The organism is Acinetobacter sp. UBA5984 (assembly GCF_002429925.1).
Taxonomy (GTDB): Bacteria; Pseudomonadota; Gammaproteobacteria; order Pseudomonadales; family Moraxellaceae; genus Acinetobacter; species Acinetobacter variabilis.
Map to the genome: position 1 here is coordinate 66,949 of NZ_DJBE01000005.1, position 57,671 is coordinate 124,619.

General features: G+C 42.2%; 52 protein-coding genes and 1 tRNA gene (1 of these 53 running past the window's edge). 18 read left to right on the forward strand and 35 right to left on the reverse strand.

Annotation, left to right across the window (positions count from 1 at the left end; translation table 11 throughout):
• Nucleotides 1-49: 49 nt before the first annotated feature.
• The 3 genes from B3J29_RS01265 to B3J29_RS01275 form a co-directional block, all read right to left on the reverse strand.
• A tRNA-Val gene (locus B3J29_RS01265) sits at nt 50-125 on the reverse strand.
• Between the two features lie 500 nt (nt 126-625).
• On the reverse strand, nt 626-1,138 hold the full coding sequence (elsL, locus tag B3J29_RS01270) for a cell wall-recycling L,D-carboxypeptidase ElsL (RefSeq protein WP_175968028.1): 513 nt from the start codon (nt 1,136-1,138) through the stop codon (nt 626-628).
• Nucleotides 1,138-1,572 carry a YbaN family protein gene (locus B3J29_RS01275; RefSeq protein WP_175968029.1) on the reverse strand — a complete coding sequence of 145 codons (435 nt, stop codon included), beginning with the start codon at nt 1,570-1,572 and terminating at the stop codon, nt 1,138-1,140. Before B3J29_RS01275 ends, elsL begins: the two co-directional genes overlap by 1 nt.
• 88 nt (nt 1,573-1,660) lie before the next feature.
• On the opposite strand from B3J29_RS01275, the gene B3J29_RS01280 reads away from it, so the two are divergent.
• The 3 genes from B3J29_RS01280 (at nt 1,661) to dapE (ending at nt 4,061) form a co-directional block, all read left to right on the forward strand.
• Complete coding sequence (locus B3J29_RS01280; protein ID WP_175968031.1) at nt 1,661-2,536, forward strand: DUF1853 family protein; 876 nt, start codon at nt 1,661-1,663, stop codon at nt 2,534-2,536.
• Between the two features lie 115 nt (nt 2,537-2,651).
• Nucleotides 2,652-2,801 carry an entericidin A/B family lipoprotein gene (locus B3J29_RS01285; protein ID WP_004784975.1) on the forward strand — a complete coding sequence of 50 codons (150 nt, stop codon included), beginning with the start codon at nt 2,652-2,654 and terminating at the stop codon, nt 2,799-2,801.
• A 123-nt stretch (nt 2,802-2,924) separates the two neighbouring features.
• Complete coding sequence (gene dapE / locus B3J29_RS01290) at nt 2,925-4,061, forward strand: succinyl-diaminopimelate desuccinylase (RefSeq protein ID WP_034170117.1); 1,137 nt, start codon at nt 2,925-2,927, stop codon at nt 4,059-4,061.
• Nucleotides 4,062-4,119: 58 nt separating this feature from the next.
• On the opposite strand, the gene B3J29_RS01295 is transcribed toward dapE, so the two are convergent.
• From B3J29_RS01295 to pilG, 6 genes are all read right to left on the reverse strand, one after another.
• Nucleotides 4,120-4,578, reverse strand: a complete 459-nt coding sequence (locus tag B3J29_RS01295) for a hypothetical protein (RefSeq protein WP_175968033.1) — start codon at nt 4,576-4,578, stop codon at nt 4,120-4,122.
• Nucleotides 4,579-9,096, reverse strand: coding sequence for an Hpt domain-containing protein (locus B3J29_RS01300; RefSeq protein WP_175968035.1), 4,518 nt, complete (start codon nt 9,094-9,096; stop codon nt 4,579-4,581). It abuts the gene before it with no gap.
• 168 nt (nt 9,097-9,264) lie between these two features.
• The gene (locus B3J29_RS01305; RefSeq protein WP_175968037.1) at nt 9,265-11,334 is read right to left on the reverse strand and encodes a methyl-accepting chemotaxis protein; all 2,070 of its coding nucleotides are present in this window, start codon (nt 11,332-11,334) and stop codon (nt 9,265-9,267) included.
• Nucleotides 11,335-11,380: 46 nt separating this feature from the next.
• Complete coding sequence (locus B3J29_RS01310; protein ID WP_004784984.1) at nt 11,381-11,917, reverse strand: chemotaxis protein CheW; 537 nt, start codon at nt 11,915-11,917, stop codon at nt 11,381-11,383.
• A 5-nt stretch (nt 11,918-11,922) separates the two neighbouring features.
• A complete protein-coding gene (locus B3J29_RS01315; protein WP_004784985.1) occupies nt 11,923-12,291 on the reverse strand; it encodes a response regulator in 369 nt (122 codons plus the stop codon).
• A 25-nt stretch (nt 12,292-12,316) separates the two neighbouring features.
• The gene (gene pilG / locus B3J29_RS01320) at nt 12,317-12,700 is read right to left on the reverse strand and encodes a twitching motility response regulator PilG (protein WP_004784987.1); all 384 of its coding nucleotides are present in this window, start codon (nt 12,698-12,700) and stop codon (nt 12,317-12,319) included.
• A gap of 282 nt (nt 12,701-12,982) precedes the next feature.
• Between pilG and B3J29_RS01325 the strand changes: the two genes are divergently transcribed.
• The 4 genes from B3J29_RS01325 to B3J29_RS01340 all read left to right on the forward strand — a co-directional run bounded on the left by B3J29_RS01325 (nt 12,983) and on the right by B3J29_RS01340 (nt 19,756).
• Entirely contained in the window at nt 12,983-13,627 is a 645-nt protein-coding gene (locus B3J29_RS01325; RefSeq protein ID WP_034170199.1) for a hypothetical protein, read from the forward strand.
• A gap of 51 nt (nt 13,628-13,678) precedes the next feature.
• Nucleotides 13,679-14,806 (forward strand): efflux RND transporter periplasmic adaptor subunit, encoded by a 1,128-nt coding sequence (locus B3J29_RS01330; RefSeq protein ID WP_175968039.1) that lies wholly within the window; start codon nt 13,679-13,681, stop codon nt 14,804-14,806.
• Between the two features lie 18 nt (nt 14,807-14,824).
• On the forward strand, nt 14,825-17,932 hold the full coding sequence (locus B3J29_RS01335; protein WP_175968041.1) for an efflux RND transporter permease subunit: 3,108 nt from the start codon (nt 14,825-14,827) through the stop codon (nt 17,930-17,932).
• Between the two features lie 96 nt (nt 17,933-18,028).
• Nucleotides 18,029-19,756, forward strand: coding sequence for a proline--tRNA ligase (locus tag B3J29_RS01340; protein WP_175968043.1), 1,728 nt, complete (start codon nt 18,029-18,031; stop codon nt 19,754-19,756).
• 46 nt (nt 19,757-19,802) lie between these two features.
• On the opposite strand, the gene B3J29_RS01345 is transcribed toward B3J29_RS01340, so the two are convergent.
• From B3J29_RS01345 to B3J29_RS01370, 6 genes are all read right to left on the reverse strand, one after another.
• On the reverse strand, nt 19,803-21,218 hold the full coding sequence (locus tag B3J29_RS01345; protein WP_104425850.1) for a hypothetical protein: 1,416 nt from the start codon (nt 21,216-21,218) through the stop codon (nt 19,803-19,805).
• A gap of 16 nt (nt 21,219-21,234) precedes the next feature.
• Nucleotides 21,235-23,409, reverse strand: coding sequence for a DUF6160 family protein (locus B3J29_RS01350; RefSeq protein WP_175968045.1), 2,175 nt, complete (start codon nt 23,407-23,409; stop codon nt 21,235-21,237).
• A gap of 29 nt (nt 23,410-23,438) precedes the next feature.
• Complete coding sequence (locus B3J29_RS01355; RefSeq protein ID WP_175968046.1) at nt 23,439-24,155, reverse strand: hypothetical protein; 717 nt, start codon at nt 24,153-24,155, stop codon at nt 23,439-23,441.
• Between the two features lie 12 nt (nt 24,156-24,167).
• Nucleotides 24,168-26,177, reverse strand: coding sequence for a hypothetical protein (locus tag B3J29_RS01360; protein WP_175968048.1), 2,010 nt, complete (start codon nt 26,175-26,177; stop codon nt 24,168-24,170).
• A gap of 233 nt (nt 26,178-26,410) precedes the next feature.
• Complete coding sequence (gene dcd, locus B3J29_RS01365) at nt 26,411-26,980, reverse strand: dCTP deaminase (RefSeq protein ID WP_004785008.1); 570 nt, start codon at nt 26,978-26,980, stop codon at nt 26,411-26,413.
• 122 nt (nt 26,981-27,102) lie between these two features.
• Nucleotides 27,103-27,696, reverse strand: coding sequence for a LysE family translocator (locus B3J29_RS01370; protein ID WP_175968050.1), 594 nt, complete (start codon nt 27,694-27,696; stop codon nt 27,103-27,105).
• A 646-nt stretch (nt 27,697-28,342) separates the two neighbouring features.
• Here B3J29_RS01370 and B3J29_RS01375 point away from each other — a divergent pair.
• From B3J29_RS01375 to B3J29_RS01385, 3 genes are read left to right on the forward strand one after another with little or no spacing between them, the layout of a single operon-like run.
• The gene (locus B3J29_RS01375) at nt 28,343-29,347 is read left to right on the forward strand and encodes a TAXI family TRAP transporter solute-binding subunit (RefSeq protein WP_175968052.1); all 1,005 of its coding nucleotides are present in this window, start codon (nt 28,343-28,345) and stop codon (nt 29,345-29,347) included.
• Entirely contained in the window at nt 29,347-29,832 is a 486-nt protein-coding gene (locus B3J29_RS01380) for a DUF1850 domain-containing protein (RefSeq protein ID WP_005237021.1), read from the forward strand. The genes B3J29_RS01375 and B3J29_RS01380 overlap by 1 nt, the downstream gene beginning before the upstream one ends.
• Nucleotides 29,829-31,844 carry a TRAP transporter permease gene (locus B3J29_RS01385; RefSeq protein ID WP_175968054.1) on the forward strand — a complete coding sequence of 672 codons (2,016 nt, stop codon included), beginning with the start codon at nt 29,829-29,831 and terminating at the stop codon, nt 31,842-31,844. Before B3J29_RS01380 ends, B3J29_RS01385 begins: the two co-directional genes overlap by 4 nt.
• 40 nt (nt 31,845-31,884) lie before the next feature.
• On the opposite strand, the gene apbC is transcribed toward B3J29_RS01385, so the two are convergent.
• Nucleotides 31,885-33,144 (reverse strand): iron-sulfur cluster carrier protein ApbC, encoded by a 1,260-nt coding sequence (apbC, locus tag B3J29_RS01390; RefSeq protein WP_175968056.1) that lies wholly within the window; start codon nt 33,142-33,144, stop codon nt 31,885-31,887.
• 288 nt (nt 33,145-33,432) lie between these two features.
• A complete protein-coding gene (locus B3J29_RS01395) occupies nt 33,433-34,245 on the reverse strand; it encodes a hypothetical protein (RefSeq protein WP_104425842.1) in 813 nt (270 codons plus the stop codon).
• A 314-nt stretch (nt 34,246-34,559) separates the two neighbouring features.
• On the opposite strand from B3J29_RS01395, the gene metG reads away from it, so the two are divergent.
• Nucleotides 34,560-36,620 (forward strand): methionine--tRNA ligase, encoded by a 2,061-nt coding sequence (gene metG, locus B3J29_RS01400; RefSeq protein ID WP_175968058.1) that lies wholly within the window; start codon nt 34,560-34,562, stop codon nt 36,618-36,620.
• Between the two features lie 197 nt (nt 36,621-36,817).
• Nucleotides 36,818-37,174: a hypothetical protein gene (locus B3J29_RS01405; protein ID WP_034581100.1), complete on the forward strand. Its 357-nt coding sequence runs from the start codon at nt 36,818-36,820 to the stop codon at nt 37,172-37,174.
• A gap of 65 nt (nt 37,175-37,239) precedes the next feature.
• On the opposite strand, the gene B3J29_RS15385 is transcribed toward B3J29_RS01405, so the two are convergent.
• Entirely contained in the window at nt 37,240-37,356 is a 117-nt protein-coding gene (locus tag B3J29_RS15385; protein WP_373683639.1) for a hypothetical protein, read from the reverse strand.
• Nucleotides 37,357-37,623: 267 nt separating this feature from the next.
• Here B3J29_RS15385 and B3J29_RS01410 point away from each other — a divergent pair, with 267 nt between their 5' ends.
• Both B3J29_RS01410 and B3J29_RS01415 read left to right on the forward strand, forming a co-directional pair.
• Entirely contained in the window at nt 37,624-38,604 is a 981-nt protein-coding gene (locus tag B3J29_RS01410; protein WP_175968060.1) for an MBL fold metallo-hydrolase, read from the forward strand.
• Nucleotides 38,605-39,054: 450 nt separating this feature from the next.
• Entirely contained in the window at nt 39,055-40,242 is a 1,188-nt protein-coding gene (locus B3J29_RS01415; protein ID WP_034170098.1) for an ammonium transporter, read from the forward strand.
• Nucleotides 40,243-40,303: 61 nt separating this feature from the next.
• Here the strand turns inward: B3J29_RS01415 and B3J29_RS01420 are convergent, their stop codons facing one another.
• A complete protein-coding gene (locus B3J29_RS01420; protein WP_005237028.1) occupies nt 40,304-40,927 on the reverse strand; it encodes a LysE family translocator in 624 nt (207 codons plus the stop codon).
• Nucleotides 40,928-41,029: 102 nt separating this feature from the next.
• Nucleotides 41,030-41,212 carry an NF038215 family lipoprotein gene (locus B3J29_RS01425; protein WP_005237029.1) on the reverse strand — a complete coding sequence of 61 codons (183 nt, stop codon included), beginning with the start codon at nt 41,210-41,212 and terminating at the stop codon, nt 41,030-41,032.
• Nucleotides 41,213-41,390: 178 nt separating this feature from the next.
• On the opposite strand from B3J29_RS01425, the gene B3J29_RS01430 reads away from it, so the two are divergent.
• Complete coding sequence (locus tag B3J29_RS01430; RefSeq protein ID WP_175968062.1) at nt 41,391-42,251, forward strand: 1-aminocyclopropane-1-carboxylate deaminase/D-cysteine desulfhydrase; 861 nt, start codon at nt 41,391-41,393, stop codon at nt 42,249-42,251.
• A gap of 24 nt (nt 42,252-42,275) precedes the next feature.
• On the opposite strand, the gene B3J29_RS01435 is transcribed toward B3J29_RS01430, so the two are convergent.
• Nucleotides 42,276-42,599: a DUF4870 family protein gene (locus B3J29_RS01435; RefSeq protein ID WP_175968064.1), complete on the reverse strand. Its 324-nt coding sequence runs from the start codon at nt 42,597-42,599 to the stop codon at nt 42,276-42,278.
• A 189-nt stretch (nt 42,600-42,788) separates the two neighbouring features.
• On the opposite strand from B3J29_RS01435, the gene B3J29_RS01440 reads away from it, so the two are divergent.
• The gene (locus tag B3J29_RS01440; RefSeq protein WP_286964209.1) at nt 42,789-43,988 is read left to right on the forward strand and encodes an NAD(P)/FAD-dependent oxidoreductase; all 1,200 of its coding nucleotides are present in this window, start codon (nt 42,789-42,791) and stop codon (nt 43,986-43,988) included.
• 35 nt (nt 43,989-44,023) lie between these two features.
• Here the strand turns inward: B3J29_RS01440 and B3J29_RS01445 are convergent, their stop codons facing one another.
• The 4 genes from B3J29_RS01445 to B3J29_RS01460 all read right to left on the reverse strand — a co-directional run bounded on the left by B3J29_RS01445 (nt 44,024) and on the right by B3J29_RS01460 (nt 46,928).
• A complete protein-coding gene (locus B3J29_RS01445; RefSeq protein WP_286964210.1) occupies nt 44,024-44,176 on the reverse strand; it encodes a hypothetical protein in 153 nt (50 codons plus the stop codon).
• 129 nt (nt 44,177-44,305) lie between these two features.
• Nucleotides 44,306-44,473: a hypothetical protein gene (locus B3J29_RS01450; RefSeq protein ID WP_004785046.1), complete on the reverse strand. Its 168-nt coding sequence runs from the start codon at nt 44,471-44,473 to the stop codon at nt 44,306-44,308.
• A 67-nt stretch (nt 44,474-44,540) separates the two neighbouring features.
• The gene (locus tag B3J29_RS01455) at nt 44,541-46,376 is read right to left on the reverse strand and encodes a mechanosensitive ion channel (protein WP_005237043.1); all 1,836 of its coding nucleotides are present in this window, start codon (nt 46,374-46,376) and stop codon (nt 44,541-44,543) included.
• Nucleotides 46,377-46,574: 198 nt separating this feature from the next.
• Nucleotides 46,575-46,928 carry a hypothetical protein gene (locus B3J29_RS01460; protein WP_034702043.1) on the reverse strand — a complete coding sequence of 118 codons (354 nt, stop codon included), beginning with the start codon at nt 46,926-46,928 and terminating at the stop codon, nt 46,575-46,577.
• 280 nt (nt 46,929-47,208) lie between these two features.
• Here B3J29_RS01460 and B3J29_RS01465 point away from each other — a divergent pair, with 280 nt between their 5' ends.
• Complete coding sequence (locus B3J29_RS01465; RefSeq protein ID WP_005237048.1) at nt 47,209-47,631, forward strand: hypothetical protein; 423 nt, start codon at nt 47,209-47,211, stop codon at nt 47,629-47,631.
• A 317-nt stretch (nt 47,632-47,948) separates the two neighbouring features.
• Here the strand turns inward: B3J29_RS01465 and B3J29_RS01470 are convergent, their stop codons facing one another.
• Nucleotides 47,949-48,710, reverse strand: coding sequence for a ferredoxin--NADP reductase (locus tag B3J29_RS01470; RefSeq protein WP_286964211.1), 762 nt, complete (start codon nt 48,708-48,710; stop codon nt 47,949-47,951).
• Between the two features lie 85 nt (nt 48,711-48,795).
• Between B3J29_RS01470 and gigC the strand changes: the two genes are divergently transcribed.
• Nucleotides 48,796-49,674, forward strand: coding sequence for a LysR family transcriptional regulator GigC (gene gigC / locus B3J29_RS01475; RefSeq protein ID WP_159124400.1), 879 nt, complete (start codon nt 48,796-48,798; stop codon nt 49,672-49,674).
• A gap of 45 nt (nt 49,675-49,719) precedes the next feature.
• On the opposite strand, the gene B3J29_RS01480 is transcribed toward gigC, so the two are convergent.
• The 9 genes from B3J29_RS01480 to nuoJ all read right to left on the reverse strand — a co-directional run.
• A complete protein-coding gene (locus tag B3J29_RS01480; protein ID WP_286964213.1) occupies nt 49,720-50,301 on the reverse strand; it encodes a cold shock domain-containing protein in 582 nt (193 codons plus the stop codon).
• Nucleotides 50,302-50,434: 133 nt separating this feature from the next.
• Nucleotides 50,435-50,797, reverse strand: coding sequence for a hypothetical protein (locus B3J29_RS01485; protein ID WP_034170091.1), 363 nt, complete (start codon nt 50,795-50,797; stop codon nt 50,435-50,437).
• A 207-nt stretch (nt 50,798-51,004) separates the two neighbouring features.
• Entirely contained in the window at nt 51,005-51,298 is a 294-nt protein-coding gene (locus B3J29_RS01490) for a cold shock domain-containing protein (RefSeq protein WP_034170090.1), read from the reverse strand.
• An 85-nt stretch (nt 51,299-51,383) separates the two neighbouring features.
• A complete protein-coding gene (upp, locus tag B3J29_RS01495) occupies nt 51,384-52,019 on the reverse strand; it encodes a uracil phosphoribosyltransferase (RefSeq protein ID WP_004785068.1) in 636 nt (211 codons plus the stop codon).
• A 123-nt stretch (nt 52,020-52,142) separates the two neighbouring features.
• On the reverse strand, nt 52,143-53,687 hold the full coding sequence (nuoN, locus tag B3J29_RS01500) for an NADH-quinone oxidoreductase subunit NuoN (RefSeq protein WP_286964215.1): 1,545 nt from the start codon (nt 53,685-53,687) through the stop codon (nt 52,143-52,145).
• A gap of 3 nt (nt 53,688-53,690) precedes the next feature.
• Nucleotides 53,691-55,304: an NADH-quinone oxidoreductase subunit M gene (gene nuoM / locus B3J29_RS01505; protein WP_004785072.1), complete on the reverse strand. Its 1,614-nt coding sequence runs from the start codon at nt 55,302-55,304 to the stop codon at nt 53,691-53,693.
• 1 nt (nt 55,305) lies between these two features.
• Entirely contained in the window at nt 55,306-57,195 is a 1,890-nt protein-coding gene (gene nuoL, locus B3J29_RS01510; protein ID WP_180105232.1) for an NADH-quinone oxidoreductase subunit L, read from the reverse strand.
• Nucleotides 57,192-57,500 (reverse strand): NADH-quinone oxidoreductase subunit NuoK, encoded by a 309-nt coding sequence (gene nuoK, locus B3J29_RS01515; RefSeq protein WP_004280769.1) that lies wholly within the window; start codon nt 57,498-57,500, stop codon nt 57,192-57,194. The genes nuoL and nuoK overlap by 4 nt, the downstream gene beginning before the upstream one ends.
• Nucleotides 57,500-57,671, reverse strand: partial view of an NADH-quinone oxidoreductase subunit J gene (gene nuoJ, locus B3J29_RS01520; RefSeq protein ID WP_171056685.1) — the 3' end only. 347 nt of this gene lie beyond the right edge of the window; only the last 172 of its 519 coding nucleotides appear in the window; its start codon lies beyond the right edge, outside the window — the gene reads right to left on this strand; it ends in the stop codon at nt 57,500-57,502. The genes nuoK and nuoJ overlap by 1 nt, the downstream gene beginning before the upstream one ends.

The window sequence follows — 57,671 nt, forward strand, 5'->3', positions numbered from 1 at the left end:
CCAACTGAACTACCGCTGCACTATAAGTGTCTCAACTTTGAAAGAAGCTTGGTGGGCGCTGACGGGATCGAACCGCCGACATTCTGCTTGTAAGGCAGACGCTCTACCAACTGAGCTAAGCGCCCTTTCAAATCGACTTCATCGCTTGATGAGGTGCATTATAGAGAATCTTCACAGACTGTCAAACGCTTTTCTGACTGTTTTCTGCTTTTTCGGTGTGAGTGATTAAAAAATAGGTTGATTGTTAAAAAAAACAACACTTTTTGTTTATTTTTTAAGTCTATACCGATTTTTTAAGAATACTCTCTAAAACTAAAAGCCGGATTTTTACGGTTTTACTCATGAAAATTGAGACCTGAACATGCAACAGACTTCAGTATTGCTGAAAGATTATACAAAGCCCAGCTAACCGCAACGTTGTGATCCTGTAATCTTTATTTTAAGAGCTTGCAGCCCTGTAAAAACAAATCGATGACTTTTATTGGCGGGCTATAAATCATGTTTCTAAGTCTATTTGTCTGTAAAAGTAGAGTGAGTAGAAGATCTATGCCCTCTTTACTTTTACATCTATAAATAAAAGATATTTCAATTAATTTTAAATCAACCGTAAATCTTCTTAGGTCATTTAAACAGTCAGATTCAGAGGCTGTTCTGAAATATAGACCAGCGCATCTTCGCTCACCAGTTCAAACAGCTCGGCCACATCCGTATTCCGCATGCGGATACAGCCATGGGACATTGGAATACCCATCGGCTCAGAATCAGGCGTACCATGAATATAGATATAACGTTGGTAAGTATCACAACCTTCGCCCTGGTTGAAGCCTTCTTCAAGCCCACTTAGCCATAAGATCCGGCTAAGAATCCAGTCTCGCTGCGGGAACTGCTGTGCCAGTTCTGCATTATAAATTTCACCAGTTGCTTGACGGGCAATAAACACACTGTTTAATGGTGCCTGCTGGCCAAACTTTTCAGCGACTTTATGCCAGCCACGAGGCGTCTTGCCACTATTTTCTGTTTCACCAATGCCATTCTTACCCGTAGAAATCAGGTACTGCTTATTATATTTTGGCAAATATAGTTTTTGTTGGGCGAGATCAATCAGGATTTCTGCCTGATACAGCTGCAAATGGCTCATTACTTCTCTTTCTCTGTCTTGATGATTTCTAGTTCTACTTTCTTTGTGGCCATGTGTTCTGGATGGATTATGTCCTGAACCGGTTCAGGCCGACGCCATAACCAGATCGCCACAATCAGCATGGTCACATCAGTAAAGATTTTGACTGCCAACGGTGCTGTCGTAAACAACATGATAATACCACTGATGAACATCATGATACTGGCCAGCCATTTGGCCTTGCGTGGCACAGTACCATTGGTACGCCAAGCTCTTAAAGTCGGACCATATTTTGGATGATTTAGCAGCCATGCATCCATCTGTGGCCAGCCTTTGGATGCCGCCCAAGCCGCCAGAATTAAAAATACTGTTGTTGGCATGCCGGGCAAGATTGCGCCGATAAAACCCAGTACGACAAATAGTACGACCAGGCTTCGCCAAAACAATATTTTCATAAATCGATCCTACCCACAAAATTAGGGGTAGTATAAAGTGTTTTTAAAATCTGTCCGTTGTATTTGTGCACTTTTCACAGGATGTGCTATGCCCTTTTCCAGTCTAAATCACAATCTTGTAGAAGCATGGCAATATTATCAGCATCCTTTGGTGCGGCAACTGGCCTTTGCTGTTGGCAGTCCAAACCTTCTGTCTCAAATTCCAGCCGAACTTAAAGTCGTCCATGCTTTCGAATTACATGATTCTGAGACTTGGCAACATCACCTGCAAAATTATCATCCACGTCTGAAATATTTAGACCAGCATCCAGAAGAGCTGGAGCAATTCGTGCAGCAGCTTAAAAGCACCCGGTTGGGTCTACGTTTTGAAATGCTGGTCTGGTTCTGGCTGCTAGATGATGCTTATCACCCTTATAAACTTTTAGGCCATAGCATTCAGAAAATTGACGGTGCTAAAACGCTAGGTGAACTGGATTTTCTGTTACTCAATACAAAGACAGGCCAGACTGAACACTGGGAAGTGGCGCTGAAATACTACCTCGCAGAAGCCGATTTTAGCCTGCCAAACTGGTATGGCCTAAACCGTACCGATACTTTAATCCGTAAAATGAAGCATTTTACCCAGAAACAGTTTCAGTTTGATGAGGCTCTGGATCAGCAGATTGAGCAGCGTTTCTGCATGTTAAAAGGCCAGCTTTATCTTCCAGTGCATCGTGCAGATCAGACATTGCCTGGCTGGGTCAATACCCAACGTCGCATAGGCTTATGGGGCCAGCAGATTCCCGACCCAGCGGCTAATTTCTATCGTTTGCAGCGCCATGAGTGGATTTATCCTAATGCTCAGATCAGCAGTTCAAGTCCCTATTGGTGGACAAATGGACTTTATAAAAAGGCTGATCAAGAGGATTTTTATATGTATCGCAGCCCGCTTTTACTCCCCTTTCCTGCGCATAAACCCTTTTAAAACATTACATTTATTAACCGAAGCACTATGAAAACCACATATTTTTTATGTCGTATATTTTCTAATCTTAGTTCCACATCATAATAATTTTATTATCGATAATACGGAGATGATGATGAAAAAAATTCTTGCTGCTTCATTGGTAATGGCTTTTGTTTTAACTGGCTGTAACACTGTCAAAGGTGTGGGTAAAGACGTTTCTAAAGCAGGCGAAGCTGTAACAGGCACTGCAGAAAAAACTTCTGAAGAAATCCGTCAAAACTAAACTCTTTCTAGCTTCTCCACAAACCCTATCTCAGATAGGGTTTTTTTATGTGGAACATTCACATTACAGGCCATATTCGCCTATCATAGAGCCGACAAATTTATCGACTTATGAATTCACCATATGACATCTTCCGCGACTCTTGATTTAAGCCTGCAATTATTACGTCAGCCTTCTGTGACCCCTATTGATCATGACTGCCAGAACATCATGGCAGAACGTTTGAAAAAGGTGGGTTTCGATATTGAATCAATGCGTTTTGAAGATGTTGATAATATTTGGGCGCGTAAAGGTACTGAAAGCCCTGTTTTCTGTTTTGCTGGCCATACCGATGTTGTGCCAACCGGCAACCTGGATGCCTGGAACTCTGATCCTTTTGCGCCAGAAATTCGTGATGGTAAGCTTTATGGCCGTGGTAGCGCCGACATGAAAACGGCTTTGGCTGCGATGGTCGTAGCTACTGAACGTTTTGTCGAAAAATATCCGAATCATAAAGGTTCGATTGCCTATTTGATCACTTCAGATGAAGAAGGTCCATCGATCAATGGTACGGTAAAAGTGATTGAAACCCTAGAAGCGCGTAATGAGAAAATTACCTGGTGTCTGGTAGGTGAACCTTCGAGCACCAATAAACTGGGTGATATTGTTAAAAATGGCCGTCGTGGTTCATTGAATGCCAATCTAACTGTGAAAGGCAAACAGGGGCATGTGGCTTATCCGCATCTTGCTGTGAATCCAATCCATAAAGCGTCTAAAGCCATTGCCGAACTGTGCGAAACAGTCTGGGATAATGGCAATGAATACTTCCCTGCGACGTCTTTCCAGATTTCAAATATCAATGCCGGTACCGGTGCAACCAACGTTGTTCCAGGCATCATGAATCTACTCTGCAACTGGCGTTATTCAACTGAAGTGACTGCTGAAGAACTAAAAGCACGTATGCTTGAAATTCTGGATCGTCATGGTGTGGATTATGAGATTTCATGGACTTTATCTGGCCTGCCATTCCTGACACCGGTCGGTGAGCTGGTGAATGCCGCTAAAGATGCCATTTTAACGGTGACTGGTACTGAAACTGAATTATCAACTTCAGGCGGCACCTCAGATGGTCGTTTTATTGCGCCTACCGGTGCACAGGTGCTGGAACTCGGTGTACTGAATGCCACGATCCATCAGATTAATGAGCATGTCGATATTGCAGATCTTGAACCACTGGCTGAAATTTATGAGCAGATTCTGGTGAACCTGTTAGCCAATTAATCACCAGATGTAAAAAAAGGAACTCTTATGAGTTCCTTTTTTTATACATTCAAAAGAATTATAGACCAATTGAAGACTGGATATGGCTCATTTGCGGGATGTGAAATAACTGATCCCCCATACGTACATACTGGAATACTGCTGGGTCAGTCACTTGCTGATCGGCATCAACCACCTCAGAAATACGCAGACGAATGGTTTTCGGCATTTCATTGCACATCAGGGCAAAACGCTGATGCACCTCATCTCCTTCAATCACCAGCGCCACACCACTTTTACGTGTTGGATCATTAACTGCATAAACCGGTAATTGCGCATCATGCCATTCAACCACTTTAACCTGGGTATCACTATCCAGTGCAGACAGGACAATATTTTGTGGTAACAGCATTGGATCTTTGCCGTGACAGTCAATGATATAAGCATCAATAAATCCGGTAGATACCGTAATTAAATGCTGAAGTTCCTGCTGGCTAATCTGATCAGCCATTTTGGCATTAGTCGTATTCTGACTCATTTATAACCCCTGTTTTTCAGCAATTAACTGTTGAATATTCGCCAGTAATTCAGCTTCCTGGAACGGTTTACCCATGTAGTGGGTTACGCCCAGACTGAAAGCACGTTCACGGTGTTTTTCACCCGTACGTGAAGTAATCATGATAATTGGCAAGTCGCGGTGAATATCGTGGTGACGGACCAGGTTCGTGACCTCGAAACCATCCATACGTGGCATTTCAATATCCAGCAACATCAGATCCGGACGGACATTTTCAAGCTGTTCAATCGCATCCACACCATCTTTGGCGGTGACAATATCATAGCCCTGACGCTCAAGCAGACGCGAGGTCACCTTACGAACAGTCACCGAGTCATCCACGATCATTACCAGACGGCGAGCATTGCCAGAACGTGAACCATCACGTTGATCCTGCATGTGTTTGACACGCTGCGTACCATGGATCTGACGGGCAATATTCTGACCATCTAGAATCAGACAGACCTGACCATCACCAAGAATCGTCGCACCGGTCACTACACCAATATTGGCGAACTGGTGGCCAATTGGTTTCACCACGATCTGTGCACGTGAACCGACAAGTTGATCGACTAACAAGGCAATGGTTTGACCACTGTTGCCTTTAATCAGTAATACTGGCAGTGAATGCGCCACATTATTCAGACGTGGAATTGGCTGATTCGATACGAACTCAGACAGGTAACGCAATTTGTAATTAACGCCATCAATCTTGAAGAAATCATCTTTACTGTTGAAATAAGTTTCCAGAGTAGATGGTGCAATACGTACAATACGGTCGATTTGTGCCAGAGAAACGGCATATTGTTGATCGCCCACTTTTACCATCAAGGCATCGCTAACTGCTACAGTCGTCGGTACGCGAATGGTGAAGGTTGTACCTTTGCCTACTTCAGAGCTGACAGATACGTGACCGCCCAGCGACTTGATCTCGCTTTGTACTACATCCAGTCCGACGCCACGACCTGAAATCTGGGTTACAGATTTAGCAGTACTGAAGCCTGGATGGAAAATGAATTGCAGTAGCTCTTCCGAATCCAGGGTCTGATCTTCTTTGATCAGGCCTTGGCTCAGTGCTTTCTCACGAATCTTCTCAGCATCGATACCTTTACCATCATCACTAAATGAGACGATGACATCTGTACCCTGACGGCTGATATTTAACAGGATTGAACCGACTTCTGGTTTGTTCAAGGCAATACGATCTGCTGTATCTTCCAAACCATGGTCAATCGCATTACGCAGCATATGCTCGAATGGCGTTACCAGACGCTCCAGAATATTACGGTCTAATTCACCTTCACTATTCTGAACAATCAGTTCGGCCGGACGGTTCAAGGTCGTAGACGTCTGACGTACGATACGTTGTAAACGTGGCAACATCCGATCAAACGGTACCAGACGGGTACGCATCAGGCTTTCCTGAATCTCGGCCTGAATCCGTGATTGTTGTAATAACAAACCTTCAGTTTCACGAATCTTGTCAGATAGAGTGCTCTTGAAGTCAACCAAGTCCGAAGCAGATTCCGCAAGCGACTTGGACAACTGGTTCAGTGACGAATATTGGTCCATTTCCAGCGGGTCAAAGTCTGCATAACGCGAGTTGTCTGAACCGTGTTTGGCAATAATTTGAGATTCCAGCTCGCCTTCCATTCGGCGCAACTGATCCGCCAGACGCTTGATTGCCAGTTCCATCTCGTTCAGGGTATTGCCAAGTTGGCCTAAGTCCATCTCGATACGCGAACGGTTAATCGCATTCTCACCTGACAGGTCAATCATCTTCTCAACCAGATCAGCAGAGATACGGATCATCTCGTGGCTGGTATCGGTATTACCGGTATCGACCCACTCACCCATCATACGTGGTGGCTCAGTACCATCACCTTCGACAAACTCGAAGCTATTTTCAGTGACCAGCGTTTCTGTTTTAGCCAGACGTTCCGGCAGCTGCGCAGTAACATCCACATAAGCAATCTTTTTCAGACTGCTTTGGATCTGTTCAAAATTGCTATAGTCACGCTGGAAGATAGCTTGTCTTAACCAGGCCAGTGTTTTTTGCAGCAAGCCATCATAAGCATTCGAGTTAAAGTGATATACCGCAAACTGTTCGAATGTGGTTTCTAGTTCATACGCAATGCTGGCCACCTGTTCGTTTTCAATCATGCGCGCACCACCCTTGATACTGTGGGCAGCACGTTGTAATTGAAGCAATAAGCTACGGTCACTACGTTGATCAAACCATTGGTTCAGCAGTTTTTCGGTATTGTCGAGAATCTCTTCTGATTCTTCCAGGAAGGTTTCTTCAACAATCGACTTCAGTTCGTCTTCTTCAGAACGTTCTTCTGCTACAACCTCAACGGGCTCAGTCAAAGTTTCTGTTTCAGTCAGCTCAACTTGTTTATCTTCTAAGTTTAGAGTTGGTTCTAGATCTGAACTTGTGTTTTTTGATGCAATCTCTTCCGGTGCTTCATCTGCTGTCTCTTCAGATTCAGTAGTAGCTCCTGCATATTCAAACTCGACAACAGGAATTGATGCTTCTACCGGAGCCGCAACAGCTTGACCAGCCACCAATGCCTGAATATTTTGCAGAATCGAAATTGCTTCAACCGCTGGATAATCGATACCTTCATCACGGATCGACTGGATACGGTCAGAAACGTTATCTTGCACCAGACGAATGATTTGAATCAGAGCAGGCGTTACTGCAATCTGCTGACGGATGATTCGCTCATAAATACTTTCCAGTTCGTGCGAAATCGAACCGATATGAGAAGCGGTAATCATGTTTGCACCGCCCTTCAAGGTGTGCAAATGACGCATCAGATTGTTAAGTGAAGTCGTATCATCCTGCTTTTTACTCCAGGTATTCAGATCTTCATCAATACCTACCAGTAATTCATCCGCTTCTTCCAGGAAGATATTCAGTAGATCCTCATCGAAATCACGCTGAGTTTCTGCGCTGTCGATGTACTGGCGGTCAGAGGCAATACGCTGACTTAAAGCAGCAAAGTCAATGCTGGCTGTGGTTGCAGCTTCAGGAATAGAAATTTCTTCTGATACTTGCTCAGCAGGGACATTGTCTTCGGCAAAGATTTCCAGATCCTGCTGTACGAATGCAGCAAGTTCACTCAAGGTTTTTTGCGTATCATCATTTAAAATGACACGCTGGCCTGCTGCCAGGGTATCGAATAAATGAATGAATTCCTGATGTGCCTGGGCAAACAGCTCATAGGCATAATCGCTGTTCAGCAGTACCGGTTTTTCTAGTAAGGCATCATAGGCAGATTTTAAATCTGTCGTAAACTCATGAATACCCAGTGCGGCACGGTTATCTGTATGTGCAAGCAGCTCGGCAGCCTGCTCGCTTAAAGCCTGAATATATTCTGGATAATCGACTTTAGCGCGTTTATCGAATTCAAACTCGGCATCCAGTAACAGGTCAATCTCCAGTTCAACCAGCTTGGTTACCAGACCTTGGGTTTCAACTGTTTCCGCTTCAGTGGCTGCGAAGCCATAATCATTCCAGACACGCTCAAAATTCGCATACACTGCTGCCAGTTTGCTGCTATCACCCTGACGTAACAAATGCAGATAGTCGCTGACAAATTCAGCATACTGAATTAATACAGCAGTTTCTTTTGAAGTGGATGCAATTTCATCCTGAAGCAGTGTTTTAAACAGATGTTCTACTTTAGAGCTAGCCTCGAAGATTTCTTCGATCTGTGCCATGGACGAACTGCCGCGCAAAGTATGAATAGCACGAATCAATGCATTATAATCCTGCACTTTTTCATTTTCGCTATGCAGGAACTTGGCAATCGTTTCGAGATGCTCTTCGGCTTCCTCGATAAAGATTGCTACGGTTTCTTCTACATCACTGCTTGCAGCATCTTCAGTTTCGGCTTTTTCAAGCTCAAATTCTGTTGTGCTTATTTCTATTGCTGCAATTATATCTTGATCTTCAGCCGAATCACCTAGCTCAAGACCTGTGATCTGGCCTTCGGCAGTCAGACTGTCTGCCAGTTGCAAGAGTTCTTCTAAAGCCGGCTCAGGTGTCATTTGTTGTTGTAATTGCTGACCTAAAAGCACGACTGGACGCAGGTCAACATCGAGTTCCTGCACCTGTTTGAATTTTGGATATAAAGTGAACTGGTAAATATTCAGTACAGCTTTGGCATACTGTTGAATCGTAGGCGTTAACTGGATTGAACCTGAAAGTACCCGATTTAAGGTATCTTCCACTGCCCAAGCAATTTCACCCGCAGATTTAGCCCCCACCATACGGCCTGAACCTTTCAGGGTATGAAAATGGCGGCGAATGGTTTTCAGGTTTTCCTGATGAGCCGAATCACTCAACCATTCTGGAAATAAAGCATTTAACTCAACGAAAATCTCTTCGATTTCCTCGACAAAAATTTCAAGAATTTCTGCATCTTGATCAAGATAACTGTCTTCAGGAAGCGTTGTCGTTTCAACTAAATTTTTTAATATTTCTTTCATAGCTAATGCTTCTTACGTTGTGCCGCCAAGAAGGGCGCTCAAACTTAATTGTGACCGTCACGCGAGACCTAACCTTATGTAGTCAAGTCCATCTTGTCGAGGCTTTATCTGTATTTCTGAATGTGCCTCAACCTAGGTTAAGGCACACTCCCCTCATACTTTCTGACTTTATTCTGGTAGTTTAAAGTCAGATACAGATTCACGTAATGCATCGGCCATGTTCGCCAATTCAGATACCGAACGTGCTGTATCGAAGGTTGCACTCGTAGTTTGTGAAGTAATTTCCTGTACGACATTCATCGTGGTCGCAATATGACCCGCAGATGCAGACTGAAGTTTCGCAGCATCGGAAATGTTCGCAATCAGTTTTGCCAGGTTATTCGATACCGTTTGAATCTCATCCAGTGCCACACCGGCATCTTTAGACAGGTTCGCACCACGTACAACTTCGGCTGTGGTTTGTTCCATTGAAATTACGGCTTCGTTGGTATCCGTTTGAATGGTTTTTACCAGGCCTTCAATCTGTTTGGTTGCAGATGCAGAACGTTCCGCAAGACGCTGGACCTCATCCGCTACCACGGCGAAACCACGACCAGCTTCACCCGCCATCGACGCCTGAATCGCTGCGTTCAAAGCCAGGATGTTGGTTTGGTCGGCAATATCGTTAATCAGGGCTACGATGTTACCAATTTCTTGTGAAGATTCACCCAGACGTTTAATACGTTTAGAGGTTTCCTGAATCTGTTCACGAATCGTATCCATACCTTCAATAGAACGGTGTACAACGTCTGCACCATTTGCAGCAATTTGTACTGAACGTTCCGCAACGACTGCAGATTCTTCCGCGTTGGCAGATACCTGGTCAATGGACATTGCCATTTCGTTAATCGCAGCAGATGCACCCGCAATCTCTTGTGCCTGGTGTTCAGATGCTTCAGCTAACTGGTTGGTAATGCTTTGAGTTGTCGCTGTATATTGCGCAACTTCCTGAGAAGTTTCGGTAATACGAGATACCAAGTCACGTAACTGGTCGATCGCGAAGTTAATCGAGTCGGCGATCGCACCGGTAAAGTCTTCCGATACTGTTGCATATGAACGTAAGTCACCATCCGCAAGGTCGGCAATCTCGTCTAGTAAACGTAAAATCGCATTCTGGTTACGGTCATATTCTTCTTGAAGACGGGTTACACGCTGTTTGTCCGATGCACCACGTAGGGTTAACAGGCGGAATACACACAGTAGGAAGCCGATCAATAACAGAATTAACAGTACCGCTGGAACGATTGTTTTCAGACCAGAGTTACCAGACAGTTTGTTTAGGTTATCTAGCAGGGCATCCGATTGCGAGAAAATTGACGCAGATGCCTGACGTACTTTTACGATTTGCGCAGAGTTTTTCAGGATTGTCGCAGATGCTGATTGAAGTACATCATCATATTCCGCTTTGATGCCTTCCAGAGACTCGCGCAGGTTTGGATCAGTAATACGTTGTACACCCAGTTCAGCAGAACCGTTTAACTGTGCATTTAAGTATGAACCGAAAGTTTCGGTATCGGCACTGAAGTCGTCCGCTGATTCACGTGAACCGTCGTTACCAGTCAATACCAAGCTGATCGAACGTAAAATACGTTCCGCAATGAATACCTGGTTTTTCGCAATGACCACCTGGTTAGACGGCATGTCTTGACGCGCCATCTGGTCGACCATCAAGTTATATTCAGCCTGAATCCCCGGTATGGCTTCACCAATTGCGATGTTGGTGTCATATAACTGGTTAATGATTTTTTGTTGCGATGCAATCAGGTCAATACTAGAAGACACTTCTGTCCACTGTTTATCTACTGCTTGCAGTGCCTCATTATTGGAATGAATATTTTTTACAATCTCAAGGTTTTCCGCAAAAGCTTTTTGAGAATCTGTCAGTTCTTTCATCGCTTCAGGTGTACCAGAAGCCGTTGCTTCAGTCGCCTGACGAGAAATGGTTTGTGAAAGCAGACGTAAATCACCCAGACTTTGTGTCAGCTGGTTAGCACGTGGCACACTGTAGAAAAGATACAATAAAGTGATGGTTGCCGCTAACAGACAGCCGGCTGCGCCATAAATAAACGGTTTAGACTTTTCACTATCACCAAATACACGTGACAACTGGTCTGTTTGTGATTGAATCTTGGATAAAAAAGTATTGCCACTTTTGCGGCTACCTTCACCTGTATTTTTCTTTTTAAGTTTAAAGCCCATGCAGCCTCTCCCCGATTTACGTCTTTATTACTTTCGTGCGCGACGTTTAATTTATAAATTTTATAGATGCGTTCATAAATTTTGGATTTTGCAACAGACGACTGAATAAGAACACATGCCATTGCTGGTTATGCTGGTGGAAAAATCCCTGACAGTATTCTTGTAAGTTATTATCCAATTCAGTAGTTTTAGAAAAAAAACTTTTCTTATTAAAATGTTGTATACCCAAAACTTGATCAACGACCAAACCGACATATTGGTCATTATGGTGAATACATAATACTTTTTGAGTCGGTGAAAACTGGCTACTCTGTCCTGATACATATTGAGTCAAATCAGAAACTGATAATAACCTTCCCCGAATATTGGCCAATCCTAACACCCATGATTGAGTATTAGGAACTAGCGTATATTTTGGAGGATAGATCACTTCGGATACTTCCCCCAGCGGGGCAACAAAATATTGCCCCATCATCTCAAAAGCAATGCCTGACCATCGGTTGACTTCATTTTCATTAGAAACGTAGTTTTTATTTCCCCGTTTCGCAATGCGAAGCAATTCGATAAATCCATTTGCTGCCATAGAGCTTATCCTGCGTTGAGGTGGTGCTTAATCACTTCAATCAACTGTTTTTCATCTACCGGTTTTGTAAGATAATCTGCGGCACCCTGACGTTTACCCCAAACGCGGTCAGTGGCCTGATCTTTGGTACTTACAATTACAATCGGAATATGCTTGGTGGTTGCACCACGTGCGATTTGACGTGTTGCCTGGAAGCCATTCACGCCTGGCATGACCACATCCATCAATACCAGATCTGGCAACTCAGCCTGAGCCATGGTTACCCCATCTGCACCATTGGATGCTTCAATCACCTCAAAGCCATGTTTAGAAAGAATCTCTCTAAAACGGAATGTTTCTGTCGGTGAGTCATCTACGATTAAGATACGCGCCATGCCAATTCCCCTAAAAAATCAATTATTAAGCACTAATATGGTTACGGATTGCATTAAGCAATTCATCTTTACTGAAAGGTTTAGTCAAGTATTCATCCGAACCAACAACACGACCTTTGGCCTGATCAAATAAGCCATCTTTACTCGAAAGCATAATCACAGGAATATTCTGATAATTTTGAGAGTTTTTAATCAACGCACAAGTTTGATAACCATCTAGACGAGGCATCATGATGTCTACAAATACGATATCTGGATTGGCTTCTGCGATTTTTGATAAAGCTTCAAAACCATCTACCGCAGTCACGACTTCATATCCTTCGCGCTGTAGAAGAGTTTCTGCTGTACGACGAATGGTCTTTGAGTCATCAATGACCATAACTTTTAGATTTTGGAATTTATCGTCCATTTTGACCCTTCCCATTTTAGAAACGATGCGCCATAAGGCTCATAGGATTATTTTATTACGATCGATAAACATTTTTAACACAAATCCACTTGTATTATCAATGAACATTTTCTACACAAGTGTGCAAAAATAGCGGATTTCATCAACCATTTCACATTTTTATTTTGTCATTGCTTTTTTTTTGACTGACGGTAGTTTTTAATTCGTGAGTTTGAGTCTAATATAGCATTATTATTACTTTAAAATAAGTAATTTAGTCAACTTTCAATTGGGGAGCCAATGATGAGTCAGTTTTCAGAAAAACTTGCTTTCATTGATAAAAATAAAATGACTGGCCAATTCATATTTGCAGTGACACTTTTTCTTCAGGTCACCATTTCATATGCCTCAACTAACCAGCCACCAAAAGCCACCTGGTATCGCTATTATGATAATAAAGGCGTGGCCAATATCAGCACTAACGTTACCCCCAACCATATCCGCTATGGCTATGAGGCACTTGACCAGAATATGCAGGTCATTAAACGTGCACGTCCTTATAATGTCGATAAAGATATTAAACAGGCGCCGCAACGTGCCCAGCAAGCCCAGCGCATCGCAGAAGATCAAAAGCTGAAACGTGCCTATACCAATAGCCATGTTGCTCTACAGAAAAAGAATGAAAGTCTGAGCCAACTGAAGAAACAGATTGCCTTTCAGCAAGAGCAGATGAAACAGTTGCAGCAAGACCGGGTCATGTTTGTACGCCAAGAACGTGAATATTTACGTAAAGGCAATAATCCCCCGGCCTCTTTAAAAGCCAACCTTGAAAACAACCAGAAAAACCTGATTTCTCAAAAAGAAAATATTCAATCTTTACAAACTCGCTATCGAAATATGGAAGCGGAATACGACAGAATTATTGCCCGTTTAAAAGCACTTGAATAAACACAAATAACTTGTTGTTGCTTTAAACGACCACAAGTGAAAAGGATTAATATGCCATTTGCACAGCATTTTCATATTTCAAAGACCTCTTCTTCGCGCTCTGTATTGATGATGAGTGCACTTTGCTTAAGTCTTTTTCTAAGCGGCTGCAATAAAAATGAATCTACACCGCAAGCCGAAAGTCCAAAAACAATTGAACTGATTCCTCAGGATCTGGTTGCCGTAAAGACAGGTACTTCAATCCAGAAATCCGCATTTACCGGTACTATTCGCGCAGTCAACCAAAGCAGTATTCAGGCGCAGGTTTCTGCCACTGCCACCAGTGTTAATGCTCAGGTCGGTGACAATGTAGCTAAAGGTCAGGTACTGGTTCGCTTAAATAATCAGGATAATGCCGCACGTCTGGCTCAGGCCCGTGCCAATCTGGCATCTACCCAGGCACAGGCTAATCAGGCGCGCAACATGATGCAGCGCAAAAAGCGTCTGCTCGACCAAGGCTTTATCTCTAAAGTTGAATATGAGCTAAGCCAGGTTGACTATCAGGCCCAGATTGAAAATGTCCGCGCACAGCAAGCCAATGTCGATATTGCCGTAAAAGCCGATCGTGATGGCATTATCACTAGCCCGATTAGTGGCGTGATCACTCAGCGTCAGGTTGAGCCCGGTCAAACCGTGGCGATCGGACAAACCCTGTTTGAAATCGTAAATCCAAATCAACTGGAAATTCAGGCCCGTGTCCCGAGTGAGATGCAGGCCAGTCTGCGTTTAGGCAGCAAAATTGAATATCAGATTCAGGGCAATCCAAATACGTATACCGCTGCTATTAGCCGGGTGTCTCCAATTGCCAATCAGGCCAGTCGGCAGATTGAATTCTTCGCCAGACCGAATGAAAGTATTCCCTCTTTAAGTATTGGCTCTTTTGTTGAAGGCAATATTCTGAGTTCTCAACAAGTTTCTGGTCAGATTATTCCCCTCGATACCGTTCAGGATATCCAGAATAAACCTTATGTCTGGGTTATTCGCCAGAACAAAATTATTAAAGTGAATGTTCAGGTTCTGGAACAGCGCTATAACCAGAATACTGCAGTGATCCAGGGTCTGGAGACAGGTGATCAGGTCAGTCGCATTCCATTTACTGAGGCAGATCTCAACAAGCCAGTGACACTGCGTTCCAACTAATCAGACAGGATCATTAATATGTGGTTTACCCGAATTAGTGTGAAGTATCCCGTCTTCACCATTATGATGATGTTCTGTTTGATGGTGCTTGGACTAGCTTCCTGGCAGCGCATGGGTGTAGAAGAATTTCCGGATGTCGACTTTCCCTTTGTGGTGATTTATACCAGCTATCCAGGCGCTTCTCCAGAAACCGTTGAATCGGAAATTACCAAAAAACTTGAAGACCAGATCAATACTATTTCTGGTTTAAAACAGGTAATTTCACAATCCAGTGAAGGCCTGTCGATGATTACGGCCGAATTCAATCTGGAAGTTCCTTCTACCATGGCGGCACAGGATGTCCGTGACAAAATTGCCTCAGTCACCGCCGAATTCCGTGATGAAATTCAGGAACCGGTTGTCGAGCGTTATGATCCGACTGCCAATGCAATCATGTCGATCGTATTTGAGTCCGACAATATGGATTTAAAGGCACTGAGTTCCTATCTGGATCAGCGCATTGTTCCACAACTACGAACTGTTCCGGGAGTAGGTACAGTCAACCTTCTTGGTGATGCACAGCGCCAGATTCGCATTCAGGTTGAACCCCAGAAACTGCAAGCTTTTGGTATCGGCGTGGATAGCGTCATTAATACTCTGAAATCTGAAAATATCGAAGTTCCGGGCGGTACATTAAAATCTGGCAACTCGGAACTGGTGATTGAGATCAATTCCAAAGTGCTACATCCCCTCGCCTTTGGCGATTTGGTGATTGCCAATAAAAATGGTGCACCGATCTTTCTGAAACAGGTCGCAGAAATTGAAGATAGCCAGGCAGAACTTGAAACTGGTGCATTTCTGGATGGTAAAGCTGCAGTTGCAGTTGACATCCTGCGTAGCTCTGATTCTAATGTCATTGAAGTTGTAGACAGTACTTACAAAACCCTTGAAAGCCTCAAATCCCAACTGCCACAAGGAACCACCTTAAAAGTTGTGGTAGATTCTTCAAAAAGCATCCGCGGCACCATTGGTGATGTGGCGCGTACCATTATCGAAGGTGCAGTTCTTGCTGTCCTAATTGTTCTGTTATTTTTAGGTTCTTTCCGCTCAACGGTCATTACTGGCCTCACTTTACCGATCGCTTTGCTCGGAACTTTGACCTTTATCTGGGCTTTTGGTTTCAGTATTAACATGATGACCTTATTGGCCCTGTCTTTAAGTATCGGTTTGCTGATTGATGATGCAATTGTAGTACGGGAAAATATCGTACGGCATACCGATATGGGTAAAGACCATGTCACTGCTGCACTGGACGGAACCAAAGAAATTGGTCTTGCTGTTCTGGCAACAACATTGACAATCGTCGCGGTCTTCTTGCCTGTTGCCTTTATGGGTGGAATTATTGGGCGTTTCTTTTATCAGTTCGGTGTGACGGTGAGTACCGCCGTTCTGATTTCCATGTTTGTCAGTTTTACTCTGGATCCAATGCTATCTGCACATTGGGCAGAAAAGAAAAAAGATCCCAATAAAAAGCCGGGCCGAATCAAACGCTTCTTTAACTGGATTTCAGGCAAATTAGACAATTTAAGTCATGTTTATGAAAAGCTATTGAAACTGGCTTTACGCTTTAGGTTCATTACCATTGTGATTGCAGTGGCATCTCTGTTTGGCGCTTTAGCACTCTCGAAACTGATTGGTACCGAGTTTGTACCTGTCCCGGATAAGGGTGAAATCCGGATCAAGTTTGAAACCCCAGTCGATGCTTCACTGGAATATTCACAAGCCAAACTGCAACAGGTCGATAAAATCGTACGTCAGCATCCTGATGTACGTGCAACTTATGGCGTAATTAATGGTGTGACCGATCGCGGTAAAAATCATGTCAGCTTACGTGTCACTGTAACTCCGCGGACTGAACGTGAGAAAAGCTTGAATGATCTCAATAATGAATTCCGTCAACGTTTACAATCTGTGGGCGGCATTACCATTACCTCAGTTGCTTCCGCGGATGAAACCGTATCGGGTGGTCAAAAGCCGATTATGATCTCAATCAAGGGCCCTGATTTGAATGAACTACAAAAGATTTCCGATCGCTTTATGGTCGAGATGGCTAAAATTGATGGCATCGTCGATCTGGAAACATCCCTCAAAGAGCCAAAACCGACCTTAGGTGTACAGATCAATCGCGTTCTGGCCAGTGATCTTGGTTTGTCAGTCAATCAAATTGCCAATGTAGTTCGCCCATTGATTGCCGGCGATGATGTCACCACGTGGCAGGATGAAAAAGGTGAAACTTATGATGTTAACTTACGCCTGACCGAAGACCGGCGCACCCTGCCGAGCGATCTGCAAAATATGTATATCACTTCATCTAAAATGGATGGCAATAATCAGCCGATTTTGATCCCGCTTTCTAGCGTTGCTAATTTTGAGGAAAAACTGGGAGCTTCTCAAATTAATCGTCGTGACCTGGCGCGTGAGGTGCTGGTTGAAGCAAATACCTCTGGACGCCCTGCAGGTGACATCGGTACTGACATTAGCAGACTTCAGGATAATTTCGACATGCCACCGGGTTATAGTTTTGATACCCAAGGTGCCAATGCAGATATGGCAGAATCCGCTGGTTATGCGTTGACTGCGATTACCCTGTCGATTGTATTTATTTATATTGTGCTGGGTTCACAGTTCAACAGCTTTATTCATCCTGCTGCCATTATGGCTTCATTACCTTTGTCATTAATTGGTGTATTCCTGGCGCTGTTCCTGTTTAATTCGACCATGAACCTGTTTTCGATTATCGGGATTATTATGCTGATGGGTCTGGTAACCAAAAATGCGATTCTGCTTATCGACTTCATCAAGAAAGCCATGGATCGGGGTGAAGCCCGTTATGATGCGATTCTGAATGCCGGCAAAACCCGTTTACGTCCAATTCTGATGACCACCAGTGCCATGGTCATGGGAATGGTGCCGCTCGCTCTGGGCTTAGGTGAAGGTGGTGAACAAAGTGCACCGATGGCACATGCCGTGATCGGCGGGGTAATTACCTCCACCCTGCTGACATTGGTCGTGGTTCCAGTGATTTTCACTTATTTGGATGACCTTAAGAATTTTATGCTGCGCCAAGCCCGTAAAATCATGGCATAATTTAAACCATCACAATGAGGTGACATTCACGAATGTTCACCTCATTTTTTATTGTATAATCTCTGCTTTAACGCTTAATTTTTTAGGACAGTTTCCATGCGCGCGAGTCGCTTTTTATTTGCAACGTTGAGAGAAACCCCGAACGATGCTGAAATTATTTCACATCAGCTGATGCTTCGTGCCGGTATGATTCGTAAGTTGGCTTCAGGTTTGTACACCTGGCTGCCGATGGGCGTTCGCGTATTAAATAAAGTTGCAGCGATCGTTCGCGAAGAAATGAATAACGCGGGTTCACTCGAAGTCTTGATGCCTGTGACTCAACCAGCTTCTCTTTGGGAAGAATCTGGTCGTTATGTGCAATACGGTCCTGAACTATTACGTTTTAAAGATCGTCATACCAATGACTTTGTGCTTGGTCCAACACACGAAGAAGTGATCACTGATCTGGCACGTAATGAGCTAAAAAGTTACAAACAATTGCCTGCAAACTTCTACCAGGTTCAAACCAAGTTCCGAGATGAAATCCGTCCTCGTTTTGGTGTAATGCGCTCACGTGAATTCATCATGAAAGATGCTTACTCTTTCCATGCGGATCAGGAATCTCTGCAAGAAACTTACGATAAAATGTACGAAGCGTACTGCAAGATCTTTACCCGTTTAGGTCTGGATTTCCGTCCAGTACAAGCGGATACCGGTTCAATCGGTGGTTCAGGTTCACACGAATTCCACGTCTTGGCTTCAAGTGGTGAAGATGATATCGCATTCTCAACTGAATCTGATTATGCGGCTAACATCGAAATGGCTGAAGCGATTCTGGTGGGCGATCGTGCTGCTCCAACTCAAGAACTGAAAGTGGTTGATACCCCAAATCAAAAAACGATTGCTGATGTATCAAGCTTCCTTGGCACTGACCCTGCACATTCAGTGAAGGCATTACTGGTTCAAGGCGTTGCAGCTGAAGAAGGTAAAGCAGCTCCTGTCGTTGCCCTGTTCCTTCGTGGTGACCATGAACTGAATGAAATTAAAGCCGAAAAGCATCCAAAAATTGCTGCGCCTTTGGCTTTTGCTACTGAAGCTCAACTTGCTGAACTAGGTTTGACTGCTGGTTTTGTAGGTCCACAAGGTTTAGTAGAAAAAGGCCTAACAGTGATTGTTGACCGTGCTGCTTCTGTACTTTCTGACTTCGTCGCGGGTGCAAATGAAGCAGACAAGCACGCAACTGGCGTGAACTGGGAACGTGATGCGCAGTTTAGCGAAGTTTATGACCTGCGTAATGTGGTTGAAGGCGATCCTTCTCCAGATGGCAAAGGTACACTTCAAATCAAACGTGGTATCGAAGTGGGTCATATCTTCCAGTTAGGCAAAAAATATTCTGAAGCTTTAGGTTGTAAGGTCTTAGGTGAGGATGGCAAACCATTCACTGTAACCATGGGTTGTTATGGTATTGGTGTGACACGTGTCGTAGCATCTGCAATTGAACAGAATTACGATGAAAAAGGCATCATCTGGCCGGCTGCGATCGCTCCATTTGAAGTAGCAATTGTGCCAATGAATGCGCATAAATCACCTCGCACTTTAGAAGCTGCTGAAAGCTTATATGCAGAACTGCAAGCTGCTGGTTTTGACGTACTGCTTGATGACCGTAATGAACGTCCAGGTGTGAAATTCTCTGATCTTGAATTGACTGGTATTCCACATCGCATTGTGATTGGTGAAAAAGGTCTGGATGCAGGTACTTTTGAATATAAAGGTCGCCGTGATGCAGAATCAGTAAATCTTTCGAAAGAAGAACTACTGGCAAAATTGCTAAATAATTTTTTCTGAATCAATAAAAAATCCCGCCTAGAGCGGGATTTTTTATATGTCTGAATTAGCAGAACTTATGTCCGCCAAAGCAGTTTGAGGTCACATTCTGGTTCTGTAGCAGCTTATCCATTAAGGTTAAAGTTGCAGGAGTACCATCTACATAGTTAGTAAATTTACCTACATCAATATTCAATTTACGTACCACCGCGACATTCGCCAGAGACCCTAGAGCCTCACCCACACTGACATCGATCAAGTTTTCAGGTCGTAAAAGAAATTCAGAAATAGCAGTTGCTACCTGAGGTAACACGAATGAAATATCAACTTCATCTGTAGTTTTTAATACACCCAGTTGAATCGGGTCTTTAAAAGATAGCCACCAACCTGGTTTGGCAATATCAGCCGCGTCCGCACCTTGCCAATGCACATTCTGACTCTGTAAAGACAAATAACCGCCTGTACCATTTAATGGAATATTATGGATCATATTTAGAGCCTGAACAAAGGTGATGTCCATATTCAGGTTATCCAGACTTGAACCAGCACCCATTTGAAAGAAAGAATGTGTTCCTAAATTAAGAAGTCCAATTAATGGATCAAACTCTACATACAGCTTATCTTTTGAAAAATCTGGTGTACCAATCACATCATTTGGCAAAGTTGAACCCGTTAAAGCCTTTGCTAATGGAATCGAAGCAATAGTAGAACGGATATTACTTACAGTCGCTGACTTTAAGCGTTGCCCAGTCACGACAGTTTCTGGCATAGTAAAGTCTACCCGCATGGAAGGCACTGTAATCCCGGTATGGCCATCAGCACCTGGCTTACTGGTGAAAGTACGTGTTTGTCCTAAAGCCTTTAGATTCCCTGAGATTTTTTCATCATTTGCAATACCAAAGGTTCCCGCTTTTGTAACAGACTCACCAGTGGTTTGCGCCATTTTCATATAACCACTAAAACTTTTGAGGCCATCATTCGGATTTTCAACGTTGTCAGTTCCCATGGTTAAGAGTCCAACAATTTTATCTGCACCTAGACGGAAACCGACCACTTCTCGGGTAGAGGCACTTCCACCATTTTTAATTGCAAACTCAACAAAGGGATTACTCACACTGGCACTGGTATTAGCACGGTCGTCTGAAAAGACAGGGTTACCTTTATCATCAAGGCTGGTATTTAAGCCACTCAAAGCCAAGTTAGAAATATCAATATCACAACCATTGGTATTCCCAATACTGTTATTAGTTCCACCACAACCGAGCTGCAAAGTTTTGATATTAATGTTCAATTCCATTAAAGCTTCAATACTTAGCTTATGGAAGTTAATCCCTTGTGATGAATCATAAGCATTTTCCAAATTTAATAATGCCTGTGCATCAACTGCCGATAAAGCCTCATCGTCTAAGGCTGTCATAGCCATCGCCTGTTGAGTAAGGCCCATTAAAGTGACAATCAAGCTATTCAATATTATTTTTTTCATGAAATCATCCCTTATTTCAGCGCGGTGTAATACCAAGCGTACTGCGCATGGTTCCGCCTGTGAGTGCAATTGTTGCTATATTCTGCATATTGCCATTTGTGGTCATGGCCATGTTGGTTCTAAACGGCTCGATAATCTTCTGATCTTTATTAAATTTAATTTGATTATCTAAAGTAACAGTATCTTCACTCACGCCTATTTTAGTGATTAATCCTAAATTCCCTTCCATACGATTAAAGTTAATCGCAGAAGTATGAACTGCACCTGTGCTATCTACATCTTCATTAATCAGACTAAAATAACTACCAAGATTATTAACATCACCTTTTTCTGTAGAAGTTAATGTTCGGAACTTAAAGTTTGCATCCAGCGATAAATAATTTTCGTCTGCTACATCCAGTCCTGGAATAATCATTAACTCACCACTACCATCAAGCATCATGGCAATTGTTGTTAATACATCGTCGCGTTTAGAAAAATTGTCATCAGGAACAAACTGATCACATTTATTGCCTGATACACAGTTATATTTAGATCCCGGTAGTTGCCCAATTGCCACCTCAGCTTTCGCTGCGATCAGCAATTTATCAGCTTTTACATAGATGCCTTCATCCTCATAACCAATCACCCCTTTGGATTCAATAAAGGCATCAATATTTCGAAGGCCAGCATAATAGTTTCGCGCATGGCCATTCTCTACACCACCATCAATTAAAAGAATTGAGGTTGTACTTGATGCTCCAGTTTTGGCATCCTTTCCATAACCTTCAGTTGATGCCATCACGTTATAGGCAATACCATTCTTGTCACCGTCATATTTTGTACCCGACAAGGCAACATTGGCATTCAAGTTGTAAATTGGAATACCAATTCCCCAAGAACCACTATTCCCGGAAATAACACCAGTATCATTAGAAATAAAATTTGCTTTGGCTGCAATCGACTGGAAATCCATACCCCGTATGGCAATTAGTGCAAAGTCCTGATTAGCAGACGTACTGCTTAAAGTTTGCTGCAAAATCGGATTACTTCGTCTAAGCGTTGACTTAATATTGTCATTCACTAAAAACTCTAGGCTCTGTGCCTGAATTGTATTGATATAAATATCGCCAAAATCAATATAAGCATTATTCTTTCCAGTTAATGAACGTAATTCATTAAACTGAACTGCATAGCTTCCTTTGCCGGTATGACCAATTTCCAAAGTCGTTGGCTTTAAACCCTGCGCTGCTGCCACTTCCTGATTGGTAAAATCAGCTGATAAACCAAGATGCAAGCCACCTTCACCTGCGTTATAGCTTGAAAGTCTATGATCTTGTCGCGTCAGCACACCACCAACTTTATTACTTATATCAAAAGAATTCAGTTTTGACTGATCGGCACCTAACGACAAACGTGCATTACTCACTGCACCCGAAATACCATAGCGCATGATATTTTTTAAATCGCCATCTCCATTCTGATAGCGTAAATCAAAGTTTAATCCAGCTGTTTGCGCACCAGTTGTTCCTACAGCCACTGGTTTTAAATTAATTAGATGGTCTTGTGTGCCACTTTTACTGGCGAGTACGATGCCTTTTGTCGGGTCTATATACATATAGCCCGTACCAGCGAAGTTAAAATTAAAGTTATCTAGAACTAAGCTATTTGTACCTAAAGTATGTTTAATCGTGGCATCTTGCAAATTGAAATCGATAGTAGCTGTTTCATTCTTATTGAATAAACCAGCTGTCGTTTGAAGCACCATTTTAAATGGACTATCAATCGCAAGACCTAGTTTGCCCAAATTTTGATTGTTTTCGACACAGCTTGTTCCAGCACATTCCTTACTCACCAGTTTAAAATCTGCATTGGCACTAAAGGGAGCTACGCTTGCTTCTAAACGAATCCCTGCACCAGCATCGGTCGCACCGACATCAAACTTAAGCTGGCTTAAAATCGCATTTTGATCTTTGCCTAAGATTTTTACTTTATGCAATCCCAGTCCCATCTTGGTATTTACATCAGCATTCGGGTCATACCAATTGAGCTGTTCAACTTCAACTTTTGATACCTTGTGCGTAATCGTAATACCGTCTTGACCAGTGATATAACCTAATTCTTGTTCTTCAATCAGCTCTAGTGCATAACTATGCTGTGCCAAACAGATACATGCCGTTAATAATTTAATTTGTGATTTTATTTTTTTCATTCTTTCATCCCTATGCTGCATCCATGCAGTTAGCAACGGCTTTGTGCACTCCCTGCTGAGCAGTTAAAGCCAAATATTTTTAAGTTTCCTGACATGTGCATGTTGCCGTGCATATTGAGACCCATAAAGCCCTTCTCACGCCCCTGGTCAAATTCTGGAACATCTGCTGAGGCAGTGGTATATGTACCGTCCTCTTTATAAACACGATTGGTGAAGGTCGTATACTTTTCTGAATTGGCATAGCCTTCCTTATCACCCTCACCGGTTCCGGTTTCAATAGCCAAAGTATTAAAGCCCAAATTTCTTATTTTTAAAGGTTTATCATCATAAAAAGTGATTTTCATGGCTGTTTGAGAATCGCCTGCCGCATTAGTAATCGTGGTGCCATCGATAGAAAACTTATCAATTTGCAGGGTGCCTTGTATTCCTTTAAATACTAGCCATTTTTTATTGCCTTGGGCGTCGACATGATTGTTCGGAGAAATAGCCAAGCGACAAAACAAGGTGTTAATTCCACAATCTGTTGTTGGCTTGTAATACACTTCTAACTTATTAGCGACCGTTTCAGAAATTTGAGATTTCGTTAAATCAGTAGCGTATTGATGATTGAGTGACAAGGTCCAGCTTAAATCCGCTCCGCCTTGACCCGTTTCTGCTGTCATTTGCTGCGGATCAAGACTGACCAAGCCGGCTTGTGTTGCTAAAGAAATCCCAAGAACTGTAGCAAGCATTAACTTTTTCAACATTGCCCTATTCCTTTATAGACCTGTCGTTTTTATTTTTAGATGTTGAATCAACACACCATCAATTACTGCTGAACCAAAATTCCTCATTGAATTATCAGTAGCTCCCCTAAATACCACACCGGTTGCATTATTATCATCTTTCGCTTTCAGCATATTGGTATTGGCAATACGTTCAACAGAACCAATGGCGATACTACTATGAGTTGCATCGCGTCCTTGATACAAGGCAATGCTATCTGAAGCTTGAGCTTTAATTTCAGTACCACACGTATATACATTACATGTAGAGCCTAAAAGTGCTTCTGATCCTAAAAAGCCACCTTTTCCATCTGGATAACGCTGATAAATCCGGTTGTAAATATCTGGAATTTTAGGAATACGTGTCACTTCCAAAATAATATTATTTCCTTCCGAACCCACAACAAAAGGTTGGTACATAGTTCCTAGTACTAAGTTGATATTCGGGCTATATAAATACAATCCCTCGGTATCATGAAATATAGGAGCTGCAGAGCCATTTAAAGCAGGGGTCGGACCATCTCCATCAAGATTATTCTCTTTTGCTGCAGTACTAATACGAATCCCTTTACTGTTCAAATTGTTTGAATCACTGGTCAAAGTAGAGGGATCATCATTAGTATTGAGTCGGATCAGACTCGCCAGGCCCAAGGTTTGACTATATGCAAGATCAGGCGATGTAAGGGTTTGAAATAATCGGACTTGCGAACCGTTCATGCTCAAGCCATTAGCAATAAACTGTGCACGAAAACGTTCAGAAATATCTAAGCCTGAAGTAGGTGCTCCAGTAGCATAATCTACGGTATTACTTGAATTTAAAGAACGTGAGAAAATATCAGTCCAGAAACCAAGCTTAATATTATTATCTGCTTCATTTGCAGCAACTGTTGCAAGAGGTGCTTCCAAAGCTAGATAGCCAACTTCTTTTCCAGTATCCGTGAACTGTTTTACTGTTTCGGCTCCGGCATGAAATAACCAGGGATTGCTGGCTGTTCCCCAATTAAACCCCTGATTGCTATAGCGACTACTGAGTGAGTTATCACTTTTTGATAAAGCTAAACCATAGATAAATACATCAGCTTTCGTACGTAGCGTACTGACTGAGGCACTCATTGCAGCTTCTTTGGCCGCTGTTGTTGCGCTCGCTTTAACCGCCTGTTCCATAGCAGTCACTGCATTTTTTGCCTGAATCAGTGCATACCTATCAGCTTCAATTGCTAATTTTTCTTGTGTCGCATTCTCTACAACTTTAGTAACTCTTGAATCAATAGCATTGGTTCGGGTACCCGCTTGTTGAGTCCAAGTATTATTTAATGGAGTGGTTACCTTGTTTCCATATAACAATTCGATCATTTCATAGGTATTTTTTAATGCATATTCGACAGATTTATCTTTTTGCCATGCAGTTAAAATATGAGATGTTGTTCCGTCACTTTTTAATCCTGTAATAATTGTACCGTCATAATAATCCTCATAACGCTGCTGATAATATTGCTGCATTAATGTCGAATTACGATATTCTTCCACAATACCACTACGCGCATTAGCACCAATTTCATTACGGATTGCAGTTAAAGTCGAATTATAGTTTTGAGTTTTATAGGTACTGACACTATTGTTATAAGTCGTTTGATAAAGATTGGCATTTGCACTAATACCATTTAAATAGCTACTTGCATACACTCGATCATAGACTTTGTTATAGGCACGTTCACCTAACTGAGCATAGTTCTCTCCAGTCGGAATAATACGAATAAAGCCAGTGTCTGCCTGACCTGGATTGGCAATACCTCGTGCATAGCTTGAACCACTGGAAGCATCATTCGGTGCCTGAAAAACCATTTTAAAGTCATCAAGTACTAGGGCAACACCTTCACCGGTAGTATCAGAAAGAGAAGAATCAGTTAATTCCTGCATTGCATGTGCGGATGGCAATAATCCTAAACCGATCATCATTGCCAAATAGCTTTTACGAAATTGAAATTTAGCTTTTATTTGAGCCATCTCGACCTATCCTTCTTATCTGATGCTCCGCATCTTTATCCTTCAGCTTCCCAGCCTTCAATTTTTGATTTTTATGATGCTTGGCACATCTTTTTTATATATTCATTCTTCATTATGCTTATTTTTAGCAGGATTACCAAAGCCAAAAGCCTAAAAACCCCGAGTTTCCGATGAATGAAACAGCAAAAAAATAAGCGAGGCATTTGCCTCGCTTATTGAATGCTTTAAAACGATTAAGCTTTAGGCAAAGTAACGCCTGTCTGCCCTTGGTATTTACCACCACGATCTTTATAGGAGGTTTCACAAACTTCGTCTGATTCGAAGAACAACATTTGAGCCACACCCTCACCCGCATAAATACGTGCAGGCAGGTTAGTCGTATTCGAAAACTCTAGCGTGACATGACCTTCCCACTCAGGTTCAAGTGGAGTCACATTCACGATAATGCCACAACGTGCATAGGTCGATTTACCCAAGCAAACGGTCAGTACATTTCGTGGAATACGGAAGTATTCTACTGTACGTGCCAACGCAAATGAGTTGGGGGGAATGATACAAACATCCGATTCAATATCGATAAAGCTTTTTTCGTCAAAGTTTTTCGGATCGACAATTGCAGAGTGAACATTGGTGAATACTTTAAACTCACGCGCACAGCGCACATCATAGCCATAGCTTGAAACACCATAAGAAATCAGCTTTTGACCATTTTCATCCAGACGAATCTGGTTTTCTGCATACGGTTCAATCATGCCGTGTTTTTCGCTCATTTCGCGAATCCAACGATCAGACTTAATTGCCATTGATATAATCCAAAAATCTTAAAAATAAGTAATTGCGACGTACTTTAACTGAAATTGACACTAATGAAAATAAGCGAAATTCTGACAGCTAAATTTCAGGAAATTTAGCTGCTTTTTCAGGTTTAAAGACTGAGGAGTGCTGAATAGGATAAAGGTACAGAAAAGCTCATTAAAATAATGGAAGCAGTCTTTTGTAAGTTCTTTTGATTCAGCCAGCGATTGTTTTTTCTAGCCAATAAACTACCTAAAAAGGTCCAGAAAAATGCGATAGGAATAAGTAATGCCAAGAATACTAGCATATAATTCACATAATATTGACTGCTTTTCCATACAATGACCGGGAAAATGGCCGAAGCAAATAATAATGCTTTAGGATTCAACAAAGTCGCAAAAAATAGTTCCCGTGCCCGAATCGAAATACATTGAAAATTTTCACCAAGTTCTGCAGTACGCCATAATTTTAAAGCTAAAAATAGAATATAAACAGCACTACAGAGTTTGAGAATATGAGGTAATTCCGGCAAATAGACCGAGATTTTACCAATCAAAAAGCCCCAGAATGTAATTGCGATGAGATAGCCGAAAGCTTCTGCAGGGATAAGGCGAAAAGTTTTTCTAAATCCAACTTGAATACCTGACGATGCCAATAAAGTATTGGTTGGGCCCGGTGTTAATAGAATGGCTGCCACTAAACCAATAAATAACCATGAAATCATAGTTTGACCTCGCTCTTAGGTCTTAAGCATAGAATGATCTGGTCAAATCTGCAAAAAAATAATTGTAAGAGAACATATTAAAAAATTTTATATTTTATTATTTTTTAATGAATTTCATATAATTATATCAAAATAAAAGAAAAATTAATTTCAGTCAATTTTGTCAATTTATAAACCTATAAGCTCATAATAAAATTTCTATAAAAGTAGAAGTTTCTATAGAGTATTCGGACTTAAAGTTCCTGAAATATTAGTCTCAACAACATGAAAGAAAAATCATCCAAAACTTTGAAATCATTATTTCTGGTAACCTTTGATTGAATTTTAATTCACTAAAATCCCTGCTCTTGCCTATGAACTTTGGGCACTTTAGAAAGATTTGATGATGGGAGCAACTTTTACCTAACTCCTAATGATTAAATTTCCACTCTCCATTTAAGATGTCTATCTTGCTAAATTTGTTCAACATATTGATAAAGTAAAATTTCGAAAAAAATGCTATTAAAGGTATTCAGACAAAATAATTGCTGTTAAATTGTACAAGGACAACAATTGATAATTCACATTTTTTTAACATTCAGACGGTTTAGTATATTGTTGTTTTAATTATATTTTAATAACTACAGAATAATATCAGGAGTCATATATGAATAAATGGATCAAACTTTCAGTCATGAGTTTAGCGCTATCAGGCGTAGCTGCTTGCTCGAATGATAATGCACAAAATAAATCAGATCATCAGGCTGCATCTGGTGAGAGCGTAGCTGCAGATAAACTGCAAACCCGATTTGTGAATATTGCGACAGGCGGTGCTTCAGGTCCTTATAATGTCATCGGAACAGGATTGGCTGAAATCTATAACAAGACCTACGGCGTGAGTTCCAAAACCCAGACCACAGGGGCTTCTGTCGAAAATCTAAATTTATTAAAACAGAACAAAGTTGAAATGGCCTTTGTCATGAGCGACAGCTTAACCGAAGCAATTAATGGTCAAGGCAGTTTTAGTTCTAAAATTGACAACGTGCAGCAGATCGCTGCGCTTTATCCGAACTATGTGCAAATCGTAACCTCAAAGCGCTCTGGTATCAAAAATATTGAAGATCTCAAGGGCAAACGTATTGCGGTGGGCGCCCAGAATTCAGGTGTAGAAGTGAATGCCCGTACTCTATTAAACGGTTTTGGTATCACTTATAAGGATGTCAAAGTAGATTACTTAGGTTATGCCGAAGCAGCGGATGCCTTGAAAGGCGGAAAATTGGATGCAGCCTTCTTGACCAGTGGTCTTCCAAACTCCTCCCTAATGGAACTGCAACAGGGTTTTGACCTTCAATTGGTCAGCATCAATCCAGATAAAGTGAAAGCGATTGCCAAAGATCAGGCGTATTTCCTGCCAATGACCATTCCTAAAGGGACCTATGGCAATGCTGAAGATATTCCAACAGCAGCGATCATGAATGCATTGGTGGTTCGCTCAGATTTGTCTACCGATGATGTATATAAGCTAACCAAAACGTTCTTCTCCAGCCTGGATCAGCTGGCAAATTCGCATCAGGCTGCTAAAGAAATCACTTTAGAAGGTGCACAAAAAGGTCTGGTTGCTCCACTGCATCCGGGCGCGCAAAAATTCTATGATGAGAATAAAGCGAACTGATGAAATGGATACAAGGTGCAGCGATTGCTGCACTTTTTAGTTTGGCTGCTTTTTTTATTAGCTGTGTTTGGATGACATTTCCGTATATTTTTGTGGAAGTGAAAGAACAAAATTTTCAGTGCAAAATTGACCAGAAATCTTTTCAGCTGAGCTGGATGCATTCGGTAGAAAGAACACAGTGGAAAGAACGTTATCTTCTAAGCAATGACTATTTCATTCTGACAGATACTCAGTTCATCTCATTTGGTGCGGGTACACCTGATCAAGGTACTATTACTCGACTGGATGATGGCAATATCCATATGCAAATCAACCGGAAGATGAAAGAAATCAATTGGGTCATTTCACGCAGGATGCAGGGAAAAATTGAGAGTGCTGATCGGATCTGGAATATTTATCAGGATTTTCCTGACTATAGCACGGTACAGATCTCTATAAAAAAAGACAGCCTATGGAAAAAAAGAGGTTTAAATGATTGCCTATGAATCCACAAGAAACAAGAAATGTGACTGAAGCACTGGATGATCAACAGCAACAAGAATTATTAGAAAAATTTGACCGTGAATCTGTCACTCGCAATCCGATCAACAAATCGGTTCGCTGGTTTATTGCTGCCTTGGCAATATCCTATTCGTTATTTCATCTTTATATTACTTTTAATCCCTTGCCAGAACTGATTCAACGTGCAGCCCATGTATCCATTGGTCTGGCGCTGATTTTCTTGTTGTATCCAGCACGTCAGGCCAGTAGCCGGCAAAAGGTCGCATGGACGGACTGGATTTGGGTCATTGCCTCTTTTGCTTCTTTCTTTTATTTGTTTAAAGAATACCAAGCCATTATGACTACCCGGGGAGGCATTCCCAATACACTGGACATTGTCTTCTCAATCATGACGGTAGTATTGGTGGTTGAGGCTGCTCGAAGGGTAATGGGCTGGATGTTGCCGATCTTGGGACTGATTTTCTTAAGCTATCCATTTGTCAGTCATTTTGACTGGATGCCGGATCGCTTGCTCACTCGCCCCTATACATTCAGTGATATTTTCGGGCAAATGTATCTGAAGACTGAAGGTTTATATTCTTCAGCCATTGGTGCTTCAGTCACCTTCATTTTCTTGTTTATCCTGTTTGGTGCATTTTTGGCGAAATCGGGAATGGGAAAATTATTCAATGATCTGGCGATGGCACTTGCCGGTCATAAGCAAGGTGGGCCAGCCAAAGTTGCGGTGATTTCCAGTGGTTTTATGGGTAGTATTAATGGTACGGCGGTTGCCAATGTCGTAGGAACCGGTTCATTTACCATTCCCTTGATGAAAAAAATTGGCTACCACAAAAACTTTGCCGGTGCAGTGGAAGCCAGTGCTTCTGTAGGTGGGCAGATTTTACCTCCAGTCATGGGGGCTAGTGCATTCATCATGGCCGAAACAACTGGTGTCAGTTATGGCACGATTGCCTTAGCCGCGGTATTGCCTGCCCTACTGTATTACCTCGGTGTGATGGCACAAGTCCATTTCAGAGCAGGTCGGGATAATCTTAAAGGCGTTCCCAAAGCAGACTTGCCACGAGTCAAAGAAGTTCTGAAAGAGCGCGGACATTTATTACTTCCAATTATTGCGCTTGTGGTGTTCTTATTCCAGTCAATTCCGGTCAGCTATGCAGCGGTTTATACTATTTTATTAACCATCGTTGTTGCTGCATTTAGAAAATCTACGCGGATGGGACCGAAGGAAATCCTGGAAGCACTGGCAGATGGTGCTAAACAGTCACTCTCTGTGATGTCTGCCTGTGCAGTGGTGGGTATTATTATCGGTGTGGTCAGCTTGACCAGTTTTGGCTCGGTAATGACCTCTTCAATTATGAGTATTGGTGCAGGCAGTCTGTTTCTAACACTGTTTTTTACCATGATTGCATCGATGATTTTGGGTATGGGCCTACCATCCATTCCTGCCTATATTATTACCGCAACCATGGCAGCTCCGGCTTTAGCCAACTTTGATATTCCAATCCTAGTTGCGCATATGTTCGTGTTCTATTTTGGCCTGTTTGCCAATATTACCCCACCCGTCGCCTTGGCCGCCTTTGCCGGTGCCGGGATTGCGGGTGGTGATCCAATGCGGACTGGATTCCTGGCACTACGCCTATCTCTGGCTGGCTTTATTGTGCCATTCCTGTTTGTCTATAACCCGGCGATGCTGATGATTGATACAACAGATATTGCCGTGAATGCCAAAGAATTTGCCTTACCGGCATGGAATGTCATTTTAAGTATTACTGTGACGTCGATTGTCGGCATTCTGGCACTTGGCGCTGCAGTAGAAGGCTATTTTAAAATAGCTCTGAGCTGGTTCTGGCGCATCTTCCTGGGGGTTGGCGCACTCATGATGATTGTGCCTGAGACCATGACCGATATTATCGGCACCATCATGGTGATTATTGCAATTGGCTTTAATATCATTCAGGCAAGAAAAGAAAATACAGTTGCTACTAAAACCTCATAAAAAAGAGAGCCTCGGCTCTCTTTTTTTTCACTATAGAATCTTAGAAAATACGAGTTTTATCTTTTTCTGCTTTTGGCAATTTTGCTGCAATTTTCTGAGCAATAGCCATGTAACTTTCAGCAGCATCATCTCCAGCAATCACTGAAGGCTTACCAGCATCGGCATTTTCACGAATCACTGCATTCAAAGGCAAACGACCGAGCAATGGAATATTGTATTGCTCTGACAGTTTATCACCGCCGCCTTTACCAAAGATCTGTTCTTCATGACCGCAGTTCGAACAGATATGGGTCGACATATTTTCGACTACTCCCATCACTGGAATCTGCACACGGTTAAACAGTTCAATACCTTTGGTCGCATCCAGCAATGCCACGTTTTGTGGTGTGGTCACAATCACAGCACCTGTGACTGGGATACGCTGAGCGAGTGTTAACTGGATATCACCTGTACCTGGTGGCATGTCGATCATCAGAACATCCAAATCCGGCCATAAGGTTTGATTGAATAGCTGCATCAAGGCGCCCGTTGCTTTAGGACCACGCCAAGCAACCGGCGTATTATTATCACCCGTTAAGTGCCCAATCGACAGTACTGCCATACCGTAAGCATCGAGTGGGACAAACTGCTCGGCTTCGATCATCGGGGTTTTGCCGGCATTGCCGAGCATCGTCGGAATACTTGGACCATAAATATCCGCATCCAGTACACCCACTTTCAAACCTAATTTTTGCAAAGCCAAAGCCAGATTCACAGTCGTTGTAGATTTACCAACACCACCCTTGCCTGAAGAGACCAGAATGACATTCTGAATACGTGGATGCTTCGGCACATCACGTTGCTGTGGAGCAGCTTTCTGGATCGGTGGATTATTTGGGTCAGCTTCTGCTTGAGCTGCATGACCTGAAGCATCAACCACAGGTGGCAGATTCGATTTTGAAGCAGCAGTTTGCGGCTGGCTGGAACAGCTCTCGCCTTCTGCATGATGATGTCCACAACCGCCTTCTTTTTTATGACTCGTCTTTTGCTGAATCACATGCAGGTTTAGTTCTTTAATACCGCATTTCTCTAGCGCATCCGCCAGTTCATCATGAATCTGCTGTAACTGCTCTTTTTCTTCCGGATAGGTATTAATGGTGATTTGCAGAATCTCACCTTGCACATTGACCTGAGTAATCCGGTCTTTCAGTGCATTGCTAGAATTTGGCAAGACATAATTTTGCAGTACGTTCTGCACAGCTTCTTCGTTCACCTCCTTGGAAGGCGAAAAAACCGATTTAAGCGAAGAAAGCCAGGACATAGGTTACTCCAAAAATATAGATAGACATCTGAATAGCTTAGTTTAACGAGGTTTTTGGCTCAGGTTAAGCAATCTGTATTCACAAGCCTGAAAGACAAATATGATTTCCAACTATTTTACTTGGTTTTAAAGGGTTACAGGGAAGAAAATTTATAAAGTCAGCATCACATCTTATTTATTGTTTTATATTATTGATATTTAAAATTTTAAATCAAATTAATTAGATAGTAGCCATTAAAAAACCACTTCATTCAAAAACTGAATGAAGTGGTTTTCGATATGAAATGATTATTTATGATTTTTATCTTGATCGGTCTTGTTTTGCCCAGATTGATCAGCCTTATCCTGATCCTTTTTAGCATCATCTTTGTTATTGGTCTGAGCTGATTTTTGGTCCTTATCCTTAGCCTCTTTAGATGAAGAATCCTGATCCTGCTTTTTTGAATCATCTGACTGAGACTGGTCATCGCCTTTCATTTTGGTCATGGTTTCAGCCGCCATCTGTTTCAACTCATTTAGTTTCGTAGCAGCTTCATTTACCAAATCACTAATTTTGACCTTGGTATCTTCAAACTTGTGTAGCGCTTCATCTTTTAAATTTGCCATACGATCCTGGTCAGCCTGATTTGCTGATTTATCTCCAGAACTTTGATCTGCTTGTGCCTTTTTCGAATCATCTGAACCTTGTTCACCATTTTTTTGGCTGTCTGATTTGCCATTTTTCAGCTCATTCAGAATCTTTTCGCCTTTTTGCAATAGCTCTTCGCCAATTGCGATGGCTTTTGCTTTTAAGTCATCCATTTTGGTGCTTTCGGTCTTTTTATCTGATTGATCAACATTATCAAAATCAGATTGGTCATTTTTAGACGCATCTTTTTGCTCTGATTGCTGATTACCAGAGGCTTTAGAGTCTCGCTGATTATCAGACTTTTCATCAGCACCATTTTTTTGGGCTTCTAGGACTTCTTCATGTTTCTGCTTATGCTGTTTATCAATCTCGTTCTGCTTCTGCTCTTGTTCAATTTTGTCATGCAGCTCTCGTGCATGTTGTTCTTTATCTTGATTCTGTTTTGAAGTACTTGTCTGGTTATTCTGAGTCATGAGTACCCTCCTAAGGCGTCATAATAAAAATGATCAGCTAAATTTTTAGCACAAAGCATGCAATGACGTGGATGAATTAAGCAAACTGCAACAAAGCCTGTACATGTTGTTGCTATTGATTGCAGGAAGTAGCATCAACTTATCTCAATCGAATTTTTACGGGCCAATTACCCGTCTATAGCCAGTTTTTGTATTCTGAATATTCAGCCTGATTTATTCCTGAGGCTTCTGTAAAAGCATTTCTTTGTAATCCCTTCTGCATCATGTAAAATTATGGTCCATTGCATAATGAATACGAATGAGAGAGTGAATCCGTGCGTAAAATCCTAGTCACTAATGCCCTTCCTTACGCCAATGGCCCGATTCATATGGGTCACTTACTCGGCTATATCCAGGCTGATATATGGGTACGTGCGATGCGTGCAATGGGTCATGACGTGACGTATGTCTGTGCGGATGATGCTCATGGTACAGCGATCATGCTGCGTGCTGAGGCAAATGGCATTTCACCTGAAGCACAGATCGCCAATGTGCAAAAAGAACACATTCGTGACTTTGACGGTTTCGGTGTGCATTTCGATCATTATGACTCTACCCACAGTGCTACCAACCGCGCCCGCGCTTCAGAAATCTATATCAAAAACCGTGAAGCCGGCAATATTGCAGTTCGCCCTGTAACCCAGTTATTTGACCCTGAAAAAGGCATGTTCCTGTCAGACCGTTTCATTAAGGGTACATGCCCAAAATGTAAGGCGGAAGATCAATACGGCGATTCATGTGAAGTTTGCGGTACAACTTACAACGCGACTGAATTATTAAATCCAAAATCGACTTTAAGCGGTGCGACTCCTGTTGAGAAATCATCAGATCACTACTTCTTTAAACTGCCAAATTTTGGTGAATACCTGCAAAAATGGACCCGTGACGAAGGTCGTCTACCCGTATCTATCGCCAACAAACTGGATGAATGGTTTGATAATGGCTTAAACGACTGGGACATCTCACGTGATGCACCTTATTTCGGTTTTGAAATTCCTGATGCACCAAACAAATATTTCTATGTTTGGGTGGATGCACCAATCGGCTATATGTCGAGCTTCGAAAATTACATCAAAACCAAACGTCCAGATTTAAGCTTTGATGATTTCTGGAAAAAAGATTCTAAAAATGAAGTCTATCACTTCATTGGTAAAGACATCGTCTACTTCCATGCCCTGTTCTGGCCTGCAATGCTGGAAGGTGCAGATTATCGCACCCCAACCGGTTTATTCGTGAACGGCTTCCTGACTGTAAATGGTCAGAAGATGTCTAAATCTCGTGGTACCTTCATTAAAGCTGAAACTTATTTACAGCATTTGAATCCTGAATACCTGCGTTATTACTTTGCTTCTAAACTTTCTGACAAGGTTGAAGATTCTGACTTGAATCTGGATGATTTCGTCCAGAAAGTGAATTCGGACCTTGTAGGTAAAGTGGTGAACATCGCAAGCCGTTGTGCAAAATTCATCAATACCAAGTTTGATAACAAGCTAAGTGCAACTTGTGCCGAGCCTGAACTGGTGCAAAGCTTTATTGATGCTGGTGACTCAATTGCCAAAGCATATGAAACCCGTGAATTCTCGGCAGCGATCCGTGAAATCATGGCGCTTGCAGATAAAGCCAACCAGTACATCGATGAGAAAAAACCTTGGGCTTTAGCGAAAATTGAAGGCGAAGAACAACAGGTTCACGATGTGTGTTCTGTGGGTATCAACCTGTTCCGTCAATTGGCTGTGTATTTAGCTCCAGTGTTACCAACCTTGGCTGCTCAAGTTCAGGACTTCCTGAAACTGGCTTCTTTCGACTTTGCTTCACGTACAGAAATCTTGACTGGTCATGAAATTGCATTGTTCCAGCCATTGATGCAACGTGTTGATCCGAAAGCTGTGGCTGCAATGGTCGATGCGTCTAAAGATTCCTTAACTGCACCTGTTGCTGAAGCACCAAAAGCTGAGAAGAAAAAAGAGAAAGCCAAAGAGAAGAAAGCTGAGCCTAAAGTCGGTGAAGCTGAAATCATCACCATTGATGACTTCATCAGAGTTGACCTGCGTGTAGCGGAAGTTCTGGATGCTGCAACCGTTGAAGGTTCTGACAAGCTTTTACAACTCACGTTAAATGTCGGTGAAGCTGAACCACGTAACGTATTTAGCGGTATCCGTGAGTTTTATCAACCGGAAGACCTGAAAGGTAAACTTGTGGTGATGGTTGCGAACCTTGCTCCACGTAAGATGCGTTTTGGTATTTCAAACGGTATGGTACTTGCGGCTGGTAATGGCGAAGGTGTTTGGGTGATTTCACCTGAATTTGGTGCTAAACCGGGTGATAAAGTTTCTTAAGATTTAGGTCTTAGATAGAAGAAAAGCCTCTACTGATGTAGGGGCTTTTTACTTAGTCTAATAAAGTAATACTCAGCCAATAAAAGTTCTTCATCTTTAATTTTTTACCATTTATACAATTTATTTTCTTGTTTTTAAAAAATATATCTATAGAATCTAAACGCTTTTTTTTATTTTTAGAATTATTCGGGGTAAACATGAAAAAATTACTAGTTTCAGCTTTAGCAGCATCAACAATTGTATTCACAGGATGTTCAGTTCGTATGGCTGATATGACTGTAGCTTCAACGAAAAACTTCAACCTAAACTCAACTCAGTTCGTTAAAGGCGAACGCGTTAAAGGCGAAGATAAAGTTCCAGTAATTTTATTCCCTTTAGGTATTCCTAATTTCAAAACAGCAGTAGATCGTGCAATTGAAAAAGATCGTTGTGCAGTAGCACTTTCTGATGTAGTCATCACTCAACTAAATCAAGCGTTTCTGGTAGGCCAAATTGGCTATCGCGTAGAAGGCACTCAAATTATTGACCGTTCTCAGCCTGAATGCAGTAAATAATTGCTTATTAAAAAAGCCTCTATCTTTAGAGGCTTTTTTACGTCGATCTATAAATCGGATAGCACTTATTTATCAAGGAAAAATTCCCAGATGACATAGCCAATGCCGAAGCCCAGCAATGAATATAAGGTAATAATGAAAAATACAAATGCTGCATTATTTTTCTTTTTCCAAAAACTCATAGCGATACCCAAGGCTGTTTGCAATACCCCATGTTAACGGGCTTTTTTATAAAAGTGAAATTTATCTAAGTATTTTATTTATAAAAATATTTTTAGATAAAAAATCTTTTATTTCCTTACAAAATCAATATACAGATTCAAACTGAATGCCTAGTACAGATATTCAATTTCTCTTCTCTCTTTAAAAAAAGGTAAATATTTTTATATTCTATTTTCATGCTTTACATGCTAATACATAGCATAAACTTCACAACCATAAGAATTGCCATGAATATTTTAAGGACATCCCTTCTCACTTCTTTACTTTCATTATCTGTTTTGAGTGTAAGTGTGAGTCAGGCTGCTGAAACTGCAACGATTGCTTCACCAAAACAAGTCGCCGGCTACTACCATCACCAAATTGGTAATACTCAGATTACTGCCCTACTCGATGGTACAAACTACTTAAATCCATCGATGTTTAGAGGCCTAAGTGATGCAGAAAAAACTGAGATTTTGAAGAAATATCATGCCGATCAAGCCAAAGGTATACAGACTTCAGTCAATGCTTTCCTGATTAATACAGGTAATCAACTACTTATGGTGGATAGCGGAGCTGCAAGCTGCTTTGGTGCACACTTAGGGTCAATTTATAACAATCTCAAAGCATCGGGTTATCAACCTGCACAAGTGAGTGGCATTTTCCTGACTCATCTCCACCCTGACCATGTTTGTGGCATTTCAAATAATGGCGCAGCAAATTATCCAAATGCCACCTTACATATTTCTAAAACCGAATATGACTACTGGCTAAGTCCAAATACCGTTAAAAAACTACCGAAAGACCAGCAGGAGGGTTTCTTAGGCACCGTAGAGAAAATTAAAGTCGCCCTTGCACCCTATGAAAAAGCTAAAAAAGTGAAAGTCTTTTCTGATAAATCTTTAGCCTTTGGTGGGATCGAGTTTAAGCCATCCTTTGGTCATACCCCAGGGCATTACAGCTTTAAACTCAAATCAGATGGTCAAGAAATCGTATTTGTCGGTGATATCGTCCATTCACATACCTTGCAATTCGACAAACCTGAAACAGCCATAGAATTCGATGTTGATCCTAAAACTGCGGTGCAAACCCGTTTAAAGCATTTTGCTGAATATGCCAAGCAAGGCCAGACCATTGCAGCACCACATTTACCATTCCCAGGGATCGGTCATATTTACTCTAAGGATGGAGAGAGCTATCAGTGGATTCCTGTGCATTTTAAAGATTAATTGAATACTTCAGAGATTTTAGCTCCGGATAAAACCCTAATTTTCTAGGGTTTTATTTATTGGAGATATAGCTAAGTTATAGTCTATATAACTTCTAAAATTTAAAACCATGATGTACTTTTGCAATTCAAAAGAATCTATCACTTAATTTTTTTAAATTTTTTCTTAAAAATCCTTTTACTTTTCATGTGCACCTTTAGCACACATTTTTAACACGCCATTTTCTGTGATAAAGCTAAATATCTAAAAAACAAAATATAAATTCAAATTTTATCTTTTCTTATGATGTCTTAGTTTGGTGCATAAAATTCTATTGTGCTTTATATCGAGTCTTGTCAGTTTCAAGAAATTCTTTATCAAAATTTCCCTTGTTAGTAACTCTTTTCGAATCAGTTTGCCTCTATATACTGGATTTCTTTTGTGATTCTATGCACTAAATTGGAACGCACAATGCAAAATATAGACTTATTATTTCTCCTTCTCGGTGCAGTTCTAGTGCTTGCCATGCATGCAGGATTTGCATTTTTAGAACTAGGGACAGTTCGCCATAAAAATCAGGTCAATGCCTTAAGTAAAATTCTCACTGACTTTTCCCTATCCGCCATCGCTTACTTTCTGGTGGGCTACTATATTGCCTATGGTCAGCATTTTTTCCACGATGCCTCTACTTTAGCAGCCGATCATGGTTATAACCTGATGCGCTGTTTCTTCCTGCTGACCTTTGCCGCAGCTATTCCTGCGATTATCTCTGGAGGTATTGCTGAACGGGCTAAAATGCGTTCGCAGGCTTTAGCGACTTTATTTTTAGTTGCTCTGATTTATCCATTTTTTGAAGGGATGATCTGGAATGGCAACTTTGGTTTTCAAGACTGGTTGGCAAATACCTTCGGTGCCAACTTCCACGACTTTGCCGGCTCTGTGGTCGTGCATGGCATGGGAGGCTGGATTGCTCTGGCTGCAGTCGTTTTACTTGGTGCACGTAATGGTCGATATAAAAATGATGGCCGGATTACTGCACATCCACCATCATCTATCCCTTTCCTTGCTCTAGGCTCATGGATTCTGATTGTTGGCTGGTTTGGCTTTAATGTGATGAGTGCACAACGCCTAGATGCTATTTCCGGACTGGTTGCGATTAACTCTCTAATGGCGATGGTCGGTGGAACTATTGCAGCAAAAGTAGCGGGTAAAGATGATCCTGGCTTCTTGCACAACGGCCCATTAGCCGGACTGGTGGCCATCTGTGCAGGTTCTGATGTGGTACATCCATTGGGTGCATTATTTATCGGGATCAGTGCAGGCGTGATTTTTGTGAAACTCTTCACCTATACCCAAAATAAACTCAAAGTTGATGATGTATTAGGGGTCTGGCCTTTGCATGGTGTATGCGGTGCTTTTGGTGGAATTGCTGTCGGTGTATTCGGTCAGCAATGGCTCGGAGGCATGGGTGGTGTTTCTATCATTTCACAGCTATTCGGTACCGTACTGGCAATTGTAGTGGCTCTGGCAGGTGGGTTCCTGATTTATGGTCTGCTGAAAATGTTGATCGGTATTCGTCTGAGTCAGGAAGAAGAATTTACTGGTGCAGACTTATCTATTCACCGGATCTCGGCTAATTCGGAAGAAAATATTTTTTAAGCACCAAATAAAAAAAGCCCCGAATCATCGGGGCTTTTTATAGTCTGCGATAATTGGAAAATTACTTCATCCCAAAAATCAGCTTTAAGCCAAGCACGGTCATGACCGCCCCTGCTGCACGGTCAAAACCGGCTTTAAATTTTAAATACACACGACGTGGTTTTTCAGCAGAAAGTGCAACAGCCACCAGCGAGCACCAGCCTGCATCAATAAAGAAACATAAAACCGGCAATACAAAGTAAAAGTAAGTTGGAATTTCTTTTGGCAAAAGCGCAGTAAAAATACTGGCCAATACAATGGCAATTTTTGGGTTAGATAATTGGGTAATCAAACCTGTCATATAGGCACGACGCAAGGACATCTGAGTTTGACTGTCATCACCTGCCTCGATCGGTTCTTTGGCATGTTTGATAATTTTAAAAGCTAACCAGAGCAGATATAAACCACCACAAATTTTAAGCGCCAGATAAGCAGATGGCACAGCCAGCAAGAATGCCTGTAAACCTAGGACTGCAAGTAGGCCAAAAATCGCCGCCCCTGTTCCGGTACCTAAAGCTGTAAATAGGCCATGCTTACGTGAGATCGCAATCGAATTTTTCGCTACATAAATAGAAGTCGGTCCTGGGCTCATTGCACCTAACATGAGGGCAAAGGCAATTGAACCTAAAATCCAAAATGATTCCACGTGACCATCCAAACTTAAAATGAATGGCTTATTTTAAGTAAAAATAATTTATTTTGCTTTAATATTTCTACACAAATGATGCAATATTTGTGTGAAATCCGGCTATTTCTTCAATTGGTCTTGAGCGGTGAGGGATGAATCAAGCATTTTATAATCATGATCATGCACCGGCACTCCGCCAATAATCATGCTTCGTGTATCAGTTTTAGGTTTATTCAGCGGATCATCACAGCCAGATAAGCCTAAGAGCAATACGCTTAAAATCGTACAGGATAGTATTTTCATTATTCTATCCTCCTCTAAATTCCCTATAAGATTCAGATTAGCAAATTTGTTTAAATTTTCAGCATATGAATTGTGACAATCTACAAAACTTTATTCTCAGTATCAGGAATACATGATTCTGCCATCCTGCCGATTCTATTTCGCTATAATTTGCTCATTCTTAGCTTATGAAAATACCATGTTTGAAAAAATCGCCCAGCATGTTCCAGACCAGCGCATCTGGCTGAAAGACAGGCTTGTAACCATACGCCGTCTAGATCTGGTGCATCCGCAAATATCAGGCAACAAGTTTTTTAAACTAAAATACAATTTTCTGGAAGCACAGCAACTTGGCTTTAAAAAGCTGCTAACTTTTGGTGGTGCTTATTCCAATCATATTGCCGCAACGGCGTTTGCATCCCAGCAGTTTGGCTTTGAGAGTGCCGGTATTATTCGGGGTGAAGAACTGGCTCATCAGCCTTTAAACCCCACTTTAGCGTTGGCACAACAATTCGGCATGCAGTTACATTTTGTGAGTCGTGAAGAATATCGACGTAAACAGGACGCTAATTATCTAGAAGCGTTAGCACAAAATTTTCCCGCACATTACATCATTCCTGAAGGCGGTACTAATGCATTGGCGATTCGGGGATGTCAGGAGATTCTAAAGGACAGCGATGCACAATTTGACGTGATCTGCTGTGCTGTAGGCACTGGTGGCACGATTACAGGTTTGATTGAAGCCAGCCAGCCTCATCAACAGGTATTAGGATTTTCTGCCTTAAAAGGCGATTTCCTGAATGAGGATGTGGCTAAGCTGACCACGAAAAGAAACTGGTCCATTCTCGATGATTATTGTTGCGGTGGCTATGCCAAAATCACTCCTGAACTGATCCAGTTTATACAGCACTTTGAAGCTGAATATGATATTCCCTTAGAGCATATTTATACGGGAAAAATGCTGTTGGGAATTTCCGACTTGATTGAAACAGGCTATTTTCCAGCAGAAGCAAAGCTACTAATCCTGCATACTGGTGGACTACAAGGTCGAAATATTTAAATCGCTTAAAGTTCTGATCGAAACTTAAATGCCTATCGGATTATTTTCATTTAAGGCAATCAGCCCTTTTACCAGTCGATAGACATGCCAGACAAAGACCAGAAAAATAATCACAAAACCGATCAGAATTACGGTGAGCAGCCCACCCAGAATATAACCCAGCAAGCTGAACCAGAAGGTTTTAATCTGCCAGTCCACATGACTTTCCAGCCAGGTGCCCCGCATTTCATCACGTTTAATATAATTCATGATAATAGCGATTAATGGGGTTATTCCCAGGAAAAAACCCAGTAGATGAAAAATATAGCTGATCAGATTATATTGTTTGTATGCTGCCGTATCCGTCATAAATTATTCCTTTTCATTGTGATTATTTTTTAGGCATGACAAAACTATGCATGAATCCGCCAGCTGCTTCAAATTATTTATGATAAATATTCGCTAACACGCTGTAATTCGGGCAGCCTCTTTCAGGAATAGAGAAAGCTGAAATAAAATTGTCTATAATGCTCCCCTTTCTTCTCCCTTGAGTGTGTCATGTCTGTTCAGCAATACGATGTTTTGGTCATAGGTGCAGGTGCATCCGGTTTAATGACGGCCTATATGGCAGCACAACGTGGTCGTAAAGTCGTAGTCGTTGAAAAAGCCAATAAGGTGGGTAAAAAAATTCTGATGTCTGGTGGCGGCAAATGTAATTTCACCAACCTCTATGTCGAACCTGAAAATTTCATCTCGCATAATCCGCATTTCGTGATTTCAGCACTGACTCGCTATACCAATTGGGATTTTATTGGTATGGTCTGCGAATATGGCATCGAGTATGAAGAACGTAAACATGGACAGTTATTTACCTTAAATGGTGCTAAAGAAATTCTGTCGATGCTACTGTCTGAATGTGACAAGACTGGTCTGGTCGAGATCAAAACCAACTGCGAAGTGAAAGCCGTCAACACTGTAGACGATCAAGGATTTCAGGTAGCCACTTCTTTAGGATATTTTGAAGTGGAATCAGTTGTGGTTGCTTCAGGTGGCTTGTCGATTCCGACTCTAGGCGGTTCAGGCATCGGCTATGAGATTGCCAAGCAGTTTGGACATCATGTCTATCCAACCCGTGCCGGTCTGGTACCGTTTACCTTCTCGGATAGTTTCAAGGAAGTCACCACTCGTCTGAGCGGTAATGCAGTCGAAGCCACGCTGTCTAATAATTTAAATAGTTTTACTGAAGCTTTACTGTTTACCCATCGTGGTCTGAGCGGCCCTAGCTCCCTACAACTGTCAAATTACTGGGATGTTGGCCAAAGCTTTAAGGTCGATTTCTTACCAAGTGTCGACCTGTTTGATTTCTTTAAATCTAAAAAACAGAGTCAGCCTAAAGTTCTGCTACGTACACTATTAACCGAACATTTACCGAAGAGCGTAGTACTAGAATTACAGAATCTGATCTGGCCTGAAGTGGCTGAAACATCCATTGGCAATATCAGTGATGACAAGCTGGAACAGATTGCCAAACGTTTAAGTGGCTTTGAACTGAAGCCTTCTGGAACTGAAGGTTACCGGACAGCCGAGGTGACTTTGGGCGGTGTGGATACAACCGAAGTTTCATCTAAAACCATGGAAAGCAAAAAGCAGAAAGGCTTGTATTTTGTGGGCGAGATACTGGATGTGACTGGTCATTTGGGAGGTTTTAACTTCCAATGGGCATGGTCATCAGCGCATGCCGCATCGGAATATGTTTAATACAGAGATGATCTAGGAAAAAGAAAATACTTCGCTTATTCCAGATAATCCGTTTTAAACAGGTTGAGATTGGCCATATTTTCTAAACGGTCAATCGTCAGTTGCATTTTCTGAGCCGCTTCCTGCAGATGTAATGGTACTTGCTCTGCCATAGATGCCATAAATTTATGCTGCAATGTTTTCCACATATTATTGATCTCCTTTGTCTTTATATTTTTAATGCAAGAAAAATACCAAAATCATTTTAGTATTCACTTGAATATTCTATATTTTTTAAAAAAGAAATTCTATGTGTAGTGACTGAGCAGTATTCTGGCTTAGTTAAATTCGTCTGGATCAGGTATTTTCTTATCCAGCTCTCGTTCAGCCTGCTCATCCTGTTTGCTTTTCACAAAGACAAATCGATAAGCAGCCGTGAAAAAGCCAATGGTAATGCCTGCTATCACTAAGGGTGCTAACAGATTATTCGGTTTCTTGGCATTCATTCAGATTTCCTCATAATTAAAAAAATCGACCACTCAAGCGTGGCCGATTTTGTTTAGATAGAACAGGTTAATTCGGGTCATCTTTTTTTGGATGACTATCGACATTCGGTTCTTCTTCACCTGTAGAACCAAATGGATTATTCGCTGGTGGATGAATTGGATCAACTTGAAGCGAATCCGGTACAGCCTGATCTACATCTGGTGTCACCTGATCTATACCTGAAGCTTCATCATCCTGTGGTGCAGTGGTCAAGGTCGCTGGCGTACTATTGGATAAATTGGTACGCATTGGTGTATTGTCATCTTGTGATTGATCTTGATTCGGCACAATATTTTCTCCTGTTGTTGAACTGCCTGCACCTGTAGTACCACTGACATCAGCACCTAAGCCTGAAGTCATGATATTGGTTTCATTTTTCAAAGGATTCGGTTCTTTAGCTTCTCGTTTAGCTTTATCGATCAAATCAGTCAGTACACGTTCTGCTGGTTGACGGCCACCGAGACCAAAGGCCAAGGCAAAGGCCACTGCAACAGCACCCAGAGTTAAACCGAAGGCCAGATTCACGATCGAGTCAGCAATGCCCATGGCACGTAGACCCATTGCAATAACCAGACCCATGATCAGCACACGAACCAAGTTTGCTAACCAGCGTGAACTGTTGTATTCACCGCGTTGCACAATGTTGGCAACTACGTTGGCCAGCCAGAAGCCGATCACCAGAATTACAGCACCTAGTAGGATGTTTGCACCGAAGTAGATGAACATCGCAATCAGGCCACTTACCTGTTCAAAGCCTAAACGGTCCGCTGCTTCAGAAACCGCAAATAGCATAGTGAACAGTACAATCAGATAACCCACCAAGCTTGATAGTTTGGTTTTGCCTAGGAAGCGTTGTAGATCCAGTTTAGCTGGAACCTCATCTACGCCTGTTCCGGCAACGACTTCAGTTACCAGACGTGCTACCAGTCTAGAAACTACATAAGCCAAAATTAGAATCAATGCAGCTGCAATGATATTTGGAATGGCATTCATGATCTCATACAGCATTGCAGTTGCTGGTTGAGAAATTGCTTCGATACCCAGTGCTTCAAATGCAATGATTAATGACGTAATAATTACGACTGCAAAGATGAATGAACCAATCAGTTGAGCGACATTCGAGTTTTTGAAAATGCCGACTTTTTCAGCTTGATGTTGAATATTCAAGCTGTTGAGTAAACCTTCGACAATACCGCGAACGATTTTTGCCAGAATGTATCCGACAAATACAATAACTGCAGCAATGAAGATATTAGGCAGATAACTTACGACATCCGTCAGCATGTTCTGCACAGGCAGTAATAAACCGTGTAGACCTAGAATCGACAAGACAATTGGTAAGAACAGCAGTAAAATCAGCCAGTAAACAATTTCACTGATATTTTGGCTAATCGGACTGACACCGACTTCGGCACTCAGCTTTTCATCCAGCTGAGTGCGATCAAGCATTTTTTGCAAGCCGACTTTGACCAGATTCGCCACAATCCATCCAACAAAGGCCACTGCAATAGCCGCCAGCAATTGTGGAATAAAGAGCAGGAACTGCTGGATCATATTACTGAACGGTCCGCTCACTGCTGTCAGATTCAGTACGTTAAGCGCCCCGATCACCGCAATAATCAGAATAATCCAGAACACAACACGAGCGATAATACTCTCGACATTAGAGCGATGTCCTGTCGCTGCATTTAAGTGTGTATTGGTCCCTAGTTTTTGCAAGATTTTTTTAACACCTGCCGAGACGAGTAATGCAATAATCCAACCTAGAACTAATATGGCAATTGCACTGAGAATTGGATGAAACTGATCCCAGTAGTACATGGCATCATAGCCACCACGTGGGCCTCTCATATAATCATTCATGTTTTCTGCCCTCTTTGTTATTACGCTATTTATCTGAATTCACGAGCTTATTTTCGAAATCTTTAGCTCTTTCCGATTGCTTATAAAGCTTGAACTTCCTGTGCTTAGCTTGCCTGGAGATACAGAACTTTGAAAAACATCACCACCTATTGCAAAAAAGCTCTAGTCATTAACTAGAGTTTTTTTTAACAATTCTAGTTATTGGGTGGCCTGTTGAGCATCAGTTGCAGTGGCTTCTGCTGTATCTTGTGACATTTCGCCTACAGTGGCTGTTGCTTCTGTCATCGCATCATCTGCGGTAGCCATTGCTTCATTGCTTTCACCGCCTGGAGTAGCCGCCGGACTACCATTATTGGCAGGGGCTTCAGTCGCTGGTACCGGTGTATTAGGCTGGGTCGCAGGCGCATCTGGCTTCACATCTGCAAACATATAGAACAGGACTGCCAGTAAAAAGATACCGACCAAAATCAGGATATAGACAGGAATGCGCTTCTTCTGCGTAATTGCTGCCTGATCATGCAAAGGTGGTTTTTTATTAAAATCATCAACCATGACCATTCTCACTCTTTCTTATTCATAAGTAGATTTTTATCATAACAAGCAGTTATCACAGCTTCTGTGACAAAAGATGGTGAGATAGTGAATGGATGTAAGTTATATGTATGAGTCTGATGAACTTGGTATTAGTTTCAAAAAGAGGCATTTTCTAGCCTGAATATACTATGCTCTTATGGTTAGAAACTNNTGTAAAAATACCGTTTTTCAATATACCTGCTACTTTGCGCAAAATACGTTATAATTATCCACCTTATTTTTCATGCACCCGAGTTTTATGGCGTATCGTCAACAGAGTGTATCGCTTGATCTTGACACTGACGTCACACATCAATGTGCTTTGCACTACACTCGTGATCAGCATCTGATTGGAATCATTGAATTTAGCAAACCGAGCTTTATGCTACGCTGGCAAGATCTGGAATATTTCCGCCGCCGTACTGAAGAAATGTCGGTGATGCCTTTTCCGGACTGCATTAATGCCATGGTCATTGATGTACGAAATGTCGCGGCTTGGCTAGATAATGACGTTCCGATTATTCCATGGCGCCTGCTGGAAGAAGATTGTCCGGTACGTTTAGTTGTGCCCGCGGATCGAATCGAACATTATGCCGGTTTCTTTGAGCCGACCTGGTTAACCACCGATACAGATACTGCCATTCAGGAAATCCGTGACTTTATGGATATGTTTGTACATTAATTCCTGAATAGCAAAAAACCTCCGTATGGAGGTTTTTTTTGTGCCTAAAGAAAATAAAAGTCCCCCCTTTAACAAATGGGGATTTAGGGGGGATTCTTTTTAACTTGAAAATATTTTTTCAATTTTAATCCATTTCTAACTTTTAGAAGGCTGTAACTCCCTTTCCTTTTAGGCGATGAGCAGCACTGCTACGCAAGAGAGAGGTAAAAACCCCTCCTTTGCAAAGGAGGGGTTGCGGGAGGATTCAAGAACTGGCAAATAATCTAACTTTAATCCCTCCTAACCTCCCTTTTAGAAAGGGAGGAACTCTGAAGGAATTACCAATAATTCTCTACCGCAATATTTCCTTCACCACGGCGGTTCATGGTCAGACCACGTGCTTTTAGCGCTTCTTTGGTATCTTCGACCATTTCCGGGTTACCACAGAGCATCACATGACTGGTTTCAGGATTAAGCTGGAGTCCTGCTACCCGTTCAAGTTCTCCATTTTCAATCAAGATCGGTAAACGATGGTGAAGTGCTGCTTCAGGGTCACGGGTAATGATTGGAATAAATTTAAAACCTGTATGACCTTCGCCAAAGGTCTCGGCAATTTCCTGAATACGGTCGACATAAGCCAGTTCGTCTTGCGTACGGACGCTATAAACCAGGTTAATATGTTTATATTTATTCCAGGTTTCAAAGTCTTGCAGCATGGATAAAAATGGTGCCAGACCTGTACCTGTGCCAAGCAGCCATAAATCTTGTGGTAATGGCAATTGATAACGTGCCAAAGTCAGATAGCCATAGGGAATTTTCTCTAAGTAGAGTTCATCACTTACTTTAAGATGTTGTAAATTCGAAGTAAATTTTCCTTCCGGAACCACAATCGAAAAAAATTCCAGTGTTTCATCAAAAGGCGATGACACGACTGAATATGCCCGAACGACCAGTTCATCCCCCACTTTCAAGCCAATACGCGCAAACTGTCCTGCCGTAAACTTGAAATGCGCAGGTCTGGTCATGGTGAAACTAAACAGCGTATTGGTCCAACGGTGTACAGATAAAACCTTTTCTAAGCTAAATTTTTCAATAGACATGATTCAAACGTGGCATCAAAGACTATGCTCATGGTAGCATGACAGCATAATTTATTAATATTTTTTAAATGTTAAGGCTCTATTCATGCGCATGACTCTACGCCAGTTGGCTGTTTTTGTAGCAGTTGCTCAAGAAGGTACCGTCACCAAAGCCAGTGATGCAGTCAAACTCACCCAAAGTGCGGCGAGTATGGCTTTAGCAGATTTAGAAGATGGTCTTGGCGCACCTTTATTCGACCGTCTAGGCAAGCGTTTACAGCTGAATGATTTAGGTCGTTTTCTTCTCCCGCAAGCACTTGAAATTCTTGGTCGCTGTGAAGCTTTTGAACAAGCTGCTAAAGGTGAACTGCAAAGCATTGACCTGCGTCTCGGTGCGACCCTGACCATTTCCGATTATCTGATGCCAGACCTAATGGCGGATTTTTTAAAAATCCAGCCACAGGCACACTTGCAACTTCAGGTGGGTAATACTCGCCAGATGATTGAAGCTGTGAATCAGTTCCAATTAGATTTGGCCCTGATTGAAGGTTCTTGTCATTTACCGCAGCTGCAATGTATCCATTGGCGCGATGATGAACTGGCAGTGTGCTGTGCGCCGGATCATCCCCTAGCTCAGCTAAATCGTCCGCTCACTGCTGAAGATTTTAAATCGGTTGAATGGATTTTACGTGAAGAAGGTTCAGGGACTCGTGAAGTCTTTGATAATGCCATTCTAAAAGATGTGCCTGATGCCAATATCCGTCTGACGCTAGGTCATAATGAAGCAATTCTGAAGATTGTGGCAGGTGGTTTAGGGATGTCTTGTATTTCCAAGCTGGCGATTGAACCTTTGCAGGAAAAAGGTCAACTGGTCATTCTGAATACACCATTCTGGTCACTCACCCGTCCTTTATTTATGCTGGTACACCGCCAGAAATATCAAGGTCCAGGCCTCAAAGCTTTTATGAAATTCTGTGAAGCGTAAATTTCACTTTCAATAAAAAAAGCGCTTTTTGGCGCTTTTTTTTATTTAGCGATGTCTAAATTGGCTTTCACATGGAATACCATCGCCGTCACCATCCATTTTGATATTCGGACAATTTTTTAAAAAGTATAAAGCTTCTTCATATGAACCCATTTGACTACAATGCTGTCGTCCATCACAGCTAAAATTCTGTTGTACTTGTGGTTCTTCAACTATACGTTGCACTTCTACTGGCTGTATTTTGCTGCTTTGCCAATCCTGATATTTATTATAGACCGCATAGGCTAAGCCAATCATAATCAGAAGCCCAATATAAGTACTAAAGCTACTTTTCTTCTCTTGAGATTGTTTTCGTTGAGTAGTACGAGGCTTATTTTCTAATGCTCGTGACTGAGGCGTATGTCGAGGGGTTTCCGTTTTGAGATCCAAACGCACAATATTGTCTGCTTTAAACTTGCCTGCATCCTGTACTTTACGGAATTTTAAGCTTTCTCCAACCTTAGGTGGCACGTTCTTATTTGGGAAATCTTTTATGTGAAAGAATAAGTCTTGCACTTCTCCTTCAATTTCGATAAAACCAAAACCACGTTCCTCGTTATAAGTTTTGATTTTCCCCTCTTGAAACATAGCTCGCTCTTGTCTTTGATATTTTTAGTAATTGTATTCAAAAATAGATAAAAATCCTAAAAATAAAAAAGCACCGTAAGATGCTTTTTTATTTGAATGATGAGACAAATATCTTAGTAAATTAGAACCTAACTTAAATTTCTCCAAAAATCATAAATCCAATTGCTGTTACCAGAATCAACCAAAGTGTAGGACTAAAGAAAATGGTATTGCGTGCCGGATTAACTATCGTAGTAGAAGCTAGAGATGGCAATGCGACTACTTCAGAAACGAACTCTTCCTGACGCTTGATATCCAAACGTACCATATTGTCCAGTTGAATCGCATTTTGCTCTTCAATTATTCTAAATTTAAGTCGTTCTCCGACTTGAGGTACTATTTCAGGTGAAGGTAATTGATCTAACTGAAAATTAAGTTCCTGCGCATTATTTGCCGGTTCAATACTTCCCATCCCTCGTACAGCATCATAGGTTTTAATTCTTCCATCTGTAAACATGATATGTGTCTCTAGACCATTCAACTGATGCGTAGTTTATATGGAAGGGATTAAAGGATATTGTTAAGCTTTGGTGGGTATTTTATTGTTTTCGCAACATTCTATAAGCTTTAGATTACACAAGATTCCTACAACTTACATAAACTTATAATTCGAATAAAAAGGAGGCTTTAAAGCCTCCTTTTGAATGTATTTTCCAAGTAAAAATTAACGCTTTAAATTCGACAATAGTGCTGACGTAATCGAAGTATTGACTGCCACCGCTTTGGCTTTTTTGGCTTTCTTCGATCTATCTTCTACACGCTCAATCTTGATGGCTTTATAGCGATCACCATTTTGAATTACATTGAATTTTACTCGGTCATTACGCTTCGGTTCACCTGAATCGGCAGGGAAATCCGAGATATGAAAAAATACCTCACCTTCAGGTGAAGAAATAAAACCAAATCCTTTTTCTGGATTGTACTGTTTAACTTTTCCTTGGTATTGCTCGGAAGTCATAAACGTCCCCTGCTCTGTATCTGTCAGTATTCAGTATATAAAAAAGAGGCTGTAAAAGCCCCTTTTCTGTTCATTTTCAAAAATATTAGTCTTTTTGAACTGAACCAAAAATCTTATCACCCGCATCGCCCAGACCTGGAACGATATAACCATTTTCATTCAAGCCATGATCAATCGCCGCAGTGAAAATCACCACATCTGGATGAGCTTCTTCAACACGTTTAATGCCTTCAGGTGCAGCGACCAATACCATCACACGAATATCTTTACAGCCGCTGGCTTTCAATACATCAATCGCAGCTACCAGAGAAGAACCAGTCGCCAGCATTGGATCGATAATCATAGCAAGACGGTTTTGTACATCTGGAACCAGTTTTTTATAATAAGTACGTGCCTGTAGGGTTTCTTCATCACGTTCCAGACCAAGTACAGAGACTTTGGCACTTGGAATCAGATTCAGGAAACCGTCCAGCATACCAATACCTGCACGTAGAATTGGCACAACAGTAATTTTCTTACCTGCAATACGGTCTACAGTCACCGGTCCGTTCCAGCCATCAATCTCATGTTCAACGACAGGCAGATCCTTGGTCGCTTCATAAGTCAAAAGCATAGTCACTTCCTGAGCAAGCTCACGGAAGTTCTTGGTACTAATGTCAGCACGACGCAGTAAACCGAGTTTATGTCGAATTAAAGGATGACGGATTTCATGGATTGCCACGGGAGAACACCTAGAAGGTTAAAGATAAATTTCCGCTATTATAAAGACTTTTCCGGATTTGTTTAACTAAAAAAGCCCCCAATCGTGGAGGCTTTTTTGTAATAACTTCAAACTTGCGCTGAATTAGTTAAAACCACTTTGAACCAAAGTGAAAATAAACTGTTGTAATTCAGGCGACATTGCGAAGAACGCATAGCGAGACAGCGCAATGATTGGATCCGGATAAACACCTATCACCAGTACCAGTAATGCGACAAGCAATATCATGATACCGCCGACTTTCTGACCCCAGTGATTTACAGCGTCAAGACGTGGTGTTTCTGGTGGAGTCATATACATGACAACCATTACACGCAGGTAGTAGTACAGACCAATACCTGAACCCAGGATGACCATCGCAGCAAGGAACCAAGACTCGCCTGCTACCGCAGTTTTCACCACCAGGAACTTACCAATGAAGCCCGCTGTTAATGGAATACCTGCTAGAGACAGCATCATCACAGTTAATACAGCAGTCAATACTGGACGGCGCCAGAACAGACCACGGTACTCCGCCAAGCTATCTGCTTCATCTGTATTGTTATACGGACTAGACATCAGCGTTACCACACCGAAAGCACCGATCGTAGTCAATACATACGTGATGATATAGACATTTACACTTTCAAAAGTCGCGAAACCTTGAACTTGTAAAAAGTCAGTATTACGTGCGGATACGATCGCAACCAGTACATAACCGAAGTGAGCAATTGAAGAGTATGCCAAGATACGTTTCAAGTTCACCTGTTTCACTGCAAGCAAGTTACCTACAATGATAGAAAGTACTGCAATCACGCTGATGATAGTGACGAAGCTATCTGACAGGATTAAGCCAGAAGACAATACATAACGTACGAACAGACCTAGCATTGCCACTTTGGACACAGTTGCAAGGAAAGTTGCAACTGGCGCTGGAGCACCTGCGTATACATCTGGTGTCCATTTGTGGAATGGAGCCAGTGACAGTTTAAAGCCAACAGCGAATACAATCAGTGCCAGACCAATCACCACAGCAGGTTGACTAAATGCAGTCAACAGTTTGCCTGGTTCAGCGACAAAGCTTAGAGAACCTGTATATGCATAAACATATGCCATACCCATCAGCAACATTGCAGATGCAGTTGCTGAAAGCACCAGATATTTCACACCTGCTTCTAGCGATTGAGAGCGTTGATGTGTATACGCCAATAAGCCGTATACAGGGATCGACATGAGCTCAAGGCTAATGAAGAAAGATGCATAGTGAGAACTTGCCACCATCAGCATCGCACCGGCAACGGAGGTCAGCATCAGGATATACAGTTCTTCACGGTTATCTTTATAGGTTTCAATATAAGCATGTGACAAAGTACTACACGCCAGTGCAGCCACAATAATCACAAACTGATACAGCATCGTAAACGGATCTACGAGGAACAGGTTCATTACATTAGCAGGTGCAAATTGACCCGCTAACAGAATGAACAGAATGTACAACGCCGCCAGGTTTAAACCAATGACTGTCGTAGTCGCAACTAAGTTATGGTTACGCTTAATTGCAGTAAGCAACATCACGACGATCGCAGTCAATGACACGATCATCACAGGTGCTAGAGGCATAAGCTCAGAAAAAGACATTGTGAAGTTCATGGCTTATTGGATCTCCACATTTTCAGCTGAAACGGCAGCTTGCTGCACAGCATCAGCTGCTTCAGACACAGGAATGTAGCTATTCGCTAACCACGCCATGCTTGAGTTAGAAACGTCAAGGAAGCTTTGTGGGTATAGACCAAGCCATGCTAGACCAAATGCACAGATCAGCAAAATTACCACTTCACGTGCATTTAAATCTTTTAACGGATTTGTGTAGTGCTGTTTTTGCTCTTCGTTTGGAACACCAAACAACGCTTTATGGATCAGAATCAAACCGTACAGACCCGCAAATACCAAGCTGATTGCAGCGAGGATTGTGAATGCAGGGAATTTACCGAATGAACCCATCAGGATCAGGAACTCACCAATGAAGTTACCTAGACCTGGAATACCGACAAGCGCCGCGATGAAGAACATCAGGAAGAATGCAAGGTATGGGAACTGACCACGAATACCACCCATCAAACGCATATCACGTGTATGAACACGTTCGTACACCTGACCACACATAATGAACAGCGCCGCAGATGACAGACCGTGAGCCAGCATCATGATCATCAGACCTTGGAAAGTCAGGATGTTACCTGCATAAATTGCCAGTAAAACGAAGCCCATGTGTGAAATAGATGTATACGCCAATAAACGTTTCATATCGGTTTGCTGGAAAGCACACCAAGCACCGTAGAAGATACCGATTAAACCGAAAATGATCGCGATGTCTGCAAACTGTGCAGAAGCCGCCGGGAAGAATGGAATTACGAAACGGATCAGACCGTAGGCAGCTGTCTTAATCAAGATACCTGCAAGGTCAACAGAACCCGCTGTCGGTGCTTGTGCATGCGCATCTGGTAACCAGCCGTGTAATGGGAAAACTGGAAGTTTTACCGCAAAACCGATGAATAGACAGATCATGAATGCATAAGCAACTGCTGGCGCTTGTGTATCCAGCATGTTCGCTACACCCATCAGGTAGTTATAGTCGAAACGGATTTGACCAGTCATGGTGTAGCCTACAGTCACCAGACCGAGGATACCAATCAGCATAACTAAACCAGCTACCTGTGTGTAGATGAAGAACTTGGTTGCAGCATATACACGTGACTTGCCTTCTGCCCCTTTATGACCCCAAAGTGCGATCAGGAAGTAGATCGGCACCAGCATCATCTCCCAGAAGAAGAAGAACAGGAACAGGTCAATTGCCAGGAATACACCGATTACACCACCCAGAGACCATAAAAGGTTCAGGTGGAAGAAACCCACGTTTTTCTGAATCTCACCCCATGAACAGCCTACTGCCAGCACACCAAGGAGTGCAGTCAAGCCAACCATCAGTAAAGACAAACCATCCACTGCAAGGTGAATGTTAATGCCCAGGGTTTGAATCCAAGGCAATTTGAACTCGGCTGCCCACGTAGGAGCCGCACCGCCAAGTTCATAGTTATAAGTACCCGACTGCCAAAGGACGATGGTCAAGACCAGCGTCACTAACATACCAATCAGCGCGATATAACGCGGAAGGTGTTGGTCGAGTTTATCGACCAACCAGCAAATAAAACCTGCAATGAACGGAATGAGGATCAGAGCCGGCAAAATAATATTGTTTGGAGCTTCCATTTTATTTCCCCACTACCTGAATCACGAGCAAGATCATCAGTAGGACAACGACACCGAGCCCCATACTAGATGCATATTCACGCAGTGAACCTGTTTGACGCGAACTAGTAAAGCTATGACCACCTTTAACCAGTGCAGGCAGCACTAACCAGAAGCCATCAATCGGATCACGACCGAACAGTTTCGCGAAGAACAAATAAGGCTTTACAAAAACGATGTCATACAGCTTGTCGAAACCAAGTGCATTACGGCAGATGTTGGCAAGGCCCGCACCCAGAGAAGTTTTCGCAAAAGATTTCACAGCGTTGTAAGCAAAAGCAAACAGCACTACACCAATTGCAAGACCTACCAGTGCAATACCTACTGCTGTGTACTCTGCAGTATGCATGCCATGTTCAAGTGCTTCCGGAATTTCAAATGCAGGAAGTTTAGCCGCATTCAAAATACTTTCCACAGGCGCTTTTAATGCTGCACCAACGAAAGTTGAAAGTACTGCAAGAATTGCCAATGGACCCCAGTAAGTTACACCCTTGATTGCGTGGTAAGGTGTGTTTTCTTTACCGAAGAATACAACCCAGATTAGACGGAATGTATAGATCGAAGTCAGGAACGCACCGATTACACCCACCCAGTAAAGTGTGCTGTAAACCGCGATTGATTGGCCTTGTACCCATACCGCACCCAGTATTGCATCTTTTGAGAAGAAGCCCACAGTGATGAATGGAATTGCAGCCAATGCACCGCCACCAATGGCGAAACATGCAAACAGGAACTTGTTCTTGTAGAACAGACCGCCCATCTTGAAGATGTTTTGTTCGTGGTGGTAAGCCAGAATCACCGCACCAGAAGACAAGAATAATAATGCTTTGAAGAATGCGTGAGTTAGCATGTGGAACAGACCCGCCTGGTATGCTTCAGCACCTACAGCCATAAACATGTAGCCCAACTGACTCATCGTTGAGTAAGCCAGAATACGTTTGATGTCTGTTTGTACCAATGCAGCAAAACCAGCTACCAGTAATGTCACCGCACCAGTAATCGAGATGAACATCATCACTTCAGGCGCAAGCTCAAATACTGTGAATAGACGACAGCATAGGTAAACACCCGCTGTTACCATTGTTGCAGCGTGGATCAATGCAGAAACAGGAGTCGGACCTGCCATCGCATCTGCCAACCATGTTTGTAACGGGATCTGCGCAGATTTACCAGCAGCACCTAGGAACAACATTAGTGCAGTCCAGATGGTCAATGATGAGCTTTGAGTCATCACAGTCGCAGCATTTTCTACGATGTACTGAGTATTCAATGTACCGAATTGCTGGAACAGCAAGAACATGGCGATCAACAGGAATACGTCACCAATACGGGTAACGGTAAATGCCTTGATCGCTGCCACACCGTTTGCAGGGTTTTGGTAGTAATAACCAATCAGCAGATAAGAACACAGACCTACACCTTCCCAACCCAGGAATAACAACGCCAGGTTGTCACCCAGTACCAGCAATAACATGCTTGCAACGAACAGGTTGAAGTAAGAGAAGAAACGTGCGAAGTCTTGTTCACCACGCATGTACCATGATGCAAAGATATGGATCAGGAAACCAACGCCTGTCACCATGCCCAGCATCAACAGAGACAAACCGTCCAGGTGCAGGCTAATGCCCGGTGCAAAACCACCGACATTGAACCAGGTCCAAAGAGGTTGTACTACTGCGGTAGAACCATTGTTGACAAAGTCCATACCCGCAATGAGTGCGAACAATGCCGATAACCCCACAGCCCCTACACCAATAATGGCTGCAACTGTTTCAGGAAGCTTATGACGCCCTGCCGCTAAAAGGACGAAGCCAATGAGCGGGAATAAAATTGTTAGATATAAATAACTCATCCGCGCATCTCACTAGCAGCATCCACATCCAGATGATGGAAGCGATGATAGAACTGAAGGACGATCGCAAGACCGATACATGCCTCTGCCGCAGCAAGGGTCAGAATCAGGATAAACATGATTTGACCATCAGGCTGTGCCCATGCACTGCCCGCCAGGACGAACGCCAAAGCAGCAGCATTCATCATGATTTCAAGGCTCATTAAAATGAATAGCAGGTTGCGTCGCACCATTACACCGTAAAAACCCAGTGCAAAAAGAATGGATGCAACGATCAAACCATGCTCTAAAGGGATGTTGCCCATTATTGTTGTTCCTCTTCTGCACCTGGTTCACGTTTACCCAAATGGAATGCTGCAACAAGTGATGCAAGCAATAACATCGCGGCAACTTCTACCAACAATAAGTATTGCGTAAAGAGTGATTGACCTACCGCTTTAGGACCGACCATTTCAGTGCCCATTACCATTGAAGGC

What these genes read in the sequence shown, in the direction of transcription:
- elsL (WP_175968028.1), bottom strand. Translation starts at nt 1,138, where the DNA reads ATGAGCCATTTGCAGCTGTATCAGGCAGAAATCCTGATTGATCTCGCC.
- B3J29_RS01275 (WP_175968029.1), bottom strand. Translation starts at nt 1,572, where the DNA reads ATGAAAATATTGTTTTGGCGAAGCCTGGTCGTACTATTTGTCGTACTG.
- B3J29_RS01280 (WP_175968031.1), top strand. Translation starts at nt 1,661, where the DNA reads ATGCCCTTTTCCAGTCTAAATCACAATCTTGTAGAAGCATGGCAATAT.
- B3J29_RS01285 (WP_004784975.1), top strand. Translation starts at nt 2,652, where the DNA reads ATGAAAAAAATTCTTGCTGCTTCATTGGTAATGGCTTTTGTTTTAACT.
- dapE (WP_034170117.1), top strand. Translation starts at nt 2,925, where the DNA reads ATGACATCTTCCGCGACTCTTGATTTAAGCCTGCAATTATTACGTCAG.
- B3J29_RS01295 (WP_175968033.1), bottom strand. Translation starts at nt 4,578, where the DNA reads ATGAGTCAGAATACGACTAATGCCAAAATGGCTGATCAGATTAGCCAG.
- B3J29_RS01300 (WP_175968035.1), bottom strand. Translation starts at nt 9,096, where the DNA reads ATGAAAGAAATATTAAAAAATTTAGTTGAAACGACAACGCTTCCTGAA.
- B3J29_RS01305 (WP_175968037.1), bottom strand. Translation starts at nt 11,334, where the DNA reads ATGGGCTTTAAACTTAAAAAGAAAAATACAGGTGAAGGTAGCCGCAAA.
- B3J29_RS01310 (WP_004784984.1), bottom strand. Translation starts at nt 11,917, where the DNA reads ATGGCAGCAAATGGATTTATCGAATTGCTTCGCATTGCGAAACGGGGA.
- B3J29_RS01315 (WP_004784985.1), bottom strand. Translation starts at nt 12,291, where the DNA reads ATGGCGCGTATCTTAATCGTAGATGACTCACCGACAGAAACATTCCGT.
- pilG (WP_004784987.1), bottom strand. Translation starts at nt 12,700, where the DNA reads ATGGACGATAAATTCCAAAATCTAAAAGTTATGGTCATTGATGACTCA.
- B3J29_RS01325 (WP_034170199.1), top strand. Translation starts at nt 12,983, where the DNA reads ATGAGTCAGTTTTCAGAAAAACTTGCTTTCATTGATAAAAATAAAATG.
- B3J29_RS01330 (WP_175968039.1), top strand. Translation starts at nt 13,679, where the DNA reads ATGCCATTTGCACAGCATTTTCATATTTCAAAGACCTCTTCTTCGCGC.
- B3J29_RS01335 (WP_175968041.1), top strand. Translation starts at nt 14,825, where the DNA reads ATGTGGTTTACCCGAATTAGTGTGAAGTATCCCGTCTTCACCATTATG.
- B3J29_RS01340 (WP_175968043.1), top strand. Translation starts at nt 18,029, where the DNA reads ATGCGCGCGAGTCGCTTTTTATTTGCAACGTTGAGAGAAACCCCGAAC.
- B3J29_RS01345 (WP_104425850.1), bottom strand. Translation starts at nt 21,218, where the DNA reads ATGAAAAAAATAATATTGAATAGCTTGATTGTCACTTTAATGGGCCTT.
- B3J29_RS01350 (WP_175968045.1), bottom strand. Translation starts at nt 23,409, where the DNA reads ATGAAAAAAATAAAATCACAAATTAAATTATTAACGGCATGTATCTGT.
- B3J29_RS01355 (WP_175968046.1), bottom strand. Translation starts at nt 24,155, where the DNA reads ATGTTGAAAAAGTTAATGCTTGCTACAGTTCTTGGGATTTCTTTAGCA.
- B3J29_RS01360 (WP_175968048.1), bottom strand. Translation starts at nt 26,177, where the DNA reads ATGGCTCAAATAAAAGCTAAATTTCAATTTCGTAAAAGCTATTTGGCA.
- dcd (WP_004785008.1), bottom strand. Translation starts at nt 26,980, where the DNA reads ATGGCAATTAAGTCTGATCGTTGGATTCGCGAAATGAGCGAAAAACAC.
- B3J29_RS01370 (WP_175968050.1), bottom strand. Translation starts at nt 27,696, where the DNA reads ATGATTTCATGGTTATTTATTGGTTTAGTGGCAGCCATTCTATTAACA.
- B3J29_RS01375 (WP_175968052.1), top strand. Translation starts at nt 28,343, where the DNA reads ATGAATAAATGGATCAAACTTTCAGTCATGAGTTTAGCGCTATCAGGC.
- B3J29_RS01380 (WP_005237021.1), top strand. Translation starts at nt 29,347, where the DNA reads ATGAAATGGATACAAGGTGCAGCGATTGCTGCACTTTTTAGTTTGGCT.
- B3J29_RS01385 (WP_175968054.1), top strand. Translation starts at nt 29,829, where the DNA reads ATGAATCCACAAGAAACAAGAAATGTGACTGAAGCACTGGATGATCAA.
- apbC (WP_175968056.1), bottom strand. Translation starts at nt 33,144, where the DNA reads ATGTCCTGGCTTTCTTCGCTTAAATCGGTTTTTTCGCCTTCCAAGGAG.
- B3J29_RS01395 (WP_104425842.1), bottom strand. Translation starts at nt 34,245, where the DNA reads ATGACTCAGAATAACCAGACAAGTACTTCAAAACAGAATCAAGATAAA.
- B3J29_RS01405 (WP_034581100.1), top strand. Translation starts at nt 36,818, where the DNA reads ATGAAAAAATTACTAGTTTCAGCTTTAGCAGCATCAACAATTGTATTC.
- B3J29_RS15385 (WP_373683639.1), bottom strand. Translation starts at nt 37,356, where the DNA reads ATGAGTTTTTGGAAAAAGAAAAATAATGCAGCATTTGTATTTTTCATT.
- B3J29_RS01410 (WP_175968060.1), top strand. Translation starts at nt 37,624, where the DNA reads ATGAATATTTTAAGGACATCCCTTCTCACTTCTTTACTTTCATTATCT.
- B3J29_RS01415 (WP_034170098.1), top strand. Translation starts at nt 39,055, where the DNA reads ATGCAAAATATAGACTTATTATTTCTCCTTCTCGGTGCAGTTCTAGTG.
- B3J29_RS01425 (WP_005237029.1), bottom strand. Translation starts at nt 41,212, where the DNA reads ATGAAAATACTATCCTGTACGATTTTAAGCGTATTGCTCTTAGGCTTA.
- B3J29_RS01430 (WP_175968062.1), top strand. Translation starts at nt 41,391, where the DNA reads ATGTTTGAAAAAATCGCCCAGCATGTTCCAGACCAGCGCATCTGGCTG.
- B3J29_RS01435 (WP_175968064.1), bottom strand. Translation starts at nt 42,599, where the DNA reads ATGACGGATACGGCAGCATACAAACAATATAATCTGATCAGCTATATT.
- B3J29_RS01440 (WP_286964209.1), top strand. Translation starts at nt 42,789, where the DNA reads ATGTCTGTTCAGCAATACGATGTTTTGGTCATAGGTGCAGGTGCATCC.
- B3J29_RS01445 (WP_286964210.1), bottom strand. Translation starts at nt 44,176, where the DNA reads ATGTGGAAAACATTGCAGCATAAATTTATGGCATCTATGGCAGAGCAA.
- B3J29_RS01450 (WP_004785046.1), bottom strand. Translation starts at nt 44,473, where the DNA reads ATGAATGCCAAGAAACCGAATAATCTGTTAGCACCCTTAGTGATAGCA.
- B3J29_RS01455 (WP_005237043.1), bottom strand. Translation starts at nt 46,376, where the DNA reads ATGAATGATTATATGAGAGGCCCACGTGGTGGCTATGATGCCATGTAC.
- B3J29_RS01460 (WP_034702043.1), bottom strand. Translation starts at nt 46,928, where the DNA reads ATGGTTGATGATTTTAATAAAAAACCACCTTTGCATGATCAGGCAGCA.
- B3J29_RS01465 (WP_005237048.1), top strand. Translation starts at nt 47,209, where the DNA reads ATGGCGTATCGTCAACAGAGTGTATCGCTTGATCTTGACACTGACGTC.
- B3J29_RS01470 (WP_286964211.1), bottom strand. Translation starts at nt 48,710, where the DNA reads ATGTCTATTGAAAAATTTAGCTTAGAAAAGGTTTTATCTGTACACCGT.
- gigC (WP_159124400.1), top strand. Translation starts at nt 48,796, where the DNA reads ATGCGCATGACTCTACGCCAGTTGGCTGTTTTTGTAGCAGTTGCTCAA.
- B3J29_RS01480 (WP_286964213.1), bottom strand. Translation starts at nt 50,301, where the DNA reads ATGTTTCAAGAGGGGAAAATCAAAACTTATAACGAGGAACGTGGTTTT.
- B3J29_RS01485 (WP_034170091.1), bottom strand. Translation starts at nt 50,797, where the DNA reads ATGTTTACAGATGGAAGAATTAAAACCTATGATGCTGTACGAGGGATG.
- B3J29_RS01490 (WP_034170090.1), bottom strand. Translation starts at nt 51,298, where the DNA reads ATGACTTCCGAGCAATACCAAGGAAAAGTTAAACAGTACAATCCAGAA.
- nuoN (WP_286964215.1), bottom strand. Translation starts at nt 53,687, where the DNA reads ATGAACTTCACAATGTCTTTTTCTGAGCTTATGCCTCTAGCACCTGTG.
- nuoM (WP_004785072.1), bottom strand. Translation starts at nt 55,304, where the DNA reads ATGGAAGCTCCAAACAATATTATTTTGCCGGCTCTGATCCTCATTCCG.
- nuoL (WP_180105232.1), bottom strand. Translation starts at nt 57,195, where the DNA reads ATGAGTTATTTATATCTAACAATTTTATTCCCGCTCATTGGCTTCGTC.
- nuoK (WP_004280769.1), bottom strand. Translation starts at nt 57,500, where the DNA reads ATGGGCAACATCCCTTTAGAGCATGGTTTGATCGTTGCATCCATTCTT.